Origin of the sequence: uncultured Pontibacter sp. (assembly GCF_947495565.1) — a bacterium.
Lineage (GTDB): Bacteria > Bacteroidota > Bacteroidia > Cytophagales > Hymenobacteraceae > Pontibacter.
On the sequence record NZ_CANLZM010000013.1, the window covers coordinates 57,672 to 115,342 of the forward strand.

Here is a 57,671-nt window from a genome sequence, read left to right on the forward strand (position 1 = left end):
CTTCTTTCTATACTTCTCTGAGTAACCGTAGTAAATCTGGTAAAGCCCTACGGCCATAGTGGCTACTGCTAAAATCCCCACCAGCCATTGCCCGAAAGGCTGCGCCAGTAGCTTAGCCACTAGTGTCTCACGTGAATCTCCACCGCCACCGCCACCGTTGCCGAGCACAATGCGAGCTGCCAGAAAAGCGAAAGCGGCATATACAAGCCCGCTAAAAATGTAGCGTAGGCGTTTTGCCACGCCCTTAGCGCCAGATCCTTTATCTTCGGTGTCATTTACAGCTTGTATGAAGCGCCAAATAGCATAGCAAAGCAGGCCGAGCGCTACAATTCCTAGAAGTACGTTGCCTGCGGGTAAATCCTGAATTGTTTTTAGAATGCTTGATTTTTGGGTGCTGCCAGTGGATTGCCCACCGATTTCGAAAGCTGCCATGAAAGCGATTATGCCCACAAGGCAGTAAACAACCCCTTTTGCGCTAAGTCCGAACCTGGCAAAATTTTCTATCCATTTAGGAGGGGGGCTCGGAACATGTGATGATACATCTGACATATATAATGCGTTTAGTTTATGTTATTAAGGACATACACGGATATTAGGCATAGTTTGTTTCTGCAGCTTTTACAAGTTGTACCATCGAGTTTTGAGGGGCTGTACAAATAAACACAACTCACCGTAATAGGAGAGATGGCAGGCTTTAGAAGTGCGTCGGTATGTTGTATGAAAGCTAATACCACTTAAGCCAAGGCATTATGATGCTACAGATAAAGTATACTTTTTACTATATTTGTTGTATACAGATAAGTGCAAAAATCTTTACGTGCTACAACTATTAGATCAAGAGCTATGAAAAAAAACGTTTCCCTCCTGCTTATATCTGGCTTACTGTCAGGTATAGTATGTCTGTCATCTTGTGTTACAACTTCTGCCTCTATGGGGGCTAAAGCTATTAAGGCGCCTTATGCTGCCAGCCTGCGCAACGCAAAAACCTTTGCCTGGTACCAGCCTGCACCACCTGCTGATGCTGAATACTTAAAAGGATTTAAGCTGGCATTGCATAACCGCATGATTGAAGCTGTTGAAAAAGAAATGCAGGAGCGCGGCTATACTAAGGTGGAGAAAAATCCGGATGTGCTGGTAGCTTACGATATTAGCGTATCGGTGCCGGTAGAGAAGGACAAGCCTGAGAACTTTTCGCCTGGATTTGGCTATAGCTACGGCTACATGAGCGGTTACCGCTACGAGTACGGCTATGCCGACATGCCGGGCTACCGCAGCGTCGATCTTTTTAAGGAGGGCACGCTAATTATTGATCTGATCAACCCCAGGTCTAAAATGCTGCTTTGGCGCGGATGGGCTGAAGGGGGCATAAAGTTTAACGCCGGCGCCGGTGCAGTTCAGAATAAAGTGGATGAGGTAATGGAGCAGCTGTAGCCAACCATTTTGCCTTGGCTGGCTACAGTTTATACCTACTCTTTTAAGTAATAGTTAAATCGCAGCACATCAGCTGGTTTTCCCACCACGTATAACAAGTCGCCGCGCCTAATTTGAGTCGTAGCGTTAATGTTAAGTATAGTTTCTTCCTTACGTCTTATCCCCACAATCGTAATAGCAAACTTGTTCCGGATGTTCGATTCCAAAAGCGGTTTGTTGATGATCTCCGGTTCTTTGGTGTAAACCCTTAAGCTTGCTACTTCTATATCAGGCAAATCCACGCTCAGTTTACCGATATCTGAGTTGTGGTTGGACGTGAGACTGCGAAACATTTCATAGTTATCAGACCTGATTTTCTGCGTGAAGGCTTCAATCTCATCCCGCGGCATGAGGTATTTGTTAAGGGTGCGGGTAAAAATTTCTATGCTTGTCTCAAACTCCTCTGGAATCACCTCATCCGCCCCAATCCTGAAGTTTTCCTCCATTTCCTGCAGAAAGCGCGTTCTGACTATAACATGTACTTTAGCGGATATTTCTCTTATAGTAGAAACAATGCGCTTGGTGGCCTCCGGGTCTGAAATGGCGATCACCACCACCCGGGCCTTGTGTAACTCTATATGCGATAAAATCATAGGGTGAACAGCATCCCCATATACTATCGGCTCTCCCTGTTTTCTCTCGTTTTTAACTGTAGCCGCATTCAGTTCCACTATCACATAAGGAATGTTAGCGTATTTGGCTGCCTTGGCAACATTGCGCCCGTTTATACCATATCCTATAATGATGATGTGGTCGTTGAGTTCAGGGAGGTCGCCGTGCGCATCCTGTTGCTGATGCGAGAAGGGCATAGGCTCCTTGCTAGAAGTGAAGGGAGAAGCGATAAGGTCTGCCAGTTGGCGGTAAGAACCCATCACGAATGGCGTAATAGCCATGGTAAGCAGCGATACGGATAGAAAATACTGGTAAGTCTCTTCAGAAAGAAGTCCGGTGCTGATGCCCGTTTTAGAAAGTATGAAAGCAAACTCACCTACCTGAAAAAGCGATAAACCCACCAGCAACGAAACGCGCAAGGGATATTGTAGCATCCGCGACGCGACAGTGGCTACTACACCTTTCAACAGGAACGTAAGCACAACAAATAGCAGGATGACAGGCAAGTGCTGCAGCAGAAAACCAAAATCCAGTAACATGCCTATGGACACGAAGAAGAAGCTGGTGAAAATCTCGCGGAAAGGAAGTATGTTGCTGGTTGCCTGGTGGCTGTATTCTGATTCTGAGATAATAAGCCCTGCCATAAAAGCACCTAAGGCAAGCGATAAGCCCAGACTGGAAGTAAGCCACGCTACGGCAAAGCAAATAACCACTACGCTAAGTATAAACAGCTCTTTGCTTTTGGTTTCAGCTACGAGGTACAGCAGCCGAGGCACAAGATAGCGCGCACTGATCAAAACGAACACGATAACGAAGGCTCCTTTCAAAGCCATCAGCAGCAGGGCAGTGCCGACATCCTCTGAGCCGCCAGCCATCAACGGTGCCAGCAGCATCATAGGCACCACCACAATATCCTGGAAAATAAGTATGCCCAACACCACACGGCCTTGCGGGCTGTTTATCTCGCCGCGGTCCTGGAGTAGTTTCAGTACAATAGCTGTACTGCTCAATGCTATTAGAAAGCCCATAAAAACAGACTCTCCCCAATTAAAATTAAGCAAAACCATCACCAGCGCCACCAAGGTTATAGTTGCCAGCACCTGCGTTGTGCCGCCCAGAAGCACTGTGCGTTTTATCATCGCCAGCTGCTTAAGCGAGAACTCCATCCCTATAATGAAAAGCAGGAGAATAACACCTATTTCAGCAAGAATCTCAATATCATGCGAAGCAGTTATCAGGCTTAATCCATGCGGGCCGGCGATTACGCCCGTGGCCAAGAAACCAAGTATAGTCGGGAGTTTAAAGCGCTGGAAAAGAAGGATTACAATAACCGATAACCCAAGTATGATAACTATGTCTGATAGTAATGGTATTTCCATAGAGGCCTTACGCTTTGCTTACTGATATATGCATTGAGAAAGTATAAATAGAGTTTGGTTGAACGCTTTGCTTACTTGGTGCCGTCCCATTCCGCATAAAACTGATCTAGAAACTCTTCCATGTACTGGTGCCGATGCAGGGCCAGTTTCCGGGCTGTTTCAGTATGCATACGGTCTTTTAGCAGTAAAAGCTTTTCGTAAAAATGATTGATGGTAGGAGCGGTGTTACTTTTATAAGTCTCGAAGGAGTCGTGCAGCACAGGCTTTATGCCAGGGTTATACATTTCTCGGTTTTTATGGCCGCCATAGGCAAAAGTGCGGGCTATACCTATGGCGCCGATGGCATCCAGTCTGTCCGCGTCCTGCACTACTTTGCCTTCCAAAGTGGGCATATGAGAGGATGTGCCGGCTCCTTTAAAAGAAAGGTCTTTGATAATGCTGCAAACATGGCCAATGACCTCTTCCTCCACAAAATGCTGTTCCATCCAGCTACGGGCCATTTTAGGCCCAACGGTTTCATCTCCGTTATGGAATTTATGGTCACCGATATCATGCAGTAGAGCCGCTAATTCTACAACATATATGTCTGCCTGTTCCTGCTGCGCAATATGCTTGGCATTATTCCATACCCGAAGTATGTGCCACCAGTCATGCCCTGACCCTTCTCCGGAGAGCAAGCCTTGTACATAATTTGCTGCAGCATGTATTGTTTCTTTATGCATAGCTGAGTTCTCTTAGTCAGCTTAAAGCTAAAGAAAAAACTCTTATCAGGCGTTAGTTGCTTGTTTATACTAGTATAAGCTCGTGATCTTCAGCCAATACTTTATTTGGCTCCAGTTGCTCCTCCAGTAGGTTAGCCCAGGTATTCAGGTACAGCACCACATCATTTTGCCGGTTATGTATAAGATGTTTCTGATTGAGCGGCAGCCGTTCCAGAATATCAGGGTGGGTAAGCGACTCCAGGTGAGCTAACTCATATCGTGTTAAGCCCTTATCCAGCATTTGGTCTATAATTTCATCTAGCGGTAAACCACTCTGAGGGCAATAGTCCCGCAGTTGCTCACGCCAATCACCGTAGCGCCACATAGCTGCACCATGTATTTGGCCTTTACTATAGATTGTAATACTTTGAGCTAAATGGCCACAATTGCAGCTACCCATATGCCCCCATTCGTATTTATCGCCGCTTGCTAGCCTGTTTGCAGTCTCGCGTATGGCCTTGATCAACTCCAAAGAACTTCTTGCCATGATTTTGATGCTATAATTGATTGTATTACCAAAGGTGTTTAGGTTGAATTCGGCTTAATTTCCTCTGTCGCCTTTCATAACCCGGTTCATATTTGTTCCTTTGTAATATATCCGTTAGACGTGGCCAAATGTTTGGCTTTCTTTAAAGATCGATGTCAATTAAATTGTTTTCAGTATACAGCTGCCACCCTAAGCTGTATGTTTTTATACTTGCCGCAGTAGGTTTATATTTTTCAATTCATCCGGCGCAGGGGCAGATTCTTAATATTGAGCGTGCAAGGGTAGAGCGAGACTCTGCTGATTACTTTACAGGAAAGGGAGGGCTGAGTTTCTCAATGTTTAATAGAAATGCCGGAAAAAATAACCCGAATAACTACCTTCAACTGACTTTTAACGGAGACATCGCTTATGTATCCAAACAGCATAGTTACCTCTTGCTTAACTATTACAACTACCTGCTGGTCAATTATGATTCGGAGGAGCTACGGAATACGGTAGCCAGTACCGGCTATTCTCACTTTAGGGTTAACTTTTTGCGGAATAACAAGTTATCTTACGAGCTTTTTACGCAGGTTCAGGCTGATAAAGCCAGGGGGCTGGAGTTTAGAACCCTAGCCGGCGGAGGCTTCAGGTACCTCTTGCTCAAAAGTAACAATAGCTCGATCTACCTGGGCACAGGTTTTATGCACGAACATGAGGAGTGGGAAAACGCAGAGCTGGAGCAAAAGCTGATTGTGTCTGATCTCATCAAATCAACTAACTATGTTAGCGGGAAGGTAAAGCTCAATGAGCAGGTGAATACAGAAGGCATAGTATACTACCAAGTTGGCTACGATGACAAGATAAACTCATTCAGAAACAGAGTAAGCGGTGATGTAACGCTGCAAGTGAAACTAACAACGAAATTTTCATTCAGAACCAACTTTAGTTGCACCTTTGAGGATGAACCTATTGTGCCGGTCACAAAGTTCGTGTATGCCATATCTAATGGCATACAGGTGCAGTTTTAACGGGAGGCGCAATTTAATTATAGGAAATTCTGCTTTCTAACGCAATATTTTCATAATTTTACCATTTCAGTCCATAGAACTCATAAACTAAAAATAGCCGCTAGGTTTATTTAAACTAGAAGCAATAACAATCTGATGCGCAAAACCCTTATCGCATGGTGGTTCGTGCTCGGGATGGTGATTTTCGCCTCCTGCGTTCCACAAAAAAAATTACTCCTGCTACAGGAGAACCCGGAGGTAGAAAATCAAGGAAAGGCAGATGAGCTTATTAAAACCTTTGACCTCAAGAAACCTGTTTATACTTTAAGAACTGGAGATGTGCTTTCTTTACGGGTACAATCCACTACTCCCGCAGAATACGATTTCCTGAGTGCAGGCGCTACAACTTTTGGTGCCACTGACCCTGTTTTAGACGGTTATACTATTGATGATGCGGGTGATATCCTGCTGCCAGTGGTAGGTAAAATTAGTTTAGGCGGCCTCACAATGCAGGAGGCCCGTGCAAGTGTAACGGAATCGCTTAAGCCTTTTTTGGCTAATCCCACTGTTAATCTTCGTTTGCTTACCTTCCGCTATACCATAGTAGGCGAGGTTAGTAGCCAAGGGCAGTTCACTACTTATCAGGATAACATAAATGTAATGGAGGCTATCGCTACGGCAGGCGGCTTAAGTCCTTATGCTAACCGTGGCAGAATTAAGCTGATTCGCTATGAAGAGGGGCAGGCTAAGGTGTATGCATTCAGCCTTCTTGATGAAACTACGTTGGCAAAGACCAACTTCTACCTGCAGCCTGATGATATGATTGTGGTTGACCCTCTGCCAGCCAAATTTTTCAGGGAAAATGTGCTCGGCACCTTCTCGCTTGGGTTTGGTATCATTGCATCAGCAGTTCTTCTTTTCACTAGATTATCAAATTAACTAGAAGTTGGAACCTACATTTAACTCTGAAGAAAATAGCTTCATAGATTTTAAGGCTGTACTTAACTCAGCTCTTTCTAAGTGGTATCTTTTTGTGCTTGGCACTGTTGCGGCTCTTGCTGTAGCATATCTAATCAACCGTTACACTGTACCTGAGTATGAGATAACATCTTCTGTCATGGTATCAGGAGATGCAACTCAAGGCGCTAATGCTGCTGCCTTACTTTATGGTGCTGAGCTTTTCAAAGGCACTCAAGGACTAACTAACGAGTCTATGCTTTTGAAGACGAAGCAGATGGCTAAGGAAACTCTTGACAAACTCGATTTCAGAGTAAGCTATTATATCCAGGGTAATGTCCTGCTAATGGAAGCTTATAAAGCTGATGCCCCGATACATGTAGTTTTCGATTCAACCGCTGCAGATGTTCCTTATAACGTTATGTTCAAGGTTGGTGTAGTGGGAGATAACTCATATACACTCTTAACTGAGAATCTAAAGTGGAATACCAAACTTGCTGACCAGACATTCGAATTTGGCAAGTCTTACCTTATTGATGGTTTTGCCTTTACAGTAGAACTCCTTAAGCAGGAGCCTTTTGCCAATAATGAAGTTCTTTTTCAGATTAATGATCTAGAAGACTTGGCTAAACGCTATGCTTCCAACCTTTCTGTTTCTCCATATGGTGGCGATGCATCTGCATTAGTATTGACTGTAGCTGGAACTACACCCAAGAAAGAAGTTGATTACCTGAATGCCCATATGGAAACATATAGGCAGAACAACCTGGATATAAAAAATGCAAAGGCTATAGGTACGCTTGGCTTTATTGACCAACAGCTACAGCAGATTAGCGACTCCCTATACTTTATAGAGTCACGGCTCGAAGATTTTAAGAAACGTAATGCCGCAATGGATTTAAGCGCCGCCGGTGCTAAGGTGGCAGGTGAGCTACAGGTTCTGGAGCAGAGCAAGGCTGAGCTTTTGATGAACTCCCGATACTACGATTACCTTTCAACCTATTTAAGTAAAGAAAATACAGATGAGCTGATTCAGGCACCTGCTACTTTGGGCATCAGCGACCCTGTACTTAATACGTTGGTGTCTCAGCTGGTTACGCTGCAGACAGAGCTAAGCGTTGCTTCTTCTAATCAGGGACAAGAAAACCCCGCGATCAAACTGAAGCAACAGCAGTTAAGAGAGGTTCGTGCATCATTATTGGAGAACCTTAGCAGCCTTGAAGAAGCCAATCAGATTGGCTTAAATAACCTTAACCAGCGTATCCAAAGAGCAGCTGCTGAGCTTCAGAAGCTGCCCTCATCGGAAAGGCAGTTAATAAACATTCAAAGGTTATACAGCTTAAGTGAGAACCTTTATGTTTTCTTAATGGAAAAACGTGCAGAAGCGGGTATTTCAAAAGCTGCGAATACTTCTGACATCACCATACTTAAGGAGGCTTCTGTCAGTAAGCAAACGGCTCCTCTGCCACTGCGCAACTATGGTATTGCTTTGGCAATCGGTCTTGGGCTTCCACTTGCGTTCATCTTCATCAAAGAGTTGATGAACAACAAAATCAGCACTGCAGAGGACATTGCTAAGTTTACAGCACTGCCTTTGCTGGGGCTGGTGGGGCACAACAAAAAAGATGACAATCTACTGGCCAACTTGAGCCCGAAATCGGCATTAGCGGAGGCATTTAGAACAGTAAGATCTAATTTGCGCTACATGACAGGTGTGGCCGAGTCAGAAACAGAAGGCGGTAAAATCATAGTTATTACTTCTTCCATAAGTGGTGAGGGTAAGACTTTCTCTGCTAAAAACCTGGCTTATATTATCTCGATCTCCGGCGAAAGAACGCTTCTGGTGAATGCTGATATGCGTAAACCTAACAATAACACAGATTTAGGAGTTACGAACAGCACTGGACTAAGCAACTACCTGGCCGGCCATATCCCAATGGATGAGGTTATTTATACTACTATCCAGGAAAACCTACATGTGTTGCCTTCCGGGGATATTCCTCCAAATCCTTCTGAGCTACTCCTTAGCAACCGCATGTCGGACTTGATAGTAGAGCTGAAGAAGCGTTATGACTACATAATTATGGATACACCGCCGGTGGGGATACTTTCGGATGGTCTGGAGTTAATGCAGATTTCAGATGCAAACGTATTCATGGTACGTCAGAACTATACTATTAAAGACTTCTTGAAAAACGTGCAGCTACAGCATGAGTCGGGTAAAATCCGTAATACGGCGATTTTATTTAATGATGTTGACTATAAGAAACTAAACTACGGGTATGGCTACGGTTACGGCTATGGCTACGGTTATTATGCTGAAGATAATGAAACAAAGTCTTGGTGGAAACGAATAAGGGGTTAAAAAACCCCTTATTCGTTTATATACCTTTCCTCAACATAATTTATGCTTAAAGATTCTAAAATATACGTGGCAGGCCATAGAGGTATGGTCGGTTCAGCCATTGTTCGAAAGCTTCAGAATGAAGGCTTTTCAAATATCATCACCCGAACTTCTAAAGAGCTTGATCTGAGAAACCAGCAATCAGTTGAAGATTTCTTTGCAGAGGAAAAACCTGAATTTGTTTTCCTGGCAGCGGCTAAAGTAGGGGGCATACAAGCTAATAATACATTTCGCGCCGAGTTTCTTTACGACAACCTCATGATTGAGGCTAACATCATCCAGGCAGCTCACAAGTATGGAGTTAAGAAGCTGATGTTCTTAGGCTCTTCATGCATTTACCCTAAGCTGGCCCCGCAGCCACTGAAAGAGGAATATTTGTTAACAGGCCCCTTAGAGCAAACCAATGAGCCGTATGCTATTGCCAAAATAGCTGGCATTAAGCTATGCGAAGCTTACCGCGACCAGTACGGGAGTAACTTCATCAGCGTAATGCCTACCAACCTTTATGGCTACAATGATAACTACGACCTTAACAACTCTCATGTACTCCCTGCCTTAATCAGGAAATTTCATGAAGCGAAGGAGGAGGGAGCGCCATCAGTTACTGTTTGGGGTACAGGAAGCCCTCGACGGGAATTTCTTTTTGCAGACGACTTAGCGGAAGCCTGCCTTTACCTGATGGAAAATTATAACGGCAGAGAGCTTGTTAACATAGGAACAGGAGAGGACATTACCATAAAAGACCTGGCTTTACTGGTAAAAGATATCGTTGGTTTTGAGGGTGAGCTGACTTTTGATACTTCCAAACCAGATGGAACTCCGCGAAAATTAATGGATGTATCTAAATTGCATAGCCTTGGTTTCAAGCACTCTACAACTTTAGAAAAAGGAATTAAGCTGGCTTATGCAGATTTTAAAAACAAAACTGTAGAAGTATAGTATATATACCCGTTTACAATTCATCTATACTTTACCAACCCTTTACATTTATATAATGAAAACTGCCCTTATCACTGGTGTAACCGGTCAGGACGGAGCGTACCTGGCGGAGTTACTTCTAAGCAAAGGATACAAGGTGCACGGCATTAAGCGCCGTAGCTCCAGCTTCAATACCGACCGTATCGACCACCTGTACCAGGACCCGCACGAGAAGAACATAAACTTCAAGCTGCACTACGGCGACCTGACCGACTCTACTAACCTAATCCGTATAATACAGGAAACTCAACCGGATGAAATCTATAACCTGGCCGCTATGAGCCATGTTAAAGTTAGTTTCGATACGCCTGAGTACACAGCTAATGCCGACGGGCTCGGAACATTACGTATACTGGAGGCAATCCGAATTTTGGGCCTCACAAAAAAGACTAAAATTTACCAAGCATCAACCTCAGAGCTTTACGGCTTGGTGCAGGCTGTGCCGCAGTCGGAGACAACTCCGTTTTACCCACGTTCTCCTTACGCTGTGGCCAAACTCTACGGCTACTGGATTACTGTAAACTACCGTGAAGCTTACGGCATGTATGCGTGTAACGGTATTCTGTTCAACCACGAGTCGCCGCTGAGAGGTGAGACTTTTGTGACTAGAAAAATTACGCGCGCTGCAGCCCGCATTGGCATGGGCTTACAGGATAAACTGTTCCTGGGTAACATGGATGCCAAGCGTGACTGGGGCCATGCCAAAGACTACGTAGAAGCTATGTGGCGCATCCTGCAGCAGGATCAGCCGGAGGATTATGTGATTGCTACTGGCGTTACCACAACTGTACGCGATTTCGTGAAGATGGCCTTTGCTGAACTTGGCATTGAAATCGATTTTAAAGGCGAGGGTGTGGAAGAGAAAGGTTATGTTGCCGCTTGCAAAAACCCTGATTATCAATTAGAGTTAGGCCGTGAGGTTGTTTGTGTAGATCCTAATTACTTCCGTCCGACGGAGGTGGAACTGCTGATTGGTGATGCTACCAAAGCGAAAGAAAAGCTGCAGTGGACACCGAAGTACGATTTGCCTGCTCTGGTAAAAGACATGATGGAAGCTGATATTGAGCTCTTCAAGCGTGACAGCTACTTAGTAGAAGGCGGACACAAAGTATATAACTACCACGAGCTCCAGTAACGGAACTGAGGAAGATACAAGAACATGCAAAAAGCCGGCTGATTCAGTTCAACCGGCTTTTTGCATGTTAAAAATCAGATAGACAAAAAAAGAGCTTGTGAATTAACACAAGCTCTTTTAAAGAGCGGTCTGGACGGGACTCGAACCCGCGACCTCCGCCGTGACAGGGCGGCATTCTAACCAACTGAACTACCAGACCAATACTTTTGATGTTTTGCCGAGCCTCTTGCTCCGCGTTTTTTGCGTCTACCGCAGTTTACCTGCGGTCTGGACGGGACTCGAACCCGCGACCTCCGCCGTGACAGGGCGGCATTCTAACCAACTGAACTACCAGACCAATACTTTTGATGTTTTGCCGAGCCTCTTGCTCTGTGTTTTTGCGTCTACCGCAGTTTTACCTGCGGTCTGGACGGGACTCGAACCCGCGACCTCCGCCGTGACAGGGCGGCATTCTAACCAACTGAACTACCAGACCGTTTGTCTTTTCCTTAACTGTTAGTGTTAAAGTGATGCAAAGGTATGTTTACGGATTTAAATGTGCAAATACTTAGCATCTTTTTAGGCCTATATTTTAGCTTAAATTATCGAACAGCTTCATTTACAGGAGAATTAATTTTTAGGGCAAGTATAAATTCGCACTTCTGTTACGTGCATTGGCGGAAAATCTTAAATTTGTGGTACTAAACACAAGCTACGAACTTATGCTTTTAGATTTTGAACAGCCCATTGCTGCCTTAGAGGGCAAACTGCAGGAGATGAAAAAATTGGCCGATGAAAGCCAGGTTGATGTTTCGGAGGCAGTTAAGGCTCTTGAAGAGAAAATCAGGACTCTTAAAAAGGAGACATACGCTAACCTAACCCGTTGGCAACGTGTACAGCTTTCGCGCCACCCTGAAAGGCCTTATACTTTGGATTACATACATGGTATAACAGATAAATTTGTAGAACTGCACGGCGACCGTACTGTTAGCGATGATAAAGCAATGGTTGGCGGTTTCGGTGAGCTAGATGGCCGCGGCGTAATGATTATTGGGCAGCAGAAGGGCCGCAACACCAAGCAGCGCCAAATGCGCAATTTTGGTATGGCTAACCCGGAAGGGTACCGTAAAGCGCTTCGCCTGATGAAGATGGCAGAGAAGTTTAACAAGCCAATCATCACCTTTATTGATACACCAGGTGCTTTTCCAGGCCTTGAGGCCGAAGAGCGAGGACAGGGAGAGGCAATTGCCCGTAACCTGAAGGAGATGTTTATGCTGAAGGTGCCTGTCATTTGTGTTATCATCGGGGAAGGTGCATCGGGCGGTGCTTTAGGTATAGCCATCGGTGACCGTGTTATGATGCTGGAGAACACTTGGTATTCTGTTATTTCTCCTGAATCCTGCTCATCTATACTATGGCGCAGCTGGAACTACAAAGAACAGGCTGCTGAGGCACTAAAGCTAACAGCCACAGATATGCTCCAGAACAAGCTGATTGATGGTATTATCAAAGAGCCGCTAGGAGGAGCCCATCTTGACCCGAACAAGATGATGGCAACCTTGAAAAAAGAATTAATCAAATTGCTGGAAGAACTTGGAACCATGGATGCAGAGGAACGTATCATGGAACGCATTGAAAAGTTCTCTAATATGGGAGTTGTTTTAGAAGCATAATTTTATAACAACTAAAAAAAAATGAATTAGAAGCACGAGCAACAGTTCCTGCGTCTAATTCATTTTTGTTTTTGCCTCTTCTTCCGACATTTATCATGTCTTTTTATTTAAACTAATACAGCATGAAGCTACACGTTATTGATACTGGTTTTTTTAAGTTAGACGGCGGCGCGATGTTTGGCGTGGTGCCGAAAACCCTTTGGCAAAGGTCTAATCCTGCTGATGAGAACAACCTGTGTACGTGGGCGATGCGCTGTATGCTGATTGAGGATGGCGATAGACTCATACTTATCGATAATGGCATAGGAGATAAGCAGGATGCTAAATTTTTCAGCCATTATTACTTGCATGGAGATGCATCACTTCAAAAATCTTTGAAAGCGGCCGGCTTTGCACATGAGGATATAACCGATATGTTTCTAACGCACCTGCATTTTGACCATTGCGGTGGTGGTGTAAAGTATAAAAATGGTGATGGAGCCTTGGAAATGGCTTTCCCGAATGCTACCTACTGGTCTAACGCTGACCATTGGGAGTGGGCAACAAAACCAAACGCCCGAGAAAAAGCTTCCTTCCTAAAAGAAAACATTCTGCCAATGCAGGAGAGCGGCCATTTAAAGTTTATCGATCCTACCGCTCCTTCGCCTTTCCCGCAGTTCGAAATCTTTTATGCTGATGGCCATACCGATAAAATGATGGTGCCGATAATGGAGTATAAAGGGCAAAAAATTGCTTTTATGGCTGATTTACTGCCTTCCGTAGGTCATATTCCTTTACCTTATGTAATGGGATACGATACGCGTCCATTGTTGACATTGGATGAAAAAGCTCACTTTCTGAACCGTGCCGCTGATGAGGAAATCATTTTATTCTTTGAGCATGATGCTGTAAACCAGTGCTGCACTGTGCAGCACACTGAAAAAGGTGTACGCCTGAAGGAAACTTTCAGCCTATCAGAACTATAAAATGCGCGTTGGTCTGGCATTATCTGGTGGCGGTGCGAGAGGTATTGCCCACCTAGGAGTTTTGAAGGCGCTAGATGAGCAGGGGGTAAAAATAAGTATGATCTCCGGCGTTAGCTCTGGCGCTATAGCAGGCGTACTGTATGCGCATGGATATACTCCTGATGAAATACTAAATCTCATTAAAGAGCTAAGCGTGTTTCATGTTATGCGGCCTGTCTTCGGTAAGCGGGGGTTGCTTCATCTTGAAGAAGTAGAAAAGCTATTCAACAAGTATTTAGGCCCTGAGCTGAAGTTTGAGGATTTAAAGATTCCGGTAGTCATCAATGCTACTGAAATGAATGAAGGTGTGACAGCCTATTTTTCTACCGGCGAGGTTATCAAGCCACTGCTTGCTTCCTCTGCAGTGCCTATACTTTACCAACCAATTCTTTTTAAGGGGAAGACGCTTAGCGATGGCGGCTTACTTAATAACTTACCTGTTGAGCCATTGCATAATAACTGCGATGTCAAAATTGCTGTGCATGTAAACCCTATAAATCATCAGGCTCAGGTAACCTCACTTACCGGAATGATTGAAAGAACTGTAATGCTGGCAATTAACAATAGCGTTAAACTTCGTGTTAGTCAGTGCGATTTGTTCCTGGAGCCAAAGGAATTAAAGTTGTTTCGGTTAACCAGCTTCCGGAAGGCAGATGAAATTTTTGATGTGGGTTACAGGTATGCGATGCATATGGAAAGGCATATTAGACATCTAGTTAATAGTCAATAGTCTTATTTTAAAAAAAAATATAATTTATATAGTATGCTAAGGTGCTTTCACCGTAAAAGGCATATGTGTAAAATTATATTTTTTATGGTTATACTAAAACTGTTGCTCTTTTTCTTCTTTACATACTCAGCCGTTCTGGCTCAGGAAAACAAGAGTTTTATGTGGAAAGCTAAGGTAAAGCACGGCTCTGTGCTTATTGGAGGCAATGTGGATGCGGCAATTTACAAAACCACTAAAGAGCTGAATCAGCCGTTAGGGCCAGAGGAAGGAACCAGCATTTTAGCTAACATGAATTTTAAAGGAGGTTATTTCCTTATTCATGACTTAGCTATTGGCGTTGATTTAGGTATAAGCCATGAAAGTTATAGCGTTTCTATTGAAGAAGGAAAAGATACTTTTAGACGCACATATCTGCTAGGCGGCCCTTTTACCAGATACTATTTAGATAATGGCATATTTGGTGAGCTTACGTTAAAAGGTGGGTTGTTAAACTTTTCGACAGGCGACAAAACAGATTTAGCCCAAGGCACATTGGGTGTAGGTTATGCATTATTTGTTAATGAGAAAATAGCCATTGAGCCTATAATTTCATTTCGGTATACCCGGGAGTGGCAAGGGGATGATGCTAACGTTTCTTTTGGCCCGTTAATAGGAGTCGGTATACAGGCCTATCTGCTGCGCAGAACATCGCATATTATCAAAGAAGCCTTGTAAAACAGCTCAGAAGTATGTATCTATACATTTCCATTTAAAGTAGGCAAGTATACTAAGCCTACTTTTTTACTTTACACCCTCAACCTTACATGATCGGAAAGTTTATTTCTAAGCTGTTTTTCAAAGCAACTGGCTGGAAACTTAATGGCACCTTAGCTCCCCAAGATCGCCGTTGCGTTATGGTAGCCGCCCCTCACACCAGCAACTGGGATTTTGTATATGCCCGTGCAGCCTTCTTTCTAATGGACGCGCCTATTCGTTACACCATCAAAAAAGAGTTTATGAAATTCCCTTTCGGACCTCTTTTAAAAGCAATAGGCGCACTTCCGATCGATCGATCAAAAAACAACCGCATGGTTGATGCCATGATTCGGATTTTTGACGAAACACCGGGGGATATGTGTGTGATGGTGACCCCCGAAGGAACAAGGAAATACCAGCCACGCTGGCGCAGAGGATTTTACTATGTTGCTTTGGGCGCAAAGGTGCCTATAGTGCTGGGTTACTTAGATTATGCTAAGAAGGAGGCAGGAATAGGCCCAACTATTATTCCATCTGGTGATATAGAAGCAGATCTTGAGAAAATAATGACCTTCTACAGAACAAAAACCGCAAAATATCCGGAGCAGGGGGTTCTGTAGTTCTAATCATACATTATACTATACCTATAAGCAGAGAGAGCCGCTATACTTTAGCGGCTCTCTCTGTTTAAAATAAATTATGATCCTTACGCGATTTGGCGCAAGTCAACAGGTATAACTCTTGATATGCCCGCTTCTATCATCGTGATGCCATACATAACATCGGTAGAGGACATTGTACGCTTATTGTGCGTCACAACGATGAACTGAGAATCGTTGGAGAACTTGCGGATAATGTTGTTAAACTTATCAATGTTTGCGTCATCCAGAGGGGCATCCACTTCGTCGAAAATACAGAAAGGAGCCGGCTTAAGTAGGTAAATAGCAAAGAGCAACGAAATTGCGGTAAGTGTTTTCTCTCCACCGGAAAGCTGGTTTATAGTGAGCGGCCGTTTTCCTTTTGGCTGCGCCATGATCTCTATTTTGGCTTCTAACGGATTCTTAGGGTCTGACATTACCAAATCGCAGTTATCTTCATCAGTAAAGAGGCTGCGGAACACGTGCTTGAAATTGTCTTTTATCTGATTAAAGGAGTTCATGAACTTTTCCTTCGCTACCGTGTCAATCTCGTTGATGGTGTCTATTAGCGCGTTTTTAGCATTAACCAAGTCATTTCGCTGGTCCGTGATGAATTTCTCACGCTCTTCTATCTCGGCGTAAGCTTCCGCTGCCATAGCGTTTACCGGGCCCATCTTGTCAAGTTGGCCTTTCACGGTTGAAATGTGCTCGCTTAACTCTTGATTAGAGAGCGGAATTAATAATTCCTCCTCCGGTACAGGGCTGGCAAAATCCTCATCAGAAATATTGAACTCGGCTGCCAAACGCTCTTTAATCGCCACAAGCTTAAGCTGTGTGTCAGTTTTAGCCTGTTGCATGCGCATCAGTAACTCATCCGAGTTCTGTCGCTTTCGCTGCAATTCGCGTATGCTCTTCTCTTTCTCGTCCAGGTCGCCGCGCAGGGTGAAGTATTCTTTCTCAATCTCCTCCAGTTCTTCAGCAAACTCACGACGGGCCTCGTTCATACTTTCCACCACTTCCTGGTTGTTAAGTATAAATGTGTCAGCTTCTGCTATTTCTTGTTCCGACTTTACCAACTCCTGCTTTAGGCCCTCGATGCGTTCCTGGTTGGTTTCTACGGTTTTCTGCTTATAGCTAATCTCCTGCTGCAAACTTGCAAAACGGTTCTTGAGCTGGTGGTACTGGATGTTCTCCTGGTTAAACCTTCCTGAAATAACAGTTATTTGTTCTTGCTGATGCTCCAGGGTTGAAGTATAAACTGCAATTTCGTCTTCCAGGCGCTGCAGTTCTTTCATGTCGGCCTCAGCCTGAGGCGATACTTCCATACTTTGCTCGCGCAACTCTAACAGGCGCTCATGCAGTTCATCCCGTTTTTGGTCGAAGTTGCGGATGTTCTGCTGATGCTGCTCGTGCTTGATGCGCACTGTGAGCAGCTCCTGCTGCAGCTTGCTTACTTCTTTCTCCAGACCTTTAATCCTGTCTTTCTCTGACTCGTTTTTATAGTTCTGAAGGATTTGATTCTGCGTGTTGATGCGGCTCTGCAGCAGCTCTACCTGCTCCTGAAGTTCAGCTACTTCTTCGGCCAACTTCTCCAGGTTTTGTTTACGGCCAAGGCGGTTGCCGTCAAACACGCCAACGGAGCCACCAGAAAGACTTAAAGGCTTACGGATGGCACTGCCATCTTTCAGGATGATGGTTTTATACTCGCTTTGGTACAGCTCTTCCTCCGCGTTGTCGCTGATGTATACATTCCGAAGCATGTACTTCATCAGGCTGCTGTATTTTCTATCTGCCGATACCACCTCATAGGCTGCCTGCAGATTTCCTTCACTGAAAGTAGCCGAAGGTTCCAGCTCCTCTATTTCAGAAAGTACAATAAAGTTCGCGCGGCCCTTGTTTTCTTCTTTCAGCAACGCAATCGCGTCTACGGCATCCTGCAACTCATCTACAACAAAGTAGTTCATGTACTGCTCCAGGTAGCTTTCAATAAGTGGCTTGTAATCAGGCTTGCATAGCAGGATATCAGATAGGAGAGGAGCAGGCTTATTCCAGCTGTCTGATTTGCTTAAAAACTTAATTGCTTCCGGAAAGCCTTCCATGTTCTCCACCAATGATTTGGTGAGATTATACTGGTTTTGCTTAGCGTCTAAAGTACGGTTCAGCTCCACCTGCTGCCCCTTTAGCTCTTCAATAGTAGCTTCAGTGGTTTCTATGTTTTGCTGTAGCGTATCTTCTTTGGCCTGGAGGCGCACGAGTTCAGAAGTCTGCTCTTCCAGTGCCATTTGTGCCTCCTGCAGCTGCTCTTGCAGTACACGCCCGTCTTCGTCGGCTGTCATTTGCTGCTGCTGCAGTCGCTCCAGTTCCTGATTTATATTCTGAATCTGTACCTGGCTTATCTCAAGGGACTTGTTAAGCTGGTATACTTCGTTTTGCTTGGATTTCTGCTGCTGTACCAGGTCCTGGTAAGCATCCTGCATGGTTGCCTTCTGCTCATTAGCCTCCTGCAGCTGCTCTTTCATGTCGGCTACCTGCTCCTCGGCATCGGCAAAGCTATCCTGCACCGTTATCAGTTCGTCGCGCAACTCCAGTATACTTTCCTGGGTGTGCTCCACGTTAGCGGTATCCTGGCTTATCTGCTGGCGTAGCTGCTGCATACGCTCTTTCAGATAGGTGCTGCGTTCAGATTTTAATTTGATATCATTTTCGAGTTGGCGGAGTTTTGCCGTCTGCACCTGCATGCTGCGCTGCATTTCCGATAGCTTTTCCTGCGTCTCGTTCAGTTCTTCTTTTTGGCCGGCAATGGCTTCCTCTGCCTCCGTTACAATTGCAATATAATTTTCTTTCAGGTTTGTTTCCTGCTGCACATCCTGCTCAAGACGCTCCAAAGTCTGTTGATATTGCGATATGTTGCGGCGGGCAAACTCTAGGCTGTGCTTCTTGTAGTCGTCCTTTAAGTTGAAGTACTTAACTGCTTGTTTTGCCTGGCGTTCCAGCGAGCGCATGTTTTTACCGATCTCGTGCAGCAAGTCCTCTACGCGCTCAAGGTCAGCGTCAGTTTCCTCCAACTTCTTTAGCGTCTGCTTTTTCCTAACTCTGAACTTAGAGATGCCCGCAGCTTCTTCGAACAGTAAACGGCGTGAGTTTTCCTTATCGTTAAGGATCTCGTCCACCATTTTAAGCTCAATAATGGCATAACTGTCAGAGCCGATGCCTGTATCCAGGAAAAGCTCGTTGATGTCTTTGAGGCGGCAGGTAACACCATTCAGCATATACTCACTTTCACCGCTGCGGTAGTACTTGCGCGTAACCGTTACTTGGGAGTATTCAGTTGGTAAGATACCTTTATTGTTATCGAAAGTAATGGATACCTCAGCCATCTGAACCGGCTTACGGGTTTTAGAGCCGTTAAAAATAACGTTCTCCATTTTATCGGAACGGAGGTTACGCGTTTTCTGCTCCCCCAGCACCCAACGTATGGCATCTACAATATTAGACTTGCCACAGCCGTTCGGCCCCACAATTCCTGTAATCCCGTTGTCGAAGTTTATAACGACGCGGTCGCCAAAACTTTTAAAACCTTTAATCTCTAATTTTGAAACTTGCATTCGCCTGCGAAGAAAATCTTTATTCTAATCTCAAAAATAAGACGATTTTTCCATCCTATACCTCTTGCTTAGGTATAATTAATAATTATAAGCCCTAAAAACCCGCAACTATTTTGCTATATTTGGTTAGAAGACATGTTCTATGGATGATTTTAAAATAATAATATACATACTTGCCGCTGCAGCATACTTTCTGCTGACGCAGTGGCGCAAGGCTTTTAAGGGAGGAGAAGATGAGGAGGCAGACGTGGAGCCCCGTAGGCAGCACCACCAACCGGCGAAACCTGTTACTTCTTTTGAGGACATCCTCAGGGAACTACAGCCCAAAGTAGAGCAGGCACGCAGGCAGGGGCAAGAAGTGGTACAGCAAGGCGAGGAGCGAGCTAAGGAACTCGTGAAGCCTACAATGGCAAAGGCAGAAACTGTTTTAGAAGCTCCTGCAAAGTATAAAAGTTATGAGACCATGGCACCCAAAGTATTGTCTTGGGAGAAGAAGGCCGAAGCCATAGAGGCCGCAAAAAACGCTGCATTGCTAAGGCAGGAAAGTTTTAAAGCGTATGATAGGGAGCGCCCACAGGTTAGCCGTTATGCCGCCATACTACGGAATCCAGCATCAGCGCGAGAGGCTTTTGTGCTTTCAGAGATTTTCAAAAGAAAGTATGACTAAGCTTTAAAAGTATAAAAGTCATACTTCTATTAGGAGTTTATACTTTACTTCATTAAGCCTTATAAATGATTGATTTATCTTTTGTAATTACTTACTCCTGAGTTAGCGCGAAGGTGAGAATATTGGCTCCCATGCGCAAAGCTTGCTGCCGGATTGGCTCCGGATCGTTATGAACCTCCTGATCTTCCCAGCCGTTCCCTAAATCTGTCTCATAAGAGTAAAAGCATACCAGCCGGCCTTTATGTATAATTCCAAAGCCTTGGGGCGGTTTATTGTCGTGTTCGTGTATTTTCGGTAAACCTCTGGGGAAGCTATACTTTTGCCGGTAAATAGGATGGTCGAAAGGAAGTTCTACAAATTCATACTCCGGAAACACCTTTTTCATTTCCTTTCTGATAAATTGGTCTAAGCCATAGTTGTCGTCTATATGCAGAAACCCGCCGCTAAGCAGATAATTACGCAGGTTTTGTGCCTCTGCGTTAGAGAAAACCACGTTGCCGTGCCCTGTCATGTGCACGAAAGGGTATGAGAACAATTCCGGACTGCCAACTTCTACCACAGCTTCATCAGAGGCAATGTTTGTGTTCAGATTGCGGTTGCAAAAGCTAATCAGGTTCTGTAAAGAGGTTTTGTTGGCGTACCAATCCCCGCCACCGTTATACTTTAGTTTAGCTATTCTAAAGCTGTGTGTTTGAGCTAAAGCAGGAGCCAAGGTAGCCACCAAGATGCATAAGAATAGGAGCACTTGCTTCATCTGCTTATATATGTTTAATTTAGTTTTATAACGGTGCAAATATGTCATGAAGTACATTTAGTGTGTGGCAGGCAACTAAAGCAGCTGTTTCAGTGCGCAGTCTGCTCTCTCCAAGTGTTACAGGCCGGATTCCTTTATGATACGCGGCGGCTATCTCGCCTGTAGAGAAGTCGCCTTCCGGGCCAATGAGTATGCAGTGTGGCTGCCCATGCTTATAGTATTCCTTAATGCCTTTTGTTGCATCGTCTTCTAAATGAGCAATAAAAGTGCTGCCAGGTATAGATTTCTGAATAAACCGGTGAAACGGTGTCATGTCGTGCAGAAGCGGCAGATAACCCTTCTGTGATTGTTTCATGGCACTTACTGCTATTTTCTCTAACCTGTCTAAACGTAAATTCCGACGCTCTGAGTGCTCACAAAGCAGAAAGGTAATTTCGCTAACACCAATCTCTACAGCTTTCTCCACGAACCACTCCATACGGTCTATGTTTTTAGTAGGCGCAACCGCAATATGCGACACATAAGGCAATTTGCCATATTCTATCTGCTTATCAATAATTTGCAGCTGGCAGCGCTTATGATGGGCATCCTGTATAATAGCCGTATACATTCCTCCTGAGCCATCCACCAGGTACACTGTATCACCATGATTCAGACGCAACACGCGGGTGCAGTGTTTAGATTCTTCCTCGCTTAAAGTATAAATTTCGTTGCTGATGTCCGGGGTAAAGAATAGGTGCATTTTTTTTGAATAAGACTTGTTTAATAGATTTGTATACCTAAAATAGGTGTATGTTTATAAAAATCGACAAATTATATAAAGCAGCCATTATGGTATCCCTAGTTGCTGCTTTGGTTTTAATAATTTGTATATCTAAGTTTGGAGTAGGTTTGTCTAATGATTCGGTAGCTTATATTGTGGCTGCCAAATCTTTTTACGCAGAACGGCGCATTTTCTTATCCGATAGAGATTCTTATTTTACAAATTGGCCCCGTTATTCAGTATTCTTTTATCGAATACTTTTTTACTTAATATAGATAATAAGGATTTTTTATAGTGCTCACATCGTATTAGTATATAGTTAGTTGTAATTTTATTTTTTCAGCTTGCTTTTAAATTAACTTCATCTTTAAGCTGGTCTTTAGTCACTACATTTTTCTTTATAACTGCGCCTCCAACATTTATTACCTTTTCATACCTCTGGTCTGAAACTTGTTTTATACTATTTATATTTAGCTTAAGTCATTATTTGTCAAGTCTTAAGCTAACTTTTTTAATTGCCTGTTCGGTATGTGCAGGATTAAGCGTAATGGAACTGGCCGCACTGTTGAAATAACTCATTTCAAATATACTCTAGTAACATTGGCGAAAGCTATTTGGCTGTGGTTTTTGCCATACCCTTCCATTTCAACTGGGGGAATACTGTCTATACTATCTTTAAGTTTATTGTTGTTTTATCTTGGGTATTCTATATTTCAATATATAAGAAACAAAATTAAAAATAATTTATTATTGCTTGTGTTAGGATGTAATTTTGTATTGTTTTTGATACTTATATTCATCGCTTCACTTGTTCAATCCAGTGATTTTCCTAACTATAGACTCACATCTCCTATATTTTACAGCTTTTTGCTCATATTAAGTTGTGTTACATATACATCCTTTTTAGAAAGAAGTAAAATTGTAACACTATTATCTATTGGTGCTGTAATTTCAATTGCGGGTTTCAATTCGTATAGATATTACAGTTATATTAATCTTTCATTAGAACAAGGCATTTAGGGTAACTCTGATAAGGAATCAGTGGAAACACATCTCATGTCCAGTTTAAAAAATGCAAGTTGGGTTGATCACTATATTAAACGTAAACAAGCTTTTTTTTACATTCCTGAGGAATTGTACTATCATGGATATGAAGGGGTGTTGCGTATCCATAAAGGATTTAGAAATAGGTTAAGCGATCACTTTATCAAGAAAACCAGGTATAAACTGATCATATGGTCCGGTGATGAGGAAGCCCTAAATAGCTTCATAACTAATTCAGTTGATAGCTACTTTATCAAGAGCAAACAAATGTATGACGATGGAGTAGTGCTTCTTTTAGAACTAAAATAGAAAAGCCTCTCCACACGAAGCAGAGAGGCTTTTATTTTATAAAATCTAAAAAACTTAGTTAATAGTAACTTCTACTTGCGGCGCACCAGCCAAGATCTCATCATTTGCATAGTCTGAGTATTTCTGGAAGTTCTTTACAAACTTAGAAGCAAGGTCAGTGGCTTTTGCATCGTAATCCTCTTTATTGTCCCAGGTGTTTCTTGGGTTCAGGATTTCGTCCGGTACATTAGGGCAGGAGTTAGGCATCTCCACACAGAACACTGGGTGCTTCGTGTAAGATATATTGTCTAAATCTCCGTTAAGAGCTGCCGTAATCATGGCGCGGGTGTATGGTAATTTCATACGGTGTCCGATGCCATAAGGGCCGCCAGTCCAGCCGGTATTAATTAGCCATACATTTACGTTGTTTTTCTCCATCTTTTTGCCAAGCATTTCTGCATACTTGGTTGGGTGAAGCGGTAGGAAAGCGGCTCCAAAGCAAGCAGAAAAAGTTGTCTGCGGCTCAGTAACACCTACCTCAGTACCAGCCACTTTTGCTGTATAGCCCGATATAAAGTGGTACATGGCCTGGCTGGTATTCAGCTTAGAGATTGGAGGCAGCACACCAAAAGCATCAGCAGTTAAAAAGAAGATGTTTTTTGGAATATCAGCTCTGGATGGCTCAACCGCGTTATCAATATAATTTATTGGGTAAGCGGTGCGGGTATTCTCTGTTACAGAGTTATTTGTGTAGTCTACTGTGCGGGTACCTTCGTAAAAGCGGGTGTTTTCTACAATAGAGCCGAATTTAATGGCATCCCATATTTGCGGCTCTTTTTCACGAGAAAGGTCGATAACCTTGGCATAGCAGCCGCCTTCAAAATTGAAAATGCTATCTTCTGTCCAGCCGTGCTCGTCGTCACCGATCAGGCCGCGATCCGGATCAGCAGAAAGAGTGGTTTTACCTGTGCCAGAAAGGCCAAAGAAAATAGCTGTATCACCTTCTTTGCCAACATTAGCAGAGCAGTGCATGGACAAGGTATTTTTTTCGTGCGGCAAAATATAGTTAAGGACACCAAAAATACCTTTTTTCATCTCGCCGGCATAACCCGTGCCTCCAATAAGAATCATGTTCTTGGAGAAGTTGATAATGGCGAAGTTGCTTTGGCGCGTTCCGTCTACGGCTGGATCGGCCTCAAACTCTGGAGCACATATAATAGTAAACTCAGGAGTGTGGTTCTTCAGCTCGTCTTTGGTCAGGCGCAGGAACATGTTGTTGCAGAAAAGATTCTGCCATGCCTGTGTGTTTACAATTCTAAGGTCTAAGCGGTAGTCTGGGTGAGCTCCGGCAGAAGCATCACGCACGTAAAGCTTCTTATCCTTCAGAAAGTCCACCATTTTGGCATGAAGCTTATCAAACTTCTCAGCATCGAAAGGGATATTGATATCACCCCACCATACAGAATCCTCTGTCTTGGCATCTTTCACAATGAAGCGGTCTTTAGGCGAGCGGCCGGTAAATTTGCCCGTGTCGCACATAAGAGCACCATTGTCGGTGAGTACACCCTCACCATTTTTAACAGCTTCCTCCACCAATTCAGCCGGAGTCAAGTTCCAAAGCACTTCCTGTGCCTCCGATATGCCGATACTCTCGAGACCCACTGTATTAGATTTATCTCCAGATTCTTTCATTGAAAATTTTGGGTTTGATTAAAATGATAGGTTATATGCTAAGATGATACAAAAATAGAAAAAAAAGTATATTCTTATAGGAGCTTTACTATTTTTAAGCAATTACTCACTAATCTTTTAGAGCACCATCAGGATTTATACTTTCAGCGGCCTAAATTGCTGCAGATTTATAGAGTGAACAGTTGCTTTGCGGTGCCATATGCTACAACTCATATTATCTAATTTTATGGCTTCATACGCTTTCAGAGTGCATGAGTTTAGCCAGTAACAGGAATAAAAAACATAATTATCATATAGAAATACTGCTTTACAATTGTCCTGACTGAGTGTTATAGTATATTATACTACACTTCCGGTAGTGATGTTTGTGCTTTGCTGCTGATTATGAGCCGGTATGGTGTAGATTTACAGCTTAGACATGCTTTACGTACCTGCTTAGCTCCGTCACCTACACCTAAAAAAGAATTCGAGTGTATAACACAGGAAGGGCGCAGATTTGTATAAATCGTTAAAGAGTCGTATTTTTAGTTTATAATGCGCAAAACTATTTAATCAGATACAACCAATTTATGTCAACATCTCAGAACATCTCCGGAGGGAGAGCGCCTAGTTTCATAGAACCTCAAGGCACTCTGTTTGGTCACCCTAAAGGATTAATGGTATTGTTCTTTACTGAAATGTGGGAGCGTTTTAGCTATTACGGCATGCGCGGCATTTTGGTGCTGTTCCTGGTATCTAACACAAAAGGTGGATACGGCTGGACGGATGAACAGGCACTGGAGCTTTATGGTACCTATACTATGTTTGTTTACCTTATGTCCATTCCGGGAGGTATACTGGCAGATAAATTCTTAGGGCAGAAAAAAGCAGTAATCATAGGTGGCTTTACGCTGGTTGCCGGCCACTTACTGATGGCTTATCCGCCGGAATGGGCTTTTTATACGGCACTTTGCTTGATTGTAGCCGGTACAGGTTTGCTTAAACCTAACATTTCCACAATGGTAGGAGGACTTTACAGAGAAGGCGATAGCCGCCGTGACTCTGGCTTCACCATATTCTATATGGGTATTAACCTTGGTGCTTTACTGGCATCTCTCATAGTAGGTTATGTAGGTGAAGTATACGGCTGGCATTATGGTTTCAGCCTTGCTGGTTTTGGTATGGTGCTTGGCCAAATTGTGTTTATCTGGGGCCGAAAATACCTGCAGGGAGTAGGTAACCTGAACAAAAACGAAAAAGACGAAGACAGAATCTTTACGAAAGACCAGACAGGCACAGCTGCGGCTAAAGGCTTCATGGGCTTTACCAAGCATGAGTGGGACAGAATTATTGTGATCCTGATCTCCTTTATCATAGTACTTGTATTCTGGGCCTCATTTGAGCAGGCGGGTGGTCTGATGAACCTTTTCGCGCAGCAGTACACCGACCGTGTGGTTTTTGGGTGGGAAATACCTACAGCATGGCTGCAGGGACTTAATTCCTTCTTTATCCTGACTTTAGGTGGTATTGTAGCTGCCATTTGGGTGGCATTGGCAAAACGCGGTAAGAACCTGCCGTCAATTTTTAAGATGGGCTTAGGGACATCAATTCTGGGTATCGGTTTTATTTTTATGGTGTTTGCCTCTTTACAGCGTACTTCTTCTGCGGACGGACTATCGTCGTTGCATTGGTTGGTGTTTGCTTATATGTTCCATACTATTGGCGAGCTGGCGCTGTCTCCAGTATCCCTTTCATTTATCACTAAGGTGGCTCCTAAACGTATTGTGGCTTCCATGATGGGTTTATACTTTGCCGTAACCGGTTTGGCAAATAAACTGGCCTCTCTAATCGGTATTTGGGCAGTGCGCCTCGGCGAGCTGGAGGTGTTTATTTATATCGCTGGTTTTACTATTTTCCTGGGTATTGTGCTGATGGTGCTGACGAAGCGCATCAACAAACTTACTCACGGTATGGAAGACAAGAAAATGGACGAGGAGCAGGCACAGACCGGCCAATTGTTAGAAGCTGAAATGAGCTAATTGCTTCTTGCAATCATGAAGAACAAAAAAGCCCTTGGTGAGAAATCATCAGGGGTTTTTTGATTATTTATTTTGTACTTTTGCTAGTATAAGCGAACTGATTCGGTAAATTAATGTGTTGTTTCCGAGATTAGTTATTTTAGCCAAATTAAACTTTTAGCCAATGTTTTTTTGTGTTCTGGTGCGACAGGTCCTGCTGTCGCTCTTGCTGGGCTGTGGTGCTATAGCCTGCAATACCGTATCTGAGGTAACACCTATACCTAAAGTAGAGCAAGATCCCGGGGTAGTTTACACCATCAAAAAAGGAACTCATTACTCGGATCAGAATAACGTTACAAAGCTCTTGACCAGCCGCATCAGCTTTGAAGTAACCTTTGATAGTTCAGCCGTTTATACTTCTGCTATACCTAACAACCAGGCAGACATAAATAAGTTATACGGTTTATCAGACTGCAATACAAGTCACCACACCAACAGTGCCCGCTTTGGCTGGCGGTGGTATAATAACCGTCTGGAGTTGTTGGCTTATACTTACCTTAACAAGCAGTGGGGTTATAAACTGATTGGCTCGGTGCCAATAGGCCAGGCTGTACCGCTTGAGTTGCTCTTGGAGGACGGGAAGTATGTTTTTAAAATGTACGGGCAGGAGGTAAGCATGCCCCGTGCCTGTGGCGGTGCCGCAGAAGGTTACCAGTTGTACCCATACTTTGGCGGAGACGAAACCGCTCCTCACGATATCAAAATCAGAATTAAGGAAGTAGAGTAAAGTATAAGCTTTCATGTTTATCTCTTGAAAAGCAAAAAGCCCTGGGCTAACATAGCTCAGGGCTTTTTTATACTTTAAAGTGCAAAGGCTGATTACATCATGCCGCCCATGCCACCCATGCCGCCTGGCATAGCTGGAGCACCTTTTTCTTCTTCCGGATCTTCTGATACCACGCACTCAGTAGTTAACAGCAAGCCTGCGATAGAGGCTGCGTTCTCCAGAGCAAGACGAGTAACTTTAGTTGGGTCGATGATACCGGCCGCAAACATGTTCTCATACTTATTGTCACGGGCGTTGTAGCCGTAGTCAGCCTTACCCTCACGGATCGCCTGAACCACTACTGAACCTTCGCCACCTGCGTTAGAAACAATTGTTCTAAGGGGAGCCTCCAGAGCAGTCTTGATGATGCTTACGCCTGTTTGCTCATCAGCATTGTATGCATCGATGTTGTTTAGGGCATCCAGCGCACGGATCAGGGCAACACCACCACCGGCTACGATACCTTCTTCCACAGCTGCACGGGTAGCGTGAAGAGCATCATCAACACGGTCTTTCTTCTCTTTCATCTCAACCTCAGTAGAGGCACCGATGTAAAGGATAGCCACACCGCCAGACAGCTTAGCCAAACGCTCCTGCAGTTTCTCTTTGTCGTAGTCAGATGTAGTTGTCTCCATCTGCGCCTTAATCTGGTTAATGCGCGCTACGATATCGTCTTTCGTGCCGGCACCGTTTACAAGCGTCGTGTTATCTTTGTCGATGATTACTTTCTCAGCCTGACCTAAGTAGTCAAGAGTAGCGTTCTCCAGCTTATAGCCGCGCTCTTCAGAGATCACAGTACCACCGGTAAGGATAGCGATATCCTCCAGCATAGCTTTTCTTCTGTCGCCGAAGCCTGGGGCTTTTACAGCAGCGATTTTAAGAGAACCACGCAGTTTGTTAACTACCAGTGTAGCAAGTGCCTCACCGTCTACATCTTCAGCCACAATTACAAGGCCTTTACCTGTCTGAACAACCTGCTCCAACACTGGCAGCAGCTCCTTCATGGTAGATACCTTCTTGTCGTAGATCAGAATGTATGGGTTATCAAAGTCAGCTTCCATTTTCTCCGCATTCGTTACGAAGTATGGAGACAGGTAACCACGGTCAAACTGCATACCTTCAACAGTTTTCACCTCTGTTTCAGTGCCTTTTGCCTCTTCAACAGTAATTACACCGTCTTTACCAACTTTATCCATCGCGTCGGCAATCATTTTACCGATCTCCGGGTCGTTGTTGGCAGAGATAGTACCTACCTGCGCGATTTCAGAAGAGTTATCAATTGTTTTAGACTGAGTCTTCAGGTTGGCAACTACAGCGTCTACAGCCTTGTCAATACCGCGCTTCAGGTCCATTGGGTTTGCACCGGCAGCTACGTTCTTAATACCTGCAGTATAAATAGCCTGCGCCAATACTGTGGCAGTAGTAGTACCGTCACCAGCCTGGTCAGCAGTTTTAGAGGCAACCTCCTTCACTAACTGAGCACCCATGTTTTCGATAGGGTCTTTCAGCTCAATTTCTTTCGCTACAGATACACCGTCTTTTGTAATAGTAGGCGCACCAAATTTCTTGTCGATGATGACGTTACGGCCTTTAGGCCCTAAAGTAACTTTAACGGCATTAGCCAGTTTGTCAACGCCAGATTTAATCTTGTTGCGAGCGTCTGTATCGAATGTGATGTTTTTAGCCATAGTTATTAATTTTATGGATTAGTTTTTAAGATTGGATAAGATTAAAGAATCGCCAGGATATCTGACTCACGCATGATCAGGTAGTCGCTACCATCCACAGAGATCTCAGTACCGGCATACTTGCCATACAACACAGTGTCGCCAACGCTTACCTGTGGCTTCATCAGGGCGCCTTGCTCCGATACTTTGCCTTCGCCAACGGCTACCACCTCTCCACGCTGAGGTTTTTCTTTAGCAGTGTCAGGAATGATGATACCAGATTTGGTTTTTTCTTCTGCTGCAGCCGGAGCTACAATTACTCTGTCTGCTAATGGTTTGATGTTGATTGACATAGTTTTTGGTTATTTAGTTATGTTTTGTTGTTATGGATTCTACAATAACACATGTGCTTTATCATTTCCTGTGCCAAGACGCAGAAGGTGACAGATTAAGCCAATTTTTCAGTTTCTAACGCTCTTGCACCTGTCAGGTTTGTCATTTTCTGTCAGCAGCCGGAACTTTTTTGCAAATCTGTCAGGCTACAAGTATAAGGTAAGCCAAATAAAAAAGCCGGCCTTAAACAGGACCGGCTTTAACCCATAACGGGGTATATTTTACTATTCTGCGGCAGTGTCGATCATAGTTGGTATCTCAGCTGCGTCAGGTATTGCGGCAGTAGTGTCGTCGGTTGCTGCGCCCGGAAGAGCTCCGGCAGGGGCTGCTGGCATCTGTGACTGACGCGCACGCTCCTCGTTAATGCTTCTTACACCAGCGTCGCTTGTGCTTCCAAGCATATGAGTTCCCAGCGTAAGCAAAACCAATGCAATGGCAAATCCCCATGTCAGCTTTTCCAAAAGGTCACCGGTGCGTTTAACGCCCATTAGCTGGCTAGTGCTGCCACCAAATTGGCTGGATAGTCCGCCTCCCTTAGGGTTCTGAGCAAGAACAACCAATATAAGCAGCACGCAAACAAAGATAATGATACTAATAAGGGCGATATACATGTTAACTTAGGTTTTGTAATTTTTCGATCTGTTCAGCAAAGTAACTCTTTTTTTCCGGATTTTTCAAAATGAGTTGCTCATATATTTTAATGGCTTTTTTAGCCTTGCCCTGCTTCACGAAGATGTTGGCCAAGCTTTCAGAGGCCATTCCGCGCTTAATCTTAGAGCTTTTTAGCGAAAGGTCTTCCTGATGCTCCGGTTTAAGCTTCACATTGTTTAATGCTTTAAGCCTAGGGTTTATCTTCAGGAACTGGTCAATTATATTAAGTTGATCGTGCAAAAGTGGGGTTGGAGCCTCTTCTTGTTTTACCAGTTCATGGGTTTTGCTGTACTCAAGTATAAGCTCCGGATGGAAGCCTGCCGGCTTAGCTCGGACAAACTCACTTTCGTCTTTCAACTGCAATGCCTCGCCCATACGGCTGGATGACATCCAATAACCCAACACATCCTGCTGGTACATTGCATCAATCTCATCGAAAGCGTATTTAATTTCAGCTTCTTCGGGAGCTGCTGGAAGTATGTCTTCCTTAGGAGCAGCAGGCTCATCATTCTCTTCTAATCGATAATAAGCACTGGCGGCTAAGGCAGCTTCGGCTGAAATAATGCTAGCTAAATCGTCTTCAGTTTGAGGGATGGCATCAGCCTGAACAGTTTCTTCTATAAATATCTGCTTCTGCTCTTCTTGTACGACTTCTGGTTCCTGCACCACCTGCGGCGCTAATGGAATAGTAGGGGCTGGTGCCGCTTCTGCTACAGGCTCTACGTCGGGCTTTTGTGCCAGTAGGTCTGTAAAGGAAGGGCTGAGGCTTTTGATGGTAAGCAGCAAAGCCAGTTCGGAGTCCAGTTTCTCCATTGGCTGCTCCAATATGTCTTTGTCTGAAGTATAGCGCTCAACTTCTTCCTGAGCAACTTCATCTTCAACATACTCATCTGCTACTGCAGCATCCTCTAAGCTAGCTTCTGGATGGGTAAGGGTTAACTCCTGTGGCTCTTCAGTGGTAAAGTATGGCTCCTCTACAGCTTCGTAAACCGCTTCTTCCTCTTCTGTGTCAGTTACTGATGTTTCAGTAGGTTTCAGGTAAAGTTGTGCTTCTTCGGTAATAACATATTCAGGGACAGTAATGTTAACTTCTGTGCCTGAAGGTGATGCTATAAGCAGGGCAGGAGTAGCTTCTTCAACAGCAGCTTCATCAAAAACAGGCGCTGCCACCGGCACAGTATAAATAATGCGCTTTAGCAACTGCCGGTTTGCCGCATATGCTGATGCCCGGCGCAAACGCTGCGTAGACAACATGCTACCTTTGTCGTAAGCTGATTTGGCCAACAGCAGGTGAGCCGTTTGGCAATACGGAAAAGTAGCTGCCACCTTCTCCAGCTCTTCTGTTTGCTGGTCAGAAATGTTAGCTACTTGCTGTATCAGTTGTAGAAAAGCCGATTTGTTCATGCTCACTTAAGTTCTGTTAAAGACGTCATTACCAATCTGCCACTGTTTTATTGAAAACATCCACCACCAACTGCTCCGACAGCTGCTCTATCTGAGCAGTAGAAAGCTGCGTTACGTCCACATTCTGCGGAAAATCCTGAGCGATGGTAAATGTTCTTTCAAAGTCTTTTTCCGGCTGCTTCACGTTGGCGAAGCGTATCTGCACGCCCAAAGTTAAACGGTTAAGGGAGGCAATGTCCTGCTGCCCCTCCCGCTGAATTGCGGCCGGTGAATAAGTAAAGCTAACAATCTGACCTGCTAATTGCAAGTCGCCTTCACTCTGTACTATTGCCAAATTCGTATTGCGGCGATAGTAGTCCTTCATGTTGTCTGTCACCACCTGCGTAAGGTTGGACGGTCCTTCACCAGTGCTGTTCTCTAAATTCTGGATAGAGATCGTTCTGATATCAGGAGAAAGGGTGGTGCCGGTAAAAGAGTAAATGCAGCTGCCGCATACCAGCAACAGCAGCAGCAGGCTATAGCTAAACAGGCGGGTGTTAATCTTCAATGTCATACTGCTTTAGTTTGCGGTAAAGAGTGCGCTCCGAAATGCCCAAGTCCTGAGCGGCGTATTTACGTTTATTGTTGTGCTTCTTCAGGGCTTTCAGGATCATCTCCCGCTCTTTGTCCTCTAAAGATAAACTTTCTTCTTCTGTTTCGTGCGGAATATCTTCTACTTTATCATCCTCATAATCCTGCGGCTGGCTGTGCTTAATCGGTAGGTAGAAGGGTTCATTCTGCACTGGCTCCTGCTGGTAAGAGCGGCCATTATACTGCTGCTGCTCCATATTCTCAAACAAGTGGCTGTGCTCACGAAGCAGGTCTTCGTCTTTAGGCTGATGCGCCAGCATATTAAATACAAGCTTCTTTAGCTCGGACATGTCGCGGCGCATATCAAATAGCACCTTGTACAGCAGATCCCGTTCAGAAATTGGACCGTCAGTAGGGTTTTCCTTAGCGAGAACAGCCGGGAGCGATGTTCCTGTTTCCTTTGGAAGGTAGCGGCGCAGTGTTTCAGCGTTAATCTCCCTGTCATATTCCAGCACGGAGATTTGCTCTACAATATTCTTTAACTGGCGGATATTGCCCGGCCACCGGTATGCCTGCAGCTCTCGCACCGCATCTGGTGCAAGCTGAATGGACTGCATTTTATACTTCTCGGAAAAGTCAGAGGCGAATTTCCTGAAGAGAAGGTGAATGTCATCTCCGCGTTCGCGCAAGGCAGGCACAGAAATTGGCACAGTGTTGAGGCGGTAGTATAAATCTTCGCGAAAAGTGCCTTTCTCCACCGCCTTCAGCAGGTTTACGTTAGTAGCTGCCACCACCCGAACATCCGTTTTCTGGACTTTAGATGAACCTACCTTAATAAACTCGCCATTTTCAAGTACACGCAGCAGGCGGGCCTGAGTGCCCAGAGGCATTTCCCCAATCTCATCCAGGAAGATAGTGCCGCCGTTCGTCACCTCAAAGTAGCCTTTGCGTGCTTCCTGTGCTCCTGTAAAGGAACCCTTCTCGTGCCCGAATAATTCAGAGTCAATAGTGCCTTCAGGTATAGCACCGCAGTTTATAGCGATAAATTGGCCGTGTTTGCGGGGGCTTAAATGGTGGATGATCTTTGAAAAAGATTCTTTGCCGCTTCCGCTTTCACCTGTTATAAGCACAGTCATTTCGGTTGGGGCTACCTGTGCCGCTACCTGTATGGCATAGTTGAGCAGCGGCGAATTTCCGATAATGCCGAAGCGCTGTTTTATACTTTGTATATCGATATTGCGCATATTTTTAGATTAGAGAAATTGGAGGTATGCTGCTAACAACCTGAGGTTTAATTAAATGATGTTTTACCTCAGTTGCATACTCCCCAAATTAATCAACCGCTTCCCCGAAGAGTGTGCCTACGCTACAATCATGTACAAACACGTTCACGTAATCACCTTTCTTGTAATGCTTCTTATCAAAGATCACTACTTTGTTCTGGTCGTTTCTTCCGCTGAGCTGCTCATCAGATTTTTTAGAGAAGTTCTCTACCAGCACACGGTGCACCTTGCCTATATCACGCTTGTTGCGGTTGAGTGATGTCTCGCGTTGCTTTTCAATGATTTCTGCTAAGCGGCGTTTCTTTACCTCCAACGGAATATCATCTTCCAGTTTGCGGGCTGCCAACGTGCCTGGGCGCTCAGAGTAGAAGAACATGTAGGAGTAATCATACTGCACATAGTCCATCAGGGTAAGCGTATCCTGGTGCTCTTCCTCCGTCTCGGTGCAGAATCCGGCAATCATATCAGAAGAAATACCGCAGTCCTCGCCAAGTATACTTCGGATAGCATCCACGCGGTTCAGGTACCACTCCCGGTCATAGGTGCGGTTCATGAGCTCCAGCACGCGCGAGTTTCCGCTTTGTGCCGGCAGGTGTATGTATTTGCAGATGTTGTCATACTTCTTCATCGTATGCAGCACCTCGTCGGTAATGTCTTTAGGGTGGGAGGTAGAGAAACGAATGCGCAGGTTAGGGTCTACTAATGCCACTTTCTCCAGCAGCTGGGCAAAATTTACCGTTTCTGAACCGTCTTCCGAAGCCCATTTGTATGAGTCTACGTTCTGGCCCAGCAGCGTAACCTCCTTGTAACCCTGCGTCACCAGCGCCTCTGCCTCACGCACAATAGAATAGGCGTCACGGCTGCGCTCACGGCCACGGGTAAAGGGAACAACGCAGAAAGAGCACATATTGTCGCAGCCTCTCATAATAGAAATAAATGCACTTACCCCGTTGCTGTTCAGGCGAATCGGGTTGATGTCTGCATACGTTTCCTCTCTTGATAGCAGCACGTTTACGGCTTTCTGGCCACCGTCCACTTCGTTAATCAGATTTGGCAGATCGCGGTAAGCATCTGGGCCTACTACCAGGTCAACTATTTTTTCTTCTTCCAGCAAGGATTTTTTGAGGCGCTCGGCCATACAGCCCAGCACACCGACCATCATGGCTGGCTTCTTCTTTTTATAGTAATTAATCTGGCCTAAGCGGTTTCGCACTGTCTGCTCCGCCTTCTCCCGGATAGAGCACGTGTTCAGGAACACAAGGTCTGCCTGTGCGATGTCTGAAGTAGTATCAAAACCCTGCTCAAACATGATCGACGAAACGATTTCGCTATCAGAAAAATTCATGGCGCAACCATAGCTTTCTATGTACAGCTTTCGTGTTTTGCCCGTATTTGTCTCTTTTGAAACCTGCGTGTCACAGGCTGCTGCCTGCTCCGGGGTGCGGTTATCTATAAAATCTAAATCTACTATTGGATCCATGGTTACTCAATTACAGCTGCAAATATACTATAATGTATTCAAAAACGTGACAGAATGGCAGAAGATGTGCCGAATAATGAGCTATGTTTTATCGATTGTAAAGATCAACGCGGTAATTTTCAGGTGATAATCTACTGAAACAGTGGCTAAACCTATTGGTTGCCCGAAAGTACCTGAAGCATTGCACGGGCTTTTAGCAGGCACTCTTCGTACTCGCGGTCGGGGTCAGAATCATACGTGATGGCGCTGCCGACCATAAAGCTGAGGTAGCCGTTGCTGGCATTGTACTGAATACTTCGGATCACCACGTTAAAATCACAGTCGCCATTGGGTTTGATGAAGCCGAAAGCGCCAGAGTATAAACCACGTTTTGTATCTTCCAGTTCTTCAATGATTTGCATCGCGCTGATTTTAGGGGCGCCAGTCATACTTCCCATCGGGAAAGCGCCAATTAACGCATCTACCAAGTCCTTATTCTGTTTAAGCTCACCTGTTACAGTCGATATCATCTGGGAGACTTGCCTGAAACCGTAAATCCCGAACATTTCTTCCACCTGCACGGTTCCTGTGGCGCAGGAACGGCTCAGATCATTTCGGACAAGATCGACTATCATCATGTTCTCTGCCAGTTCCTTTTCATCGTGCAGGAGCTGGTGCTGAAGCTGAAGGTCTTCCTCAGGCGTGTTGCCTCTCCTGATTGTGCCTTTAATGGGCTGGGATATGAGCTTTTGGCCTTCTTTTTTCAGGAAACGCTCCGGTGAGGCGCAAAGCAAATACTTATCGCCTGTTTTTAAGAAGCCGGAAAAAGGAGTGGGGGAAGCCTGGTTTAAAGCAAGGTAAAGTGGCAACGGCTGTATGTTTACCTGCTCAGCAAAAAACTCCATGCAGTAGTTCAACTCATACACATCACCCTCCAAAATATGCTGCCGCACACGCTCCACCAGAGTTTTATACTTTTCGCGGGATACCCGCTGCTGGATTTTGAGCCCTTGAGGTGAGGCTGCAACAGGAGTAGGCGTAGCAAGTATGGAAGCAAGTGTGGTTTCTGTATTAGCAGTAGAGGAACAGATGCTTATAATCTCTGATTTAAAGTATAAGTATACTTCCGGAGCGAAGAATGTCAACAGCGAAAAGTGTAACTGGTCCAGATTTTGGCTGCTCAGCTGCTCTGTCTCATTCTTCAGGTCATAGCTTAGAAAGCCACAGAGAATAGATTGTTGTTCCTGCAAATTCTTCCGAAGCTCCTCAAAAGCGGTATGCTCCTTAAACTGAAGCGCCTCACCTCCTGAAACAGCTAGTATGTGCTCAAAACCAGCATGGGGGTAAGGTATGTCGTTAGGATTGTAGTAGGCCACCAGCGGGTGTACGCTAGCCCAGGCTAAAGCTTTTAACCTGAACTCCTGCAAACTTACCGGCAGCTCTGCTTGCTGTATTTCTTTTGTGTGCATAATACCGCTTATATAGCCGACAAGGCCAGTTTAGCTTTGGCGTCTATACTATTCTTATACTCGTGTTGCTTGTAACTTAGCGCTTTTTTAAAGTATGATTTAGCCTTAACGGGCTGCCGCAGCTCCTGGTATATGTACCCCAACTGCAAGGAGGCGCTAGGCGCAAAGTATAAATCCGTGTTTTGGCATAAGGCTATTGCCTTCTGGTAATGCGGCAGAGCTTGTTGCAGCGAGTCGATGCCATGATAAATGCGTGCCTTGCGGTAGTAATACTCTGCCTGCACTGCAGTAGGCGTCGCGGCTGTTATTTCTAGCTGCTTTAGCGCATGTAAGGCCTCCTGAAAATACCCGCCATCCGAGTGAAGGCGCGCCTGCATCAGCGGTTTTACCAGCGGCTGCTGTCGCTGTGCATACTTAGCGGCATACCTGTCTTCCTCACTTTCATCAAGTCCTACTTTTGGTACTTGCTGTAAATACCACTGAGCCTGCGGCTTATGGTTGCTTAACGCGTAAGCTAAGTATAGCTTATAATTCGCAGCTTTAAGATAATGCCTGCCCTGGTGCTGCTTCAGAAACTGGCGGTTTTCCTGAATCGATTTCTCGTAGTCGGCTTTGTATAAGTATAAATCTGCGGCCATGTGGTGCAGGTAAGGGAAGGGCAGGTAGAGGCTGCTTTTGGGGCGGTTCAAATAAATAGCCAGCGCCTCCTTACTCGCGCCTGTTTTTTTCAGCAAATGCATCGATACGAACTGAAACAGAAGATTATCCTGCTCACCAGAAGCCAACTTGTTTGCCTGCTCCAGCGCCTGCTTTTGCTTGTCTGGCTCTGTAAGGTGAAGTATAACCGCATGCAGCAGTTGCGCTTCCTGATGAAAAGGGTTGCTCTTGGAGGTGGCTTGTTTCAGGTTAGCCATGCCTGTTTTGATCTCTCCCTGCATACCGATAATGCTCAGAAACCATTTATACTTATCTGGCACAGAGCCCATCAGCACCTGCAGCACGCCCAGGTGCTTTTTGTTAGGTGTAAATTCCGGGTACTTCTGTATATTTTCTTTGTACTGCAGGTAAGCCTTCCGGAAATCCCATGCAGCAGATAAACGGTTGCCAAATAGTAGTTTAGACATTGCTACCTGAAGCCTGACTTCTGCTAGTGCATAGGTGGTCCACTCGTTTTGCATTGGCAAGTCAGCCAGCTTCTCCAGGCGATTTTCCTGTGCAGCTAAAAGCTGACCGTAGGTATGATGGTTCTGCTGCACGCAAAGCTCCAGAAAGTCGGCGTAGTTGGCAAGCAGCAGAGTATTGGGGTTTTGAGATGACTGACGCTGCAGTAGCTCCCGGCCATTGCCTACTTTCAGCTTGAGCAACTCCTGGTAAATAGCTTTATGATGAGAGGTAAAAGCAGGAGTAGCCGCTAAGTTATGGCCAAGGAGCCAAAAAATCAGCAGCAAAAAAAAAGGATGGGGTTTAGCCATCCTCTTTCGGTTTGTATGCAAGCGTTGTCCGCTCAAGATTGATCCAGCTTAGTATACACGCTGCTCAACACCAGCCAAAATACGGCCACAGTGCTCGCAAACGATGATTTTCTTCTGTGCAGCAATATCTGCCTGGCGCTGAGGTGGCACCGTGTTAAAGCAGCCTCCGCATGCATCACGCTTTACAGATACAACAGCAAGGCCATTACGTACATTTTTGCGGATACGGTTATAAGCGCTCAGCAGTCTGTCTTCCACACCGGAAGCGGCCTTTGAACGATCTTCTTCTAACGTTCTTTCTTCTTCCTGACTTTCAGCTACAATCTGCTCAAGCTCTTTCTGCTTGTTTTCCAGGTCTTTGCGGCGTTCGTCGAGGCGGTGCTTTGTACCTTCAATTTCAGTGTTTTTCTGATCGATCTGGTAGTGAGCTTCTTTTATTTTCTTTTCAGAGATTTGGATTTCAAGTTTCTGAAGTTCAATTTCTTTGGTGATGGCATCGTACTCACGGTTGTTGCGTACGTTCTGCTGCTGCTCTTCGTACTTGCGGATCAGGCCTTCAGAGTCTTTGATAGCCTGCTTGCGCTGTGCGATAGAGTCGTTCAGGCCAGCTACCTCATCATCAAATTTACGAACCCTTACCTCATAGCCTTCAATTTCATCTTCCAGATCCTGAACTTCTTCAGGCAGGTCTCCTCTAACTCTTTTAATTTCATCAAGCTGTGAATCGATGCTTTGAAGCTTTGACAGTGCTTCCAATTTGCTGGCTACAGTACTTTCCATGTATTAAAAAGTGTATCTGACGGGGTTAGTGTTTACTTCTGATATTAAGACTGCAAAATTAGGAAAACTTTTTGAAATAGCGTCATAAAATATCTCCTTTGTGTATACCTCGCTTTCGTAGTGGCCAATATCCGCAATCATCAGCTGGCTCTCCGCGTCAAAAAACTCGTGGTATTTCACATCGCCGGTTACCAGGGCATCAGCGCCTTGGCGTAAGGCGTCTTTTATAAGGAAGCTGCCGGAGCCGCCGCAAACAGCCACCCGTTTTATACTTTTATTACCTATAGAAGTATAGCGCAGCCCCTGCAGTTGCATCTTTTCTTTCAGGTAAGCTAGAAACTCCTCCTCCTTTAGCTCTTGCTCCAGCTCGCCGATTATCCCTATTCCCACTTCCTGGTTCTGGTTTTCGAGGTTGTAGAGGTAATGCGCGACTTCTTCGTAAGGGTGTGCCTGCTTTAAGGCGCTCATGATTTTGCCTTGAAAGTGAGCGGGGAAAATAAGCTCTAAACGGTTTTCCTGCACCTGCTCTGGCTTTTGGGTGCTTCCGATAGTAGGGTTTGCGTTCTCGGAAGGAGTGAAGCGCCCTGTGCCTGTTACGCTAAAGCTGCAGCCGCTGTACTCCCCGATATTTCCGGCGCCTGCGCTGTGTAAAGCTGCCAGCACTTTCTCTGTATGATCTACAGGTACAAAAGTAACCAGCTGCATCAAAGTGGCGGGTTTATTAACAAGTATGCGCTGCTGCTGCAACCCAAGCTTATCTGCTATTTTAGTATTCACGCCGTTAAGTACACTGTCCAGATTTGTGTGGCTGGCGTAAATAGCGATGTTCTGCTGTATAGCTTTTATGATGGTGCGTTCTACATAACTTTTGCCAGTCAGCTGCTTGAGTCCTTTAAAAATAACCGGATGATGCGCCACTACCAAGTTGCATCCTTTCGCTACTGCTTCATCTAGCACAGCCTCAGTGCAATCAAGTGTCACCAGCACACCAGTTACTTCAGTATTTTTATCACCAGTCTGCAGGCCGGCGTTGTCGTAGTTTTCTTGGTAGCGGAGTGGGGCAAGTTGTTCCAGCAGGTCGGTTACTTCGTGTATTTTTGCCATAGGTTTATCTCTTTAGTTGAATTCTTAGCGTAGGCACGTTAAAATTAACGTAATTTGCACGCGATACAAAACATGCACAACTATCTGCACATACCGCTCTGGCCGTTTTCGCAGCTTTACGGAGGTATTATGAGGCTGCGTAATCTCGGGTATGATAAAGGGATTTTGGCCTCACAAAGCTTCAGGCTTCCTGTTATAGCAGTAGGCAACCTGGCTGTAGGAGGGACCGGTAAAACACCACATGTAGAATACCTGCTGCGGCTGCTGCATACCTATAAACTGGCGACTCTTAGCCGCGGTTATAAACGCCATAGCAAGGGATTTATACTTGCCGATGCTTCTTCTTCGGCGGCCTTGCTTGGAGATGAGCCCTTCCAATATTTCCTTGATTTTAAAGATGTTGCTGTGGCCGTGTGCGAGGATCGCGTGAAGGGAATTGAATTGCTGCAAGAGCGGCTGCCGGAACTGGAGATAGTGGTACTAGACGATGCGATGCAACACCGGCCTGTACAGCCTTCCCTCAACATCCTGATCACAGACTTCAACCGCCCTTTTTACAAAGATTATGTGTTGCCTGCTGGAAGGCTCAGGGAGCCGAGGAACGGTGCAAAACGCGCTGACGCGATAATTGTCAGCAAATGCCCTGCAGATCTAAAAGCGCAGGAAATGGCGCAAATTAAGGAGCAGGTGCTGCAGTATACTTTGGCTGGCACGCCAGTTTTCTTCTCTAGCTTTTCTTATGGCTCTCCGGTGGCAATTGGCAAAACAGCTCCCCTAAGTAAAAATGTTATACTCCTGACAGGGATTGCCAACGCAGCGCCTCTCAAGGCTTACCTAGCATCGCAGGGGTATGCCTTGCTCAAACATCTCGCTTACCCGGACCATCATCATTATACAGCAGAAAACCTGCAGGAAATCAGTCAGCTTCTGGCGCAACCAGGCTTTTCAGATGCCACCATACTTACTACCCGCAAAGATGCCGTGAAGCTTACTGATGCAGGTTTAAAACCTTTAACAGCAGCCTTGCCAATCTTTTTCGTTCCGATTGAAGTACAGTTTATAGCAGACGGAGACAGGTTCGGCGACATTGTTCTGCAGCATGTGAAAACCTTTGCGCCTGCCTGAGGCTGCGTATTTACGTTAATAATTCACTATTTTTGAAGCGTGAAAAGAAAACTATCCGCCTGTATACTTTTAATACTGAGTTTGCTGCTGGTAAACACAGCAGCATTTGCGCAGATAATTGATGATACAACTAAAGTAATCTACGGCCCTCATACGGTTCTGAAGCTTTATGAGCAGGATGTGCTGCGAGGCAATTACACCGCTGAACCGCTAGACACCTCTTTGAACAACCTGCACAACGAGCGCTACTGGTACAACGACACAGCTTTCTACCAACACCTTGGCAATATCGGCACGGCCGCAACCCCGATGCTTTTCCAGATGCCCGACAAAATCGGCGTGCGCCTCGGCAAAAACGTTTTTGACCGCTATGCCTACGATCCGCACAGGATAAATTATTTCGATACGCGTTCTCCTTACACTCATTTAAAGTATGTGCAGGGCGGGCTTGGGGAGCAGGTTTTTGAGGCGCTACATACCCGTAACATTAATCCGAGATGGAATTTTGGCGTAGCATATCAGGTGTTGTCTGCCAACCAGCAAATTGGCCCGGCTGCGCAGCAAAGAAGCACAGAGGATTTTCTTGATAACCAAGCTGTAAAACTATTTACGCACTACCGATCCGAAAACGAGAAGTACGACCTGTTCTTTAACTATACTTTTATGAAGGTTGAGCAGATCGAGACTGGAGGAATTGATACCACAAACAGGTCTGTCGAGGAATTTGAGCGCTTTGAAGAGGCTGCTGTTTACCTGAACCAGGCATCTAACGAGGAGTCGCGGAACAACCTGCACCTGACGCAGATTTATCGGCTGGCCAAAGAAAACCTTAAAGTATACCATATGCTCGATTATTACCGCCAACGCAATGAATATGTGGATGACGGCATACCTCAGACCTTAATTGGAGACACGACTGAATCTGGGCAAATTAACGGCACCTCATACTTGTATCCAAAATTCAGGTACAGTACAGGCCGCACCAGCGATGCTACAGAGTATAATGAACTGGAAAACACATTCGGCCTGACCGGCAATAACAGGCTCTCATCCTATAATGCCTATGTAAAGCTGCGCAACGCAAGGATTTCCTACAGCATCCTGGATTCTATCGGCACTTCAAATACAATTCCTGATTCTGTACTGGCAACAGGAAACGTTTTTAGAACAGCGAGTACAAGCGGCGATTATAACCAGGTGTTTATAGGAGGCGACATCAGGTTGTTTTATAAAGAACTGGCCGAGCTGACAGGAAGTGCTGAATACCAGTTGGCGGGTGATTACCGCATTAAAGGTACGGCAAGGTTAGGAGGGGCGTATGGCACACTGGAGCGAGTACTTTATTCGCCATCGCGTGTGCAGCGCTTTATGATAAGCAACCATTTTAGCTGGGAAGATGATCGTGCAAATATAGTTATAGACCGCATCGGGGCAGGTTTGCACCAGAAGATCGGGAAACGGCAGCATGTGAAACTAGACGGCTACTACACAAATGCCAAACGCTGGATTTATTTCAACGAAGATGCTGTGCCGGTGCAGGCAAGCGGTAACCAGCGCTTCTGGGGAGGCAGCCTGGCGCACAAAATATTTTTCGGACCAGTACACTTCGATAATTTTGTAGCTTACAATAATACTGACGAAGCCAACAATATTTTAATGCCGGAGTGGCTGGTAGAGTCCAAAGTATACATTCAGGGGCCTTTGTTTAAGAATGCCTTGTTTCTGCAGCTTGGTGTGCAAGGCAATTATGCTTCTGAGTACTATGGCTATGGCTATATGCCGGTAACGCAGCAGTTTTTTGTTCAGGATGATTTTAAAGTGCAGGGCTATCCTGTTGCAGAAGTTTTCCTGAATGCCGACATCAAAACAGTGAGTGTATTCCTGAAAATGAGCCACGTGAATGCTGAGCTTACAGAGCCTGTTTACTTCTTAACGCCATACTACCCGGGCTTACGCCGTAGTTTCGTGTTTGGCCTTACCTGGCGCTTCTTCGATTAATTTTTAATGTGCTAAGGGTTGAATGGGCGCAATGCGTGTATGTCATTCCTATATTTTTATGAGTATCTCCTATGTCTACTACACAGCCAACTAAAACCATACTGCGGCTTGAGCTGCCAACTGATCCTCGCTGGGTTAATATCGCAGAGAAAAATATTGAGGAAATTTTAGTGGACCATGCCTATTGCGAGCAGAAAGCCGCTACCTCTGGCATTTCGCTGATCGTAAAGTACCCGGACAAGGAGCGCCTGGTGGAGGAGATGACTGAGCTGGTGGCAGAGGAGTGGAGCCATTTTGAGCGGGTGATGGAGCAGCTAAAGAAACGCGGCTATGGCCTTGGCCGCAACCGCCCCGACGAGTATGTGGTGGAGCTGACAAAGCACATCCGCAAAGGCAACAAGCGGGAGCGCCAACTCATGGATCATCTGCTGGTAAATGCGCTAATCGAGGCACGCAGCTGCGAACGCTTTAAGCTGCTCTGGAAGAACATCCAGGATGAGGAACTGCAGAAATTTTATTACGAGTTGATGGTGTCAGAGGCGGGGCATTATGTAAGCTTTGTGAAGCTTGCAAAAGAGTATATGCCACCAGAAGAGGTGGATGCACGCCTTAAAGAACTATTGGCCATAGAAGCAGATATTATCCGAAACCTGGAGCCCCGGCCCGACAGAATGCATTAAAAGAGTTTTGAGTCGCGAGTTCTGAGTCTTGAGTTCTAACTCAAGACTCAGAACTCAATATCACGTTTTCTGCTTTTTCTTTTTGGCGGCAGGAAATAGAATATTGTTAAGTATAAGTCTATAGCCTGGTGAGTTTGGGTGAAGGGCCAGGTCAGTTGGGTCTTCGCCTACCAAATGCTGGTAGTCTTCCGGGTCATGGCCACCATAAAACGTCCAGGTGCCACGGGCGTAGGTGCCATGCATGTAACGTATTTCTGCCAGCTCTTTGTTTTCGCCCATCACCACTACTTCCGGCTTTACAAGCTGCTTTCTGAATGCGGTTGTTTGCCCCATAAAGCCTTTGATGGTTTTGGCGTGGTTCTGTGTCAGCATAGTAGGAATAGGATCCCACTTGGCCGAAAAAGTAAAAAGCTGAAAGTAATCGTTAGCCTCTGTAACCGGGCGCTCCTGCGGCTGCATGTCTATGTTGGAATACTCATACTCCAGCGGGTTCCGTGATAGTTTGAAATCCTGAAAGGCGAACGTTTTGCTGTAATCCAGTTTATTCTGAGCGTTGGGGTCAGCAGCGTCACCGTCAAACATCGCCTCTACAATGTCCACGCCCTCGGCTGCCAGGGCTATATCATAAGTGTCGGTAGCGGAGCACATGGCAAATAGAAAACCTCCGCCTGCCGTGAAATCTTTTATCTTGTTAACCACCGCCATTTTCAGCTGCGATACCTTCTCAAAACCCAATTCAGCTGCCGACTCCTCTGTTTCGCGCTGCTGCTCCTGATACCATGGGTAATGGCGGTAGCTGGCGTAGAACTTACCGTACTGCCCCGTAAAGTCTTCGTGGTGCAAATGCAGCCAGTCATACTTTGGCAGCTCCTCCTGAATTATTTCCTTGTCGTAAATCACATCATAAGGAATTTCGGCATAGGTCAAAACCAGTGTCACGGCATCGTCCCAAGGCATTTTAGATTTAGGCGAGTACACCGCTACCTTTGGTACTTTCTCTAACTTCATTATGTCCATGTTGGCGTCCGGGTTGCCGATTTCTGTCAGGATTCCGTTATACTGGGCATCCGAAATAACCATATAGCTTACGCCCCGAACTATAAGCTCGTTCTCCAGCTGTGGCAGGTGGTTAAAGGCAAAGCTTCCGCCACGATAATTCAAAAGCCAATCCACCGGAACGTTTTTGCCCAGAACCCAATAAGCAATGCCATAAGACTTTAAATGGTCTTTCTGCGACTCATCCATCGGTACCAAAATTGTGCTTGCCATGGCTGGCAAGTATAGCATTAGTAGAAAGAGGAGAAGTGCGGTAATACGGAAAAACATCTGGTTCGTCTTTAAAAAGTCATCAACTGTATAAAAGTGCTTATTTTTTCAGAAAATGCCACTATCTTAGAAGCAACGTGCTGGTTTTTATACATAACGTAAAAGATTGCAAAAGCGCACAATTATCAACTGATGAACCTACTCGAAAATATTTTAGAGGGCCTGAGGGCCATTCAAAGTAACCTGCTCCGCACCATTCTGACGGGCCTGATCATTTCAATCGGTATCATGTCGTTGGTGGGGATACTGACGGCAGTAGATAGTATGAAATACTCGCTCACCCAAACTTTTTCAAATTTGGGCGCTAATTCGTTTGATATCCGCAAAAAAGGATTGAACAACCGGGGCAGTCGCGAGGGCCGCGTAGAGAAGGTTTATCCGAACATTACCTATGACGAAGCCGCGCAATACAAGGATCTGATGCAGGATAAAGCCCGCGTGAGTCTTTCAGCGTTTGTTTCGGGAGCTACTATTGTGAAAAGCCAGACAGAGAAGACAAACCCGAATATAAGTGTGGTGGGCGCAGATGAAAACTACATGCTCAACAATAACCTTAATTTAGGTAAGGGACGTGATTTTTCGAGCTTTGAGCAGGAGATGGGGGTGAATGTAGCCGTGGTAGGAGATGAAATTGTCTCCACATTGTTTAAGAACAAGGACGCTATAGGAGAGTACATTACGTTTTTGGGTCGCAGGTTTAAAATTGTGGGGCAGATGGAGAAGGCGGGCAGCAGCATGGGCGGCAGCAGCGACAGGCGTATACTTATTCCGCTGGAAACCGGAAGGCAGATTCCGCGCAATGGCAACTCCCAGCTAAACTATGATATCAAAACAGCTATTTTCCGGGCGGATGAGCTGAATTATGTAATGGGAGAGGCAACCGGTAAAATGCGCAATATTCGTCAGGATGGACTTGGGCAGGAAGACTCTTTTGAGATCAGACGTTCCGACTCGCTTGTGCAAAGCCTGGATGAGATATCCGGTTACCTGAAACTGGGCGGTGGTGTTATCGGGTTTATTACGCTGCTAGGCGCCTCAGTAGGTTTAATGAATATCATGATGGTGTCTGTTAACGAACGCACGCGCGAAATTGGGGTTCGTAAGGCATTGGGAGCAACCGCTTTCCAGATTCGGCAGCAGTTTTTAATTGAGGCTGTTGTAATTTGCCTGATGGGTGGTTTAGTCGGAATTATACTTGGCATCCTGATGGGCAACGGCATTGCCTCGCTTATTGCAGATGGTGCTGGATTTTTTGTGCCGTGGGTGTGGGTTTTTACCGGACTTACCATCTGCGTATTGGTAGGCGTAATATCAGGTTACTATCCTGCTTTTAAAGCATCTAAACTAGACCCGATAGAGTCGTTGAGGTACGAATAAATTAAACGATGTCATAAGACAGAAGAGCCGCAATAGTATGTTGCGGCTCTTCTGTCTTATACTTAAAAGCCTCGCTTTGTCTTAAAAATCAACTTTGCCTTGCGCTGCTTTGGCTTAATTAGGCCGAGTTTATACTTGTAGGCAGCTTAGTAAACAGGAAGGCCTGCAGCGTTTAACTGCAGGCCTTCCTGTTTATACTTAATATTTGCGGCAGAAGCTTATTTCTTCTTCTCCTCAGATTTAGCTGGTTCAGCTTCGGCTTTCTCAGACTCATAGGTCTTGTTAAGAGCTGATACTACGCTGGAAGTAATATCCAAAGTAGAGTCTCCATACAGAATGGCGCTGTTGCCACGCTGGTAAGTCAGTACCATTTTATATCCCTCTTCGTTGCTTAACTGCTTCAGGTACTCTTCTACGCGGTCATAGATCTTTTTCATCTCCTCAGACTCTTCCGTCATCAGTTCGTTGCCTGAGCTTTGCTGCAGTGCCTGCAGTTGCTGCTGCTTCTGCATTAAACGCTGCTCTGTGGCTTGTGCCTGCTGCTGCGTCATGCCGGCGGCATTCTGCTGGAAACGCTGTACTTCTTTCTGGAAAGACTCCGCCTGAGTGCGCAGGTCTTTCTCTTTTTGCTCAGCCTTGGTTTGCAGACGTGAGCGTACATCCTTAAAATATTCGTAATTGGCCAGCAGCGAGTCTGAATTCACATACACGATATCTGGATTGCCTGAGGCTGTCTCGGAGGCTACTTCTTGCGGGGTAAGAGTGTCTGGGTTGCCAGTGCAGGCAAACAGCATGGCAGAGGCTGTTGCCAACCCCAATGTCATCTTTAGTACTTTCACGCTTTATCTAATTAATGTTTAGTTGGAAGATTTAGCAGCTTAAATATAATAGTATTCCTGCCCAAAAACCTAATGTTTTAGCAGCTCCTGGTAAGTTTCTTCTGCTTCCATCAGTCCGTTAGTGTCTAACTGTGTCAGGCGGACATGCTTTGTCTCGTTTACCAGCACAGGGTCATACTTGGCGACCACGCGTACGTAGTTTTCCGTCCAGCCTTCCATTTTGCCGTCTTTAACATCATCTTCAAACAGAACATTAAACTCTCTGCCCAGGTTCTGCTCGTAGAAATGGCGCTTTTTCTTTTCTGAAAGGATGCGCAGCATATCGGCGCGGCGGTTGCGGTCTTTTATACTTACTTTACCTTCCAGATCAGGCGCAAGTGTGTTTTCGCGCTCCGAATACGGGAAAACGTGCAAATAGCTTACATCCAGTTCGTTCAGGAAGTTATAGGTCTCCAGAAAATCCTCTTCTGTTTCGCCTGGAAAACCTACGATCACATCCACGCCAATGCAGCAATGCGGCATCAACGATTTAATGGTGGCTACGCGGTCAGCGTACAGTTCGCGCTGGTAGCGGCGGCGCATCAGTTTTAGTATTTTGTTGGAGCCCGACTGCAGCGGCACGTGGAAGTGCGGCATAAAGCGCTGGCTTTGGCTTACAAACTCAATAATTTCATCTTTCAGCAGGTTAGGCTCGATAGAGGAGATCCTGAACCGCTCGATGCCTGTCACCTTGTCTAGTTGCTGCACCAGTTCATAGAACGTCTCCACGCGTTTCCCATCCTGGAGCCCAAAATCGCCGGTATTCACCCCAGTCAGCACGATTTCTTTTACTCCTGACTCAGCAATTTCGTGGGCAGATCTCACCACGTTTTCGATACTGTCGGAGCGGCTGTTGCCTCGGGCCAAAGGTATGGTGCAGAAGGTGCAGGAGTAGTCGCAGCCGTCCTGTACTTTCAGGAATGTTCTGGTGCGGTCTCCGAAAGAGTATGAGTTATGAAAAGTATTGGCTTCTGAAATTGGGCTGGCAAATACCTGCGCTTTGTCTTTTTTCTCAAAAGTCTCTAGTATATCCACTAACTGAAACTTCTCGGCAGCGCCTAAAACAGCATCCACACCCGGTATTTCGGATATTTCTTTCGGTTTTAGCTGGGCGTAGCAGCCCACAATAGTGATAAAAGCATTAGGAGAGTGCTTCAGCGCCTCCTTCACAATCTTGCGGCACTTCTTGTCAGCGTTATCCGTCACCGAACAAGTGTTGATGACATAGATATCCGGCTGATCGGTAAACTCCACCTTCTCAAAACCCCGCTCCTGGAAAATACGCCCGATGGTGCTTGTTTCGGAGTAGTTAAGCTTACATCCTAAGGTATAAAAAGCTACTTTCTTCATAATCAGGGGGCAAAGGTACGAAATTTAATTTTGAATTTATGAACATGAACAGGTGTGAATATATGTTTGAGGATCAGGTTGATGGGTGGAATTTGCAAAGGCTTGAGCTTGATGTTTATACTTTATTCGAAGCATATGCCTGAAGCCATCAGCTGATTATTTCAGCACAAAATCTTCAAAAGAATGCTGCATATAGGCTTTGCCATACGCTACCTGCTCTTGTGTTACTCCGCTATCTAGTTGGATAGCTTGTTTAGCCACATTGTCGAAAATTAGCACGCCGTTAGGGGTGATATAGCCAAAGCCATCGTTGTACACATAAAACGCAAAAGGAGAGGAGTTCTCAGCTAAGAGGTTACGGCTCCACTTAAAATCCTGGGTTGGCATTTGCAGCTGCGCTAAAACCGTGGCGGCTATATCTGTCTGGCTTCCGAGGCTGTTTTCTGTTATTCCTCCTTTGGCCAAAGCACCGCCTGCAAGTATGAAGGGAATTTTATACTTGCTTGGCGCATGGTTCGGGTCGTTGCCGGGCAGCCTGTGCCCGTGGTCAGCGGCAATAACTACAAGCGTATGCTGCCACCAATCCTGCTGCTTCGCCTCCTCAATAAATTTGCCTAAAGCCCAATCAGTATAGTGCACGCTGTTTCGGAACTGTGCTTCCTCGTCGGTGCCGGCGAATTTGGCCGGTATCGGTATTTCGAAAGGCTCATGGCTGCTTAAAGTGTAAACGGTGCTGAAGAAAGGCTGTTTTTCCTGCTTCAGGTCCTGCTGCACACGTTCAAACAGTACATGGTCATGGGCGCCCCATTTGGAGTTGTAGGAACTCGGGTCAAAATCATACTTATCAATCAGCCTGTTATAGCCTCCGTTGCGCAGGTAAGATTTGATATTGGCAAACTCGAGCTCGCCGCCATAATAATAGCTGGTGCTGTAGCCCTGCTGCTCAAAAACCTGGCTCAGTTGCGGCAGCTTCTCTGTTTTCTTTGGATACTTTATGATAGATGTTGTAGTCTGAACCGGATAGCCGCTTAACAGCGCTACCATTCCTTTTTCGCTGCGGTCGCCGGCTGCATAAATATCAGTGAAATTTATGCCTTCTGCAGCTAGTTTGTCGAGGTTGGGCGTTACACCCTCTTCGCCGCCCAGGCTGCCGATAAACTTAGCGGTATAACTCTCCAGGATGATGAACAGTACGTTGGGCCTCTGCACATGCAGCAGTTGCTCTTTAGAATCTGAGTTTGCAGCCAAGTATAAAGACGCCACTTTTTTCTGCGCTTCCTGCTCCGGCATATACTTATATGGGTTGCTCCCTGACTGCTCATACTTCAAAAGGGCATGCATCAGATTCCAGGGCATGTTCAGGCCGGCATGGTTAGCAAAAGGCTTATCCGAAAAGTACACCACACTCTGATTAATTGGAATCTGCTGCCAACCACCCCGCAGCGGCAGCACCAGCAAGGCAGAAAATAGAATCGCCGTGCCAACCAACAGCCACTGATTTAAGGCAGGTTTATACTTGCCCAAGTCGAAAACCTGACGGTACAATAGTATGAAAACAGCCGCAATAGCAAAAGTCACTAAAAACAGGATGAGTATAGGGGCAGAAGCGGCAGAGGCTGCCATCTCTGTCGGGGAATTTAAATACTGCAGGGGAGAGGCGTCTAAACGGAAGCCCCAGTGGCTGTAAAGCTCCAGATCCGTGGCAAGAAGTGTGGAGAGCAGCACCAGCAGTGCTACAGTATAATACCTGATAGCAGCGGCCACTTTTATTTTGCGCCACAAACTCGCCAACAACAGGAGCAGGAACGGCAGTATACTTATATAAGCGGCAAAAGAAGCATCCAGGCGCAGACCATATACAAAAGTATAAAGCACATCAGATGAACTCAGCTCAGCCGTACGGTCCAGGTGATAGATCAGGAAAATCGCTCTGGCAACTATAAAATACAGCACCCAGAACAGGAAATAGAAAGGTTGAAAGATAATGCGGTTTTTCACGACGCAAATATAAAGTATAAGTCAGCCAACCATAACAGAAACTTAATGTAGTTAGTTCTTGAGTTGTTTTAAGCAGGGTATAAAATCTGAAGGGGTAATTATTACTTTAAGCATGAGGTTAAAGAAGTGAGGTATTTTAAAAAGGGGGGGGTGATTGATAATATTTACATAATATTCAGGGGTTACCCCTAAAAAACAATGGGGTGTTTATATGACACAAAGAAAATGTGAGTATATTTGATGCAGAATTATAACCCAACCCAATAACCCCAATGGCAATTCTAAGATTTAAAGCGCTTGAGCTTGCAAGCCAGCGAAAACCTGGAGAAGTTGTTCTGCCTTCTCACAAGATTTCAGACTACTTCGGAGAAAACGTGTATGGTAAGGCTGCTGTACGCTCTACCATGTCATCAGAAAACTATAAACGCCTGCAGCGCACTATTGAGGCTGGCGACAAAGTAGACCGCGACCTGGCAGACGCCGTAGCTGCAGCCATGAAAACATGGGCCATGAGCAAGGGCGCTACGCATTATACACACTGGTTTCAGCCGTTAACAGGTGCCACAGCCGAAAAGCATGACTCTTTCTTTGACCTTTCTGGCGATGGTGAGGCGATAGAAAGCTTTAAAGGCAGCGCTTTGGTACAGCAGGAGCCGGATGCTTCATCTTTCCCGAGTGGTGGTATCCGCAACACGTTTGAGGCCCGTGGCTACAGCGCCTGGGATCCGTCCTCGCCTGCATTCCTAATTGAAAACGCCGGTACAAAAACGCTTTGTATCCCTACAATATTTGTGTCTTACACTGGTGAGGCCCTCGATTATAAAACCCCGCTGCTGAAGTCGCTGAAGCTGCTGAACGATGCCGCCGTGCCTGTTTGTCAGTTCTTTGATAAAGAAGTAACCAAAGTAAATACAACGCTGGGTATTGAGCAGGAGTATTTCCTGGTTGATAAAGCACTTTACGAAGCGCGTCCGGACCTTGTGATTTCTGGCCGTACCGTATTCGGGCACTCACCTGCCAAAGGGCAGCAGCTGGAAGACCATTACTTCGGCAGCATTCCGAGCCGCGTGCACGCTTTTATGGTAGATTTTGAGAAAAATGCGCTTCGATTGGGTATTCCGTTGAGAACCCGCCACAACGAAGTAGCGCCAAACCAGTTTGAGTGTGCTCCAACTTTTGAGGATGCTAACCTAGCGGTAGATCACAACCAGCTGCTCATGGACATCATGGACCGCGTGGCTGAGCGTCATAACTTCAAAGTACTGCTGCACGAGAAGCCATTCAAAGGCGTAAACGGCAGCGGCAAACATAACAACTGGGCCATGAGCACCAACACAGGCGTAAACCTGTTAGGCCCAGGCAAAAAACCGAAGGAGAACCTGCAGTTCCTGACGTTCTTCATCAACACAATTAAAGCGGTTTACACACATGCAGATCTGTTGCGTGCAAGTATAGCCTCAGCTAGCAACGACCACCGACTGGGCGCCAACGAGGCTCCTCCGGCCATCATGTCTGTGTTCATTGGGCAGCAGCTAACCGCTGTGTTGGATGAGTTTGAGCGCACATCTAAAGTGCCGATGGAGAAAGGCGATAATATGTACCTGAAGCTGGGCATCGATCGTATTCCCGAGGTTCTCCGCGACAACACCGACCGTAACCGTACTTCGCCATTTGCCTTTACCGGTAATAAGTTTGAGTTCCGCGCGGTTGGCTCTACTGCAAACTCGTCCTCCCCGATGACGGTGCTGAACACCATTGTGGCTGACCAGCTGCTGCAGTTCCGTAAGTCAGTGGACGAGCTGATTGAGTCAGGTATGAAGAAGGAGCTGGCTATAATCCAGATTCTTCGCGAGTATGTGGCTGCTTCTAAGGCTATCCGCTTCGAGGGCAATGGCTACTCTAAAGAGTGGGAAGAGGAGGCAGAGCGCCGCGGGCTTTCTAACATCAAGTCTACTCCACGTGCTTTGGATGTATATGAGAAGGATGAAGTAAAGGAAATCTTTACCAAACACGGCATTTTCACTGAGGTTGAGCTGGAGGCCCGTCATGAAATTCTGCTTGAGGAATATATCAAGAAGATCCAGATAGAGTCCCGCATCATGGGTGATTTGGCCATGAACCACGTAATCCCGACGGCTATCGCTTACCAGAACAAGCTTATCACCAATATTCGTGGTCTTAAAGATCTTGGTATTGAAGATGAGTACACGGAAAGCACCATCGATGGCATCAAGAAAATGTCAGGGCACATCACCTCTATCCAAAAGAACGTGCGCGACATGGTGAACTCCCGTAAGGTTGCCAACAAAGTAGATGACGTGCGTGAGCGTGCTATTATGTATAACGAGCAGGTGCTTAGCTATTTCGAGTCAATCCGTTATAGCGTAGATAAGCTGGAGTTGATGGTGGACGATGAGGATTGGCCACTGGTGAAATACCGTGAACTGCTGTTCCGCCACTAAGATTGAATTTTAATTAGGTTGATAAGTGAAGGCACCTGTAATGGGTGCCTTTGCTGTTTTAGCCCTTCACGCGCCTGAGTATTTCACCGGTGGCCTGGGCAAGTATAATCGGGAGCAGCACAATCACCAAAGCGGCTGCTATAACTTTACGCAGCCCCAGGCGCATAATAAGTTTGCCGATAGCAAGGTCTCGCATTTCATGGTAAATAAACTTGCCTGTGCGGGTCATCGGTTTGCCTTTCAGCACCTCCTGTACTTCACGCCAGTTGCCGCGCTCTATTTGGCGCCTCAAAAACTGCAGTACAGTATCCTTGGTGATAAAAAAAGCCTGGCTTAACTGTTCCTGGCGCAATTGCCCCCAATCCTGTAGCCCCTGCAGTTTAGGCCAGATATTTTTAGGTATAAATTGATGCATGTAGATCATAAGTGTTTAAGCTTGTACTTATTTTACGAGAGAAGCCGGCTTAAGTATCCTTTAAAGTTTTAAGCCAGAGAAGGGGAAGGAGCGACGGCTGTAGCAGCAATCAAGTATTTAGAGTATAAGCTTGAAATCTATACTTTGAAAAGAGGCTTGAGAGCGAAAGGTTGCCCGGAAAATTGCGTATTTTGCCGATTGAACAAAGCAGCCGCTACTTTAGTTAAAGATACGCATGGAATGTCAACTTGAACATACAATGAACACTTACTGTCCTAGCCTGGTAGAATATAAGCGCCGAAAAACACGTGTAGTCAATATTGGGAGCGTGCCTGTTGGCGGCGATAACCCGATTCGGGTGCAATCTATGACCACTGTAGACACGATGGATACCGAAGGTTCTGTGGAGCAGTGTATTCGTATGATTGAGGCTGGGTGCGAGTATATCCGCATTACGGCGCCAAGTATAAAGGAAGCCGAAAACCTGCAGCACATCAAAGACGAATTGCGCAAGCGCGGGTACCAGGTGCCGCTTATCGCAGACATCCATTTTACACCCAATGCCGCTGAGGTGGCTGCCCGCATCGTGGAGAAGGTGCGTGTAAACCCGGGTAACTATGCTGATAAAAAGAAATTTCAGGTTATTGAATACGATGACGTGTCTTATCAGGCAGAGCTGGATCGTATCCGTGAACGCTTTGTGCCTTTGGTACGCATCTGCAAAGAGCACGGCACGGCCATGCGTATCGGTACAAACCATGGTTCTCTCTCTGATCGTATTTTGAGCCGCTATGGCGATACCCCACTCGGAATGGTGGAAAGTGCGCTGGAGTTCATTCGTATCTGCGAGGACGAAGGCTACTTCGACATTGTAATATCTATGAAGGCCTCTAACACCCAGGTGATGGTGCAGGCGTACCGCCTACTGGTGCAGAAACTGGATGAAGAGGGGCTGCAGCCGTACCCACTGCACTTGGGCGTAACAGAAGCCGGTGAAGCAGAGGATGGCCGTATAAAATCTGCCGTAGGGATAGGCACTTTGCTGGAGGACGGGCTTGGCGATACCGTGCGGGTTTCTCTGACGGAGGCTCCAGAAGCTGAGGCTCCCGTAGCCCAGGCGCTAATTGATAGGTATACCCACCGTGCTGAGAAAGCTCAACCAATTAAACCGCTTTGCAACAACCCCATCAACCCGTACCAGTACCACCGCCGCGAAACTGCTGAGGTAAAGAACTTGGGCGGCCTGAATGTTCCTCGTGTAGTAGCTGACCTGAGCAGGCTTACGGATATAAAGTATGCTGACCTGAAATCTGTCGGCCATTTATACTCTATGCTGCTGGATAAGTTCAATATGAACGACTTGGGCGCAGACTACATCTATACAGGCAACAACCCGATCAGCTTTATGCTGCCAAACGGCCTGAAGGAGATCGTAAATTATGATGCCTGGCTACAGGCTGAGCAGCGTGAAGACCGCCACCCGCTTATTCCGGCAGAAGTATACCTAGGCACCGGCGAACGCCACATTGGGCTTAATTTTATACTTGCCACCATCGACGAACTTACCACAGAGCTGCTGGATAAACTGAAGCAAGACACTACTGCCGTGTTAATGCTGCACACGCACAACGAGCACGCTATGCCGGAGCTGCGCAAATGTTTTGTTCGGTTAATGAATAATGAAGTGCAAACGCCATGCATCATTAAGCGAGCATACGGTGAGCTAACCCCGGATCAGGTGCAGTTATATGCTGCTACGGATGTGGGAGGTTTGCTTATCGATGGCTTAGGAGATGGCGTATTACTGGGCACAGAGCTGCTGCCGAACCTGGAAAAGCAGGAGGAACTGCAGACAATTGATACCCTGAACAAGCTGAGTTTTGGTATACTGCAGGCCGCCCGCACGCGCATGAGCAAAACAGAATACATCAGCTGCCCAAGCTGCGGCCGCACACTTTTCGACTTGCAGGAAACAACCGCTATGATCCGTAAGCGCACAGACCATTTGAAAGGCGTTAAAATTGGCATCATGGGCTGTATTGTAAACGGTCCCGGCGAAATGGCTGACGCTGATTATGGTTATGTGGGTGTGGGCAAGGACAAAATTGCGCTCTACCGTGGCCAGACGGTGGTAAAGAAATCAGTGCCGGCCGACCGTGCTGTAGATGAGTTGATTGAACTGATAAGGGAAGATAGCAGATGGATTGAGCCTGTAAAGCTGGAGGAGTAAACTATAATCTAAGCATTTGTTCTTCTGACACTTATCAGAGAATAAATTTTTCTGAGGTGAAGGGTGTTGTTTACAAGTATGGCTAACTTCCTGTAGGCCACTATTTTCTCAAAGTAAAACAGATTAAATTGACTAACCATGAAAAAAGGACTTTTCAACCTATCGGAAGTGGCGACTTATTTTTTCCGGAAAAAAGACCCTAACCGTAAAAGCAACTTTAACCTGCGCACCATGCATACAATCAATAAAATATCTATCCTGATGTTTTTAGCTGGTGTTGTATACTTCATCGTGAAGCATATTTAACAGTATATGCACATAGAAAAATTCAGGGATTACTGCCTTGCAAAACCGGGAACAACCGAAGAAACTCCTTTTGATGAAGACACACTTGTGTTTAAAGTATACGGCAAAATGTTTGCGCTTTGCAGTATCTCTGAGTTTGGCAGCGGAATTAACCTGAAATGTGACCCGGAGCAGGCCGTTGAGCTGAGGGAAAAGTATGCGCAGGTAAAACCAGGATACCATATGAGTAAAGTGCACTGGAATACTGTGCTGCCCGAAGCAGGCTTGCCTGATGACCTTCTGAAAAAATGGATAGATGATTCCTACTTATTGGTGGCGGCTAAGCTAACAAAGGCCCAGCGAAAAGAGTTAGATTTAGACTAAGGTCAGGAGGTGAGGCATACAGTTCTTAGAAATCAGAATACTGCCGGCCTAACAAGCTAGTATGGAAATACTTACTCATGTAGCTACATGCATGAAGCAAGGCTGGTACATAATTAGGTAGTTTTTTAGGCAGAAAATCAAACGCCTCTCCTTTATCTTTATTGTGTTGAAAGTTTCTTAATTGGCTTTTTTTTCTTATTATTGAGAAACTCACCTTAATAAAATTATGACCCTTAATAATCAAATTGGAATTAATTCCTTTCGGAACGAGTGGCAGAAAGCCAGCGTCAGCATCCTTTATACTTATGGCTATTTAAGCAACGGCTATGAAACCTTCTTTAAGAAGCACAGCATTACAAGCCAGCAGTATAACGCACTGCGAATTTTAAGAGACCAATTTCCTAAACCTGTTTCTACCTCATTTCTCCGCGAGAAGATGCTCGACAAAATGTCTGATGCGTCCAGGCTTGTTAGCCGCCTGAGCGCGAAAGGCCTTGTCGAGGTAACTCAGAATCCTTCCGATAAGCGCCTTGTGGATATTCTGATTTCAGCTGATGGACAGGAGTTGTGCAACATCATTGATAAAGAACTTTACCAGCTCGACGCCATGATGCAGGGACTTACAGAAGAAGAAGCAACTACGCTTGTGGATCTCATGGAGAAAGTCCGACACTCCATACAAACAACTGAAGAAAGATTAGAAGCTCTAGAAGCTGTTTCACTATAAAATTAATGCCTATTCTTTACTAACCTTACCCACCTTAAAGCAAGCAAAGGTGACAGGAAAGCCCCCGCGGCTGCCCTGTCACCTTTATCTTTTAATGACCATACTTGTATCTGCTGGAAAAAATAATTTTTTGATTACAGTTTCGGCGGCATCAGAGAACGGAAGCAGTACCTGTACATTTTTGTCCTCCTCCTGCAGTAAAAATGCATCAGCGGCTCTATGTGCCGTAACGGCTACCTTGCCTTTATAATTTAGATGGCGTAGCATCCTGATCAGGCTCTGGTTCAGTTGCACATCAGCAATACTACTGATAACTGCTTTAGCGTGGCATATAGGTAATTGCTGGGCAAGTTCAGGGTCTTCCATGTCTCCGTATTGTGCTGCCATATTCTCTTTCTGCCAAAACCTGATAAGCTTTGGGTCAAAATCTACCGCTAACACCTTGTATCCGTGCTTCTTCAATTCCAGCGCAATGTTACTGCCAAACCTGCCCAAGCCAAAAAGTATGATATCGAAGCGCGCATCCTGCCTTACCTGATTTTCTTCTTCCGCGATAATATCCCTTTCAAAAATCCCGAGCACAGGTGAGAGCAACGCGAACAATGGGTGAGAGTAGA

Annotated in this window: 48 protein-coding genes and 3 tRNA genes (2 of these 51 cut by a window edge); 23 read left to right on the top strand and 28 right to left on the bottom strand. The window is 45.5% G+C overall.

Annotated features, from left to right (window positions below; translation table 11 throughout):
• Positions 1-549 carry the 5' portion of a DUF1206 domain-containing protein gene (locus tag Q1B04_RS15855; protein ID WP_299760549.1) on the bottom strand. 282 nt of this gene lie to the left of the window's left edge, so only the first 549 of its 831 coding nucleotides appear in the window; it begins with the start codon at positions 547-549; its stop codon lies beyond the left edge, outside the window.
• 294 nt (positions 550-843) lie between these two features.
• Here Q1B04_RS15855 and Q1B04_RS15860 point away from each other — a divergent pair, with 294 nt between their 5' ends.
• Positions 844-1,431 carry a DUF4136 domain-containing protein gene (locus tag Q1B04_RS15860; protein WP_299760551.1) on the top strand — a complete coding sequence of 196 codons (588 nt, stop codon included), beginning with the start codon at positions 844-846 and terminating at the stop codon, positions 1,429-1,431.
• Between the two features lie 35 nt (positions 1,432-1,466).
• Here the strand turns inward: Q1B04_RS15860 and Q1B04_RS15865 are convergent, their stop codons facing one another.
• The 3 genes from Q1B04_RS15865 to Q1B04_RS15875 form a co-directional block, all read right to left on the bottom strand.
• Positions 1,467-3,461 (bottom strand): cation:proton antiporter, encoded by a 1,995-nt coding sequence (locus Q1B04_RS15865; RefSeq protein WP_299760553.1) that lies wholly within the window; start codon positions 3,459-3,461, stop codon positions 1,467-1,469.
• 71 nt (positions 3,462-3,532) lie between these two features.
• The gene (locus tag Q1B04_RS15870; RefSeq protein WP_299760555.1) at positions 3,533-4,183 is read right to left on the bottom strand and encodes an HD domain-containing protein; all 651 of its coding nucleotides are present in this window, start codon (positions 4,181-4,183) and stop codon (positions 3,533-3,535) included.
• A gap of 64 nt (positions 4,184-4,247) precedes the next feature.
• Positions 4,248-4,709, bottom strand: a complete 462-nt coding sequence (locus tag Q1B04_RS15875) for a hypothetical protein (RefSeq protein ID WP_299760557.1) — start codon at positions 4,707-4,709, stop codon at positions 4,248-4,250.
• A 152-nt stretch (positions 4,710-4,861) separates the two neighbouring features.
• Here Q1B04_RS15875 and Q1B04_RS15880 point away from each other — a divergent pair, with 152 nt between their 5' ends.
• The 5 genes from Q1B04_RS15880 (at position 4,862) to gmd (ending at position 11,172) form a co-directional block, all read left to right on the top strand.
• On the top strand, positions 4,862-5,719 hold the full coding sequence (locus Q1B04_RS15880; protein WP_299760559.1) for a DUF481 domain-containing protein: 858 nt from the start codon (positions 4,862-4,864) through the stop codon (positions 5,717-5,719).
• A 135-nt stretch (positions 5,720-5,854) separates the two neighbouring features.
• Positions 5,855-6,637 (top strand): polysaccharide biosynthesis/export family protein, encoded by a 783-nt coding sequence (locus tag Q1B04_RS15885; RefSeq protein ID WP_299760561.1) that lies wholly within the window; start codon positions 5,855-5,857, stop codon positions 6,635-6,637.
• Positions 6,638-6,644: 7 nt separating this feature from the next.
• The gene (locus Q1B04_RS15890) at positions 6,645-9,020 is read left to right on the top strand and encodes a tyrosine-protein kinase (RefSeq protein ID WP_299760564.1); all 2,376 of its coding nucleotides are present in this window, start codon (positions 6,645-6,647) and stop codon (positions 9,018-9,020) included.
• Between the two features lie 42 nt (positions 9,021-9,062).
• On the top strand, positions 9,063-9,998 hold the full coding sequence (locus Q1B04_RS15895) for a GDP-L-fucose synthase (RefSeq protein ID WP_299760566.1): 936 nt from the start codon (positions 9,063-9,065) through the stop codon (positions 9,996-9,998).
• Between the two features lie 55 nt (positions 9,999-10,053).
• Positions 10,054-11,172: a GDP-mannose 4,6-dehydratase gene (gmd, locus tag Q1B04_RS15900; RefSeq protein WP_299760568.1), complete on the top strand. Its 1,119-nt coding sequence runs from the start codon at positions 10,054-10,056 to the stop codon at positions 11,170-11,172.
• A 125-nt stretch (positions 11,173-11,297) separates the two neighbouring features.
• Here the strand turns inward: gmd and Q1B04_RS15905 are convergent.
• From Q1B04_RS15905 to Q1B04_RS15915, 3 genes are all read right to left on the bottom strand, one after another.
• Positions 11,298-11,371: transfer RNA gene (locus Q1B04_RS15905), tRNA-Asp, on the bottom strand.
• A 64-nt stretch (positions 11,372-11,435) separates the two neighbouring features.
• Positions 11,436-11,509: transfer RNA gene (locus tag Q1B04_RS15910), tRNA-Asp, on the bottom strand.
• A gap of 64 nt (positions 11,510-11,573) precedes the next feature.
• A tRNA-Asp gene (locus tag Q1B04_RS15915) sits at positions 11,574-11,647 on the bottom strand.
• Between the two features lie 226 nt (positions 11,648-11,873).
• Between Q1B04_RS15915 and Q1B04_RS15920 the strand changes: the two genes are divergently transcribed.
• The 5 genes from Q1B04_RS15920 (at position 11,874) to Q1B04_RS15940 (ending at position 15,913) form a co-directional block, all read left to right on the top strand.
• Positions 11,874-12,824, top strand: coding sequence for an acetyl-CoA carboxylase carboxyltransferase subunit alpha (locus tag Q1B04_RS15920; protein ID WP_299760570.1), 951 nt, complete (start codon positions 11,874-11,876; stop codon positions 12,822-12,824).
• 122 nt (positions 12,825-12,946) lie between these two features.
• Positions 12,947-13,789, top strand: coding sequence for an MBL fold metallo-hydrolase (locus tag Q1B04_RS15925; protein ID WP_299760572.1), 843 nt, complete (start codon positions 12,947-12,949; stop codon positions 13,787-13,789).
• A gap of 1 nt (position 13,790) precedes the next feature.
• Complete coding sequence (locus tag Q1B04_RS15930; protein WP_299760574.1) at positions 13,791-14,558, top strand: patatin-like phospholipase family protein; 768 nt, start codon at positions 13,791-13,793, stop codon at positions 14,556-14,558.
• A gap of 84 nt (positions 14,559-14,642) precedes the next feature.
• Positions 14,643-15,272, top strand: coding sequence for a hypothetical protein (locus Q1B04_RS15935; protein ID WP_299760576.1), 630 nt, complete (start codon positions 14,643-14,645; stop codon positions 15,270-15,272).
• A gap of 89 nt (positions 15,273-15,361) precedes the next feature.
• Positions 15,362-15,913, top strand: a complete 552-nt coding sequence (locus Q1B04_RS15940; RefSeq protein ID WP_299760578.1) for a 1-acyl-sn-glycerol-3-phosphate acyltransferase — start codon at positions 15,362-15,364, stop codon at positions 15,911-15,913.
• An 86-nt stretch (positions 15,914-15,999) separates the two neighbouring features.
• Here the strand turns inward: Q1B04_RS15940 and smc are convergent, their stop codons facing one another.
• Positions 16,000-19,536: a chromosome segregation protein SMC gene (gene smc, locus Q1B04_RS15945; RefSeq protein WP_299760580.1), complete on the bottom strand. Its 3,537-nt coding sequence runs from the start codon at positions 19,534-19,536 to the stop codon at positions 16,000-16,002.
• A gap of 142 nt (positions 19,537-19,678) precedes the next feature.
• Here smc and Q1B04_RS15950 point away from each other — a divergent pair, with 142 nt between their 5' ends.
• The gene (locus Q1B04_RS15950; RefSeq protein ID WP_299760582.1) at positions 19,679-20,203 is read left to right on the top strand and encodes a hypothetical protein; all 525 of its coding nucleotides are present in this window, start codon (positions 19,679-19,681) and stop codon (positions 20,201-20,203) included.
• A 91-nt stretch (positions 20,204-20,294) separates the two neighbouring features.
• On the opposite strand, the gene Q1B04_RS15955 is transcribed toward Q1B04_RS15950, so the two are convergent.
• The 3 genes from Q1B04_RS15955 to pckA all read right to left on the bottom strand — a co-directional run bounded on the left by Q1B04_RS15955 (position 20,295) and on the right by pckA (position 24,744).
• The gene (locus Q1B04_RS15955) at positions 20,295-20,957 is read right to left on the bottom strand and encodes a DUF4159 domain-containing protein (RefSeq protein ID WP_299760584.1); all 663 of its coding nucleotides are present in this window, start codon (positions 20,955-20,957) and stop codon (positions 20,295-20,297) included.
• Positions 20,958-20,982: 25 nt separating this feature from the next.
• Positions 20,983-21,699, bottom strand: coding sequence for a 16S rRNA (uracil(1498)-N(3))-methyltransferase (locus tag Q1B04_RS15960; RefSeq protein WP_299760586.1), 717 nt, complete (start codon positions 21,697-21,699; stop codon positions 20,983-20,985).
• A 1,428-nt stretch (positions 21,700-23,127) separates the two neighbouring features.
• Complete coding sequence (gene pckA, locus Q1B04_RS15965) at positions 23,128-24,744, bottom strand: phosphoenolpyruvate carboxykinase (ATP) (protein WP_299760588.1); 1,617 nt, start codon at positions 24,742-24,744, stop codon at positions 23,128-23,130.
• Positions 24,745-25,313: 569 nt separating this feature from the next.
• Between pckA and Q1B04_RS15970 the strand changes: the two genes are divergently transcribed.
• Positions 25,314-26,762 carry a peptide MFS transporter gene (locus tag Q1B04_RS15970; RefSeq protein ID WP_299760590.1) on the top strand — a complete coding sequence of 483 codons (1,449 nt, stop codon included), beginning with the start codon at positions 25,314-25,316 and terminating at the stop codon, positions 26,760-26,762.
• 163 nt (positions 26,763-26,925) lie between these two features.
• On the top strand, positions 26,926-27,528 hold the full coding sequence (locus Q1B04_RS15975) for a hypothetical protein (protein ID WP_299760592.1): 603 nt from the start codon (positions 26,926-26,928) through the stop codon (positions 27,526-27,528).
• A 92-nt stretch (positions 27,529-27,620) separates the two neighbouring features.
• Here the strand turns inward: Q1B04_RS15975 and groL are convergent, their stop codons facing one another.
• From groL to Q1B04_RS16030, 11 genes are all read right to left on the bottom strand, one after another.
• Positions 27,621-29,255, bottom strand: a complete 1,635-nt coding sequence (gene groL / locus Q1B04_RS15980; RefSeq protein ID WP_299760594.1) for a chaperonin GroEL — start codon at positions 29,253-29,255, stop codon at positions 27,621-27,623.
• Positions 29,256-29,296: 41 nt separating this feature from the next.
• Entirely contained in the window at positions 29,297-29,587 is a 291-nt protein-coding gene (gene groES / locus Q1B04_RS15985) for a co-chaperone GroES (RefSeq protein WP_299760596.1), read from the bottom strand.
• Between the two features lie 264 nt (positions 29,588-29,851).
• Positions 29,852-30,238 (bottom strand): preprotein translocase subunit SecG, encoded by a 387-nt coding sequence (gene secG / locus Q1B04_RS15990; protein ID WP_299760598.1) that lies wholly within the window; start codon positions 30,236-30,238, stop codon positions 29,852-29,854.
• Between the two features lies 1 nt (position 30,239).
• Positions 30,240-31,682 (bottom strand): hypothetical protein, encoded by a 1,443-nt coding sequence (locus Q1B04_RS15995; RefSeq protein WP_299760730.1) that lies wholly within the window; start codon positions 31,680-31,682, stop codon positions 30,240-30,242.
• A gap of 28 nt (positions 31,683-31,710) precedes the next feature.
• Positions 31,711-32,235, bottom strand: coding sequence for an LPS assembly lipoprotein LptE (gene lptE, locus Q1B04_RS16000; protein WP_299760600.1), 525 nt, complete (start codon positions 32,233-32,235; stop codon positions 31,711-31,713).
• Positions 32,219-33,496, bottom strand: coding sequence for a sigma-54 dependent transcriptional regulator (locus Q1B04_RS16005; RefSeq protein WP_299760602.1), 1,278 nt, complete (start codon positions 33,494-33,496; stop codon positions 32,219-32,221). Before Q1B04_RS16005 ends, lptE begins: the two co-directional genes overlap by 17 nt.
• An 88-nt stretch (positions 33,497-33,584) precedes the next feature.
• The gene (miaB, locus tag Q1B04_RS16010; protein WP_299760604.1) at positions 33,585-35,015 is read right to left on the bottom strand and encodes a tRNA (N6-isopentenyl adenosine(37)-C2)-methylthiotransferase MiaB; all 1,431 of its coding nucleotides are present in this window, start codon (positions 35,013-35,015) and stop codon (positions 33,585-33,587) included.
• A gap of 152 nt (positions 35,016-35,167) precedes the next feature.
• Positions 35,168-36,463 carry an anthranilate synthase component I family protein gene (locus Q1B04_RS16015; RefSeq protein WP_299760606.1) on the bottom strand — a complete coding sequence of 432 codons (1,296 nt, stop codon included), beginning with the start codon at positions 36,461-36,463 and terminating at the stop codon, positions 35,168-35,170.
• An 8-nt stretch (positions 36,464-36,471) separates the two neighbouring features.
• Positions 36,472-37,935: a DUF3808 domain-containing protein gene (locus Q1B04_RS16020; protein ID WP_299760608.1), complete on the bottom strand. Its 1,464-nt coding sequence runs from the start codon at positions 37,933-37,935 to the stop codon at positions 36,472-36,474.
• Positions 37,936-37,983: 48 nt separating this feature from the next.
• Positions 37,984-38,715: a C4-type zinc ribbon domain-containing protein gene (locus Q1B04_RS16025; protein WP_299760610.1), complete on the bottom strand. Its 732-nt coding sequence runs from the start codon at positions 38,713-38,715 to the stop codon at positions 37,984-37,986.
• Between the two features lie 3 nt (positions 38,716-38,718).
• Positions 38,719-39,819: a Nif3-like dinuclear metal center hexameric protein gene (locus tag Q1B04_RS16030; protein WP_299760612.1), complete on the bottom strand. Its 1,101-nt coding sequence runs from the start codon at positions 39,817-39,819 to the stop codon at positions 38,719-38,721.
• Positions 39,820-39,891: 72 nt separating this feature from the next.
• On the opposite strand from Q1B04_RS16030, the gene lpxK reads away from it, so the two are divergent.
• The 3 genes from lpxK (at position 39,892) to Q1B04_RS16045 (ending at position 43,622) form a co-directional block, all read left to right on the top strand.
• Complete coding sequence (gene lpxK, locus Q1B04_RS16035) at positions 39,892-40,944, top strand: tetraacyldisaccharide 4'-kinase (RefSeq protein ID WP_299760614.1); 1,053 nt, start codon at positions 39,892-39,894, stop codon at positions 40,942-40,944.
• A 39-nt stretch (positions 40,945-40,983) separates the two neighbouring features.
• The gene (locus Q1B04_RS16040; RefSeq protein WP_299760616.1) at positions 40,984-42,942 is read left to right on the top strand and encodes a putative porin; all 1,959 of its coding nucleotides are present in this window, start codon (positions 40,984-40,986) and stop codon (positions 42,940-42,942) included.
• A 71-nt stretch (positions 42,943-43,013) separates the two neighbouring features.
• Positions 43,014-43,622 (top strand): tRNA-(ms[2]io[6]A)-hydroxylase, encoded by a 609-nt coding sequence (locus tag Q1B04_RS16045; RefSeq protein WP_299760618.1) that lies wholly within the window; start codon positions 43,014-43,016, stop codon positions 43,620-43,622.
• 60 nt (positions 43,623-43,682) lie between these two features.
• Here the strand turns inward: Q1B04_RS16045 and Q1B04_RS16050 are convergent, their stop codons facing one another.
• Positions 43,683-44,891 carry an asparagine synthetase B gene (locus Q1B04_RS16050; protein ID WP_299760620.1) on the bottom strand — a complete coding sequence of 403 codons (1,209 nt, stop codon included), beginning with the start codon at positions 44,889-44,891 and terminating at the stop codon, positions 43,683-43,685.
• A gap of 189 nt (positions 44,892-45,080) precedes the next feature.
• Here Q1B04_RS16050 and Q1B04_RS16055 point away from each other — a divergent pair, with 189 nt between their 5' ends.
• Complete coding sequence (locus Q1B04_RS16055) at positions 45,081-46,325, top strand: ABC transporter permease (protein ID WP_299760622.1); 1,245 nt, start codon at positions 45,081-45,083, stop codon at positions 46,323-46,325.
• Positions 46,326-46,543: 218 nt separating this feature from the next.
• Here the strand turns inward: Q1B04_RS16055 and Q1B04_RS16060 are convergent, their stop codons facing one another.
• The 3 genes from Q1B04_RS16060 to Q1B04_RS16070 form a co-directional block, all read right to left on the bottom strand.
• Positions 46,544-47,164, bottom strand: a complete 621-nt coding sequence (locus Q1B04_RS16060) for an OmpH family outer membrane protein (protein WP_299760624.1) — start codon at positions 47,162-47,164, stop codon at positions 46,544-46,546.
• A gap of 69 nt (positions 47,165-47,233) precedes the next feature.
• Entirely contained in the window at positions 47,234-48,553 is a 1,320-nt protein-coding gene (mtaB, locus tag Q1B04_RS16065) for a tRNA (N(6)-L-threonylcarbamoyladenosine(37)-C(2))-methylthiotransferase MtaB (RefSeq protein WP_299760626.1), read from the bottom strand.
• 156 nt (positions 48,554-48,709) lie between these two features.
• On the bottom strand, positions 48,710-50,551 hold the full coding sequence (locus tag Q1B04_RS16070) for an LTA synthase family protein (protein WP_299760628.1): 1,842 nt from the start codon (positions 50,549-50,551) through the stop codon (positions 48,710-48,712).
• Positions 50,552-50,823: 272 nt separating this feature from the next.
• Here Q1B04_RS16070 and Q1B04_RS16075 point away from each other — a divergent pair, with 272 nt between their 5' ends.
• On the top strand, positions 50,824-53,013 hold the full coding sequence (locus Q1B04_RS16075) for a glutamine synthetase III (RefSeq protein ID WP_299760630.1): 2,190 nt from the start codon (positions 50,824-50,826) through the stop codon (positions 53,011-53,013).
• 58 nt (positions 53,014-53,071) lie between these two features.
• On the opposite strand, the gene Q1B04_RS16080 is transcribed toward Q1B04_RS16075, so the two are convergent.
• Positions 53,072-53,437, bottom strand: a complete 366-nt coding sequence (locus tag Q1B04_RS16080; protein ID WP_299760632.1) for a hypothetical protein — start codon at positions 53,435-53,437, stop codon at positions 53,072-53,074.
• Between the two features lie 250 nt (positions 53,438-53,687).
• On the opposite strand from Q1B04_RS16080, the gene ispG reads away from it, so the two are divergent.
• The 4 genes from ispG (at position 53,688) to Q1B04_RS16100 (ending at position 57,054) form a co-directional block, all read left to right on the top strand.
• Positions 53,688-55,658 carry a (E)-4-hydroxy-3-methylbut-2-enyl-diphosphate synthase gene (ispG, locus tag Q1B04_RS16085; protein WP_299760635.1) on the top strand — a complete coding sequence of 657 codons (1,971 nt, stop codon included), beginning with the start codon at positions 53,688-53,690 and terminating at the stop codon, positions 55,656-55,658.
• A gap of 138 nt (positions 55,659-55,796) precedes the next feature.
• Entirely contained in the window at positions 55,797-55,964 is a 168-nt protein-coding gene (locus tag Q1B04_RS16090; protein ID WP_299760637.1) for a DUF6728 family protein, read from the top strand.
• Between the two features lie 6 nt (positions 55,965-55,970).
• Positions 55,971-56,327 (top strand): MmcQ/YjbR family DNA-binding protein, encoded by a 357-nt coding sequence (locus Q1B04_RS16095; protein ID WP_299760639.1) that lies wholly within the window; start codon positions 55,971-55,973, stop codon positions 56,325-56,327.
• A 226-nt stretch (positions 56,328-56,553) separates the two neighbouring features.
• Complete coding sequence (locus Q1B04_RS16100) at positions 56,554-57,054, top strand: MarR family transcriptional regulator (RefSeq protein WP_299760641.1); 501 nt, start codon at positions 56,554-56,556, stop codon at positions 57,052-57,054.
• An 84-nt stretch (positions 57,055-57,138) separates the two neighbouring features.
• Here the strand turns inward: Q1B04_RS16100 and Q1B04_RS16105 are convergent, their stop codons facing one another.
• Positions 57,139-57,671 carry the 3' end of a cation:proton antiporter gene (locus tag Q1B04_RS16105; RefSeq protein WP_299760643.1) on the bottom strand. The gene runs 1,129 nt beyond the window's last position, so 533 of the gene's 1,662 nt are visible here — the last part of the coding sequence; its start codon lies beyond the right edge, outside the window; it ends in the stop codon at positions 57,139-57,141.

Excerpts from the sequence above, each read along its gene's own strand:
- Q1B04_RS15995 (WP_299760730.1), bottom strand. The coding sequence starts at position 31,682 with ATGAACAAATCGGCTTTTCTACAACTGATACAGCAAGTAGCTAACATT.
- Q1B04_RS15935 (WP_299760576.1), top strand. The coding sequence starts at position 14,643 with ATGGTTATACTAAAACTGTTGCTCTTTTTCTTCTTTACATACTCAGCC.
- Q1B04_RS16020 (WP_299760608.1), bottom strand. The coding sequence starts at position 37,935 with ATGGCTAAACCCCATCCTTTTTTTTTGCTGCTGATTTTTTGGCTCCTT.
- Q1B04_RS16075 (WP_299760630.1), top strand. The coding sequence starts at position 50,824 with ATGGCAATTCTAAGATTTAAAGCGCTTGAGCTTGCAAGCCAGCGAAAA.
- groL (WP_299760594.1), bottom strand. The coding sequence starts at position 29,255 with ATGGCTAAAAACATCACATTCGATACAGACGCTCGCAACAAGATTAAA.
- smc (WP_299760580.1), bottom strand. The coding sequence starts at position 19,536 with ATGCAAGTTTCAAAATTAGAGATTAAAGGTTTTAAAAGTTTTGGCGAC.
- Q1B04_RS15940 (WP_299760578.1), top strand. The coding sequence starts at position 15,362 with ATGATCGGAAAGTTTATTTCTAAGCTGTTTTTCAAAGCAACTGGCTGG.
- Q1B04_RS16100 (WP_299760641.1), top strand. The coding sequence starts at position 56,554 with ATGACCCTTAATAATCAAATTGGAATTAATTCCTTTCGGAACGAGTGG.
- Q1B04_RS16005 (WP_299760602.1), bottom strand. The coding sequence starts at position 33,496 with ATGCGCAATATCGATATACAAAGTATAAAACAGCGCTTCGGCATTATC.
- Q1B04_RS15870 (WP_299760555.1), bottom strand. The coding sequence starts at position 4,183 with ATGCATAAAGAAACAATACATGCTGCAGCAAATTATGTACAAGGCTTG.
- groES (WP_299760596.1), bottom strand. The coding sequence starts at position 29,587 with ATGTCAATCAACATCAAACCATTAGCAGACAGAGTAATTGTAGCTCCG.
- Q1B04_RS16055 (WP_299760622.1), top strand. The coding sequence starts at position 45,081 with ATGAACCTACTCGAAAATATTTTAGAGGGCCTGAGGGCCATTCAAAGT.
- secG (WP_299760598.1), bottom strand. The coding sequence starts at position 30,238 with ATGTATATCGCCCTTATTAGTATCATTATCTTTGTTTGCGTGCTGCTT.
- lptE (WP_299760600.1), bottom strand. The coding sequence starts at position 32,235 with ATGACATTGAAGATTAACACCCGCCTGTTTAGCTATAGCCTGCTGCTG.
- Q1B04_RS16050 (WP_299760620.1), bottom strand. The coding sequence starts at position 44,891 with ATGGCAAGCACAATTTTGGTACCGATGGATGAGTCGCAGAAAGACCAT.
- Q1B04_RS15970 (WP_299760590.1), top strand. The coding sequence starts at position 25,314 with ATGTCAACATCTCAGAACATCTCCGGAGGGAGAGCGCCTAGTTTCATA.
- Q1B04_RS15885 (WP_299760561.1), top strand. The coding sequence starts at position 5,855 with ATGCGCAAAACCCTTATCGCATGGTGGTTCGTGCTCGGGATGGTGATT.
- mtaB (WP_299760626.1), bottom strand. The coding sequence starts at position 48,553 with ATGAAGAAAGTAGCTTTTTATACCTTAGGATGTAAGCTTAACTACTCC.
- Q1B04_RS15950 (WP_299760582.1), top strand. The coding sequence starts at position 19,679 with ATGGATGATTTTAAAATAATAATATACATACTTGCCGCTGCAGCATAC.
- Q1B04_RS15865 (WP_299760553.1), bottom strand. The coding sequence starts at position 3,461 with ATGGAAATACCATTACTATCAGACATAGTTATCATACTTGGGTTATCG.
- gmd (WP_299760568.1), top strand. The coding sequence starts at position 10,054 with ATGAAAACTGCCCTTATCACTGGTGTAACCGGTCAGGACGGAGCGTAC.
- Q1B04_RS15860 (WP_299760551.1), top strand. The coding sequence starts at position 844 with ATGAAAAAAAACGTTTCCCTCCTGCTTATATCTGGCTTACTGTCAGGT.
- Q1B04_RS15880 (WP_299760559.1), top strand. The coding sequence starts at position 4,862 with ATGTCAATTAAATTGTTTTCAGTATACAGCTGCCACCCTAAGCTGTAT.
- Q1B04_RS15975 (WP_299760592.1), top strand. The coding sequence starts at position 26,926 with ATGTTTTTTTGTGTTCTGGTGCGACAGGTCCTGCTGTCGCTCTTGCTG.
- Q1B04_RS16025 (WP_299760610.1), bottom strand. The coding sequence starts at position 38,715 with ATGGAAAGTACTGTAGCCAGCAAATTGGAAGCACTGTCAAAGCTTCAA.
- Q1B04_RS16090 (WP_299760637.1), top strand. The coding sequence starts at position 55,797 with ATGAAAAAAGGACTTTTCAACCTATCGGAAGTGGCGACTTATTTTTTC.
- Q1B04_RS16095 (WP_299760639.1), top strand. The coding sequence starts at position 55,971 with ATGCACATAGAAAAATTCAGGGATTACTGCCTTGCAAAACCGGGAACA.
- Q1B04_RS16015 (WP_299760606.1), bottom strand. The coding sequence starts at position 36,463 with ATGCACACAAAAGAAATACAGCAAGCAGAGCTGCCGGTAAGTTTGCAG.
- Q1B04_RS15925 (WP_299760572.1), top strand. The coding sequence starts at position 12,947 with ATGAAGCTACACGTTATTGATACTGGTTTTTTTAAGTTAGACGGCGGC.
- Q1B04_RS16030 (WP_299760612.1), bottom strand. The coding sequence starts at position 39,819 with ATGGCAAAAATACACGAAGTAACCGACCTGCTGGAACAACTTGCCCCA.
- Q1B04_RS16080 (WP_299760632.1), bottom strand. The coding sequence starts at position 53,437 with ATGATCTACATGCATCAATTTATACCTAAAAATATCTGGCCTAAACTG.
- Q1B04_RS15955 (WP_299760584.1), bottom strand. The coding sequence starts at position 20,957 with ATGAAGCAAGTGCTCCTATTCTTATGCATCTTGGTGGCTACCTTGGCT.
- Q1B04_RS15920 (WP_299760570.1), top strand. The coding sequence starts at position 11,874 with ATGCTTTTAGATTTTGAACAGCCCATTGCTGCCTTAGAGGGCAAACTG.
- Q1B04_RS16045 (WP_299760618.1), top strand. The coding sequence starts at position 43,014 with ATGTCTACTACACAGCCAACTAAAACCATACTGCGGCTTGAGCTGCCA.
- Q1B04_RS15875 (WP_299760557.1), bottom strand. The coding sequence starts at position 4,709 with ATGGCAAGAAGTTCTTTGGAGTTGATCAAGGCCATACGCGAGACTGCA.
- miaB (WP_299760604.1), bottom strand. The coding sequence starts at position 35,015 with ATGGATCCAATAGTAGATTTAGATTTTATAGATAACCGCACCCCGGAG.
- Q1B04_RS15930 (WP_299760574.1), top strand. The coding sequence starts at position 13,791 with ATGCGCGTTGGTCTGGCATTATCTGGTGGCGGTGCGAGAGGTATTGCC.
- pckA (WP_299760588.1), bottom strand. The coding sequence starts at position 24,744 with ATGAAAGAATCTGGAGATAAATCTAATACAGTGGGTCTCGAGAGTATC.
- Q1B04_RS15895 (WP_299760566.1), top strand. The coding sequence starts at position 9,063 with ATGCTTAAAGATTCTAAAATATACGTGGCAGGCCATAGAGGTATGGTC.
- Q1B04_RS15960 (WP_299760586.1), bottom strand. The coding sequence starts at position 21,699 with ATGCACCTATTCTTTACCCCGGACATCAGCAACGAAATTTATACTTTA.
- lpxK (WP_299760614.1), top strand. The coding sequence starts at position 39,892 with ATGCACAACTATCTGCACATACCGCTCTGGCCGTTTTCGCAGCTTTAC.
- ispG (WP_299760635.1), top strand. The coding sequence starts at position 53,688 with ATGAACACTTACTGTCCTAGCCTGGTAGAATATAAGCGCCGAAAAACA.